Origin of the sequence: Litoribacter ruber, assembly GCF_018500185.1 — a bacterium.
GTDB lineage: Bacteria > Bacteroidota > Bacteroidia > Cytophagales > Cyclobacteriaceae > Litoribacter > Litoribacter ruber.
The window spans coordinates 57048-114718 of sequence record NZ_JAHBGI010000007.1 but is presented as its reverse complement, the minus strand read 5'-3'; the positions used below and the strand labels follow the sequence as shown (position 1 = coordinate 114718).

Sequence of the window (57671 nt, the reverse complement as noted above, 5' to 3'; positions counted from 1 at the left end):
AGTGGCCGCCTACTTCTGGAAGGTGTTTCCCCTAATGGGCAGCGCTTCATGCAGTCCTACAACGTTCGGTGATCTAGTCCTTGAAAACCTCCGGTTGAACCTCCCTCAAGCGGAGGTTTTTTTACACCTAATCAAGTCCTACACCAATGTTAAACCAGTGCTAAACCAGTGTTAAAACAGTCCGTTATTGGTTTAACTTTGGCTACAGATATATTTAATAATCGTTTATATCTGGTGTATTGTAATGCCAAACACCATGGAACCAGAACCAACACCTTACTTTATATAGCTTGTACTGAAGGGCTACTTGTCCATGTGGTGAGGTGTGCCTATTTTAAAAAAGGCACTTTCTTGGTGACTTGTTTATAAATCCCTATTTTTATTGAAACCCTAAATGACTATGAAAACTCCTGTGGTAAACTGGCATAAAAGACTCCAAGACTATTCAGAAGCCCTTGCAGAACTGAAGGATTATCTGGATGAATTGAAGCGCAAGGGTTTTTCGGAAAAGCTGGAGCATAAGATCATCCGATCTTTTGAACTGACTCATGAAATGGCCCTCAATACCATGATGGAATATTTCAGGGAACTCGGCCACACCGGAATTACTGGGCCCAGGGATCTCACTGTTGAGGCGTTTCATTCAGATTTGATCGATGATGGGGAAACTTGGCTGGAGATGATCATCGACAGGATCAAGGCCTCTCCTCTCTACAATGAAGATGTCAACAAATCCTTAATGGAAAAGACCTCAAAGAAATTTATCAACAACTTGGAAAACTTTGAGAGGAAGATGAAAAAAATCGAGGAGGAATCAAATTAACTTTCGAGCTCCATTTCAGCAAACCAAACCCACCTCTTCTCTACTTTTCCGCTTTCAAGTTTTACTGAATAAGACTTTGGAACAACTGATGTAACTTTCGTAGCAAGTGGATTATTAAAAATGGGACCTTCATAGCAAAAGGAATGATACTCTCCATTTTCCCCACAGGGATCCACAAAAGATGGCAGGGATGTTAAAAAACTTTTATCCAGTGTCCGGCCAACCCATTCGAGTTCCACTTTTTCACCATCAGCAGCACAGATGATAGTTTTAAAACCTTGATATAAAAAGTCCTGAATAATCCGGTCGGTGCTTCTTCTCCACAAGGGAAATATCCCTTTGATAGATTCCTTTGATAACTGCTCTTCCCGGTAGTCCCGTAGGTCCTGCAGCATGATATCTCCGTAGGCAACATGGTGAACCCCTTCCGATTTGATTTTATCATAAAAAGCCCGCATCGCATTTTCATACGCATCATTGCTTGCACTGCTGGAAAAGAATATTTTTTCCAGGGGAATACCAATTGATTTGGCTTGCTCTTCTATGAGGTCCTCAGAAGTTCCATGCAGCCCCACCCTTTTCGTTTCATCATTAAATGTGGTATGCAGGCTTACAACCTCATACCGTTTGTCCCGGAGAAGCTTCCACAGTGCAAATGCACTGTCCTTTCCGCCGGACCAGCTTAAAGATACTTTAATGGGTTTATCGTTTTGGGTGTAGGGCATTAAATTCTATTCACTTGAAAGTCTAAACCTAGGTAAGTTTTACCGTGGAAACAAATGTTTATTCTTAATTGAAAATAATGGAAATACCCAGGCATTCCTAGATATTTCCTCAAATGAACCTCAATAATTGAAGAGCAATTGACTCGGAATAATTCCTGCCTGGATGGAGTCTTGCAATACTCCTTCGGGACTAAATCGAATTACCCAACCCGATGAGGCGAAATCTCTAGGATCTGTCCCGTAAAGCATCCCATCGTTAGGGTTATAGGCAAAGCCATAAAAACTTCTATTAAGGAGAACTTCACCCTGGCTTAGTTCCCCTTCCATTGGCAGTTTTCGGACATGTCCATCATACGTGAAATACAATTCATCCCCCGCGGAATTTATTCTTAACCTACTCGGTTGGGAAAACTCGCTTTCAAAATCCAAAACCTCTTCAATCGAATAATTGGATCCGTTGATTTTAAGCAACTGACCAGGCGTCTCCAGCCCGCTCCAATCTGACTTGTACCTGCCCCCACAGAGCACCCAAATATTGCCGCTTCTATCAGACACTAAGCTGTTTGGATTGTCGCCCACTGTGATGGTCTGGGTCACCTCATCGTTTTGGGTATTAATAATACTGATGCTATTTGCGCTGGAGAAGCCACCGGAATTCAATACGATCAAATCATTGCCATTTAAAAGCATTTCTTTAGGGCCGGTGCCTACCGTAATTCTTTTTGAGACCGTATAATCCTGAAGGTTGATCACCGCTACTTCGGTACCGGTTCCAGACTCACCCCAAAGCGACACATACCCTTTTTGCTCATTCAGTCCCAGAAAACCTTGGGGTTTCCCAATCTCCTCCACTATTCCTTCCAGTTCAAAATTATCCAGGTTTACCACATATAGACGGTTCATGTTGTCAACAGAAATGTATCCTTTATTCAAATGCCCATGAATAGACTGCACATAGATACCCAAATCCATGTCATTCACTTTGGAAAAAATATTTTGGGATTTATCTCCAGTAGAGGGATTGAAAAAAGTGATTTCGCCTGTATTGGTTTGGGTGTTGCCTTCATTCACCACAAAAATGCCTTCTCCAAATGGGACATTGCCATTTTCGATGATTTCGGCATCGTTGTTACAAGAACCAAGTGCAATTAGGGCACTGCACAAAAAGACAAATGAGATTTTAAAATTGGTTTTCATGAATTAAAATTTAAAATGGATATTAATATTATAATTTCTACCTGGCATGGGCCGCTGCCTTAGCACCTGGTATTCTGTATTAAGGACGTTGTGTACTTGACCCTGAAATCTAAGCGCCTGTCCTAATAGCCGTCCCTCCCAAGAAGCGCCGAGGTCATACAGAGTGTATGAAGGAATATCTAAACTGTTGTCGGTAGTGACAAAATTTTCGTCTACATAAGTTTGAGCCGCAAAGAATCGTAAACCTTTCCATTTATAGCTCAATTGTATATTTCTCTTGTGAAGAGGGGTGTAGGGTAACTGTCGGCCGATGGTAGACTCATTGTCATCGGAGGAAATCTGGGCACGGGTATAGGCATAATTCAGGTCAAGCCCGACGGTTCCCTGTCCGACTTTTTGATTTGCCTCAAAAAAAGCCTCCACCCCCCGATTATTTACATTTCTTATATTTGATGGCGTCCAAAAATTACCCGTAGGCAACCATATGATCCAATTTTCAACCTTCATCCGGTAATAATTCACCCGGGTTTCCACCTGAGTGCTAGTACCTTCCCAATTGTGCATCAACCCAACTTCACTACTCCAACTATCCTCTGGCAACAAATCCGGATTTCCGCCGGGCTGCCAAAAACGGTCGTTGAGCGTGGGTACTTTGAAATTCCTGGAAATAGCGGTGTTGGCTGCAAGGTGGTGGGTTTCACTTTGGACAAAACTATAGGTCCCGCTTACTGAGGGCGTGAAGGGTGCCCAGTTGCCTTCATAGATAAGTTGGCGCATATTCACCGAAGAACTCAACCTCTCGGTGATCCGAAAACTGGAGCTATGATATGCCTCCAACCTATTGTCCATAGCATGGTAACTGCTCAGGTTTCCATCAATTAAGGTATACCTTAACCCACTTTTGGATTCCCAGCTATCGGAAACCTTTTTTTCATAATCCGTGGAGACAAGATACTGGGTCACCAAATTTCTGGAAGTCCGGTCAAATATCATTTCATCATGGATAACACCTACTTTCACATTGAAAAGAGATTTTTCGCCATAAAGCAAATAATCCAGTGCCCATCGCAGATTCTGGTCTTTCTGAACCTCTCGTGCATTGGACCCCATCAAGGGTTGAAGTTCCCTGTCCGTTAAGTTCCACCAAAGACTGGTTTTGATTTGAGAATTGGCACCCAGGTTCCATCCCAGATCCTGATTGACCCCATATTGTTCCACTGCTGCATTGACCTGCCGCTCCATGGGCTGGCCTATCCTGGACCTGTTTCTGAAAGGGAAATCATTTTTGGCGGAGTTTCGATAAATAGAGGTCCGAAGAGCCAGTTTTTCTGTGGAATACCCATACTTTACTTGGCTGTTAAATCTCCCAAAACTCCCCGCCCCCTGTTGGATCTCCACTTGGTGGCCTTGATTGAATTGGAGCTCACTGTCCAGGTGTATGGATCCCCCGATGGCATCTGTCCCATAAAGGGCCGCTGATCCCCCAAAATGAATGGTTGCTTGGTCGATTCCATTGACCGGCACGATTGAAAAATCGGTTTGTCCCAAAGAAGGGCTATTGATGGGAAGTCCATTCCAAAAAACGGCCGTATGGCCAGCTGAGGCACCCCGCATTGTGACGGAAGCCAGCATTCCGGGCCCGTATTGCCTTACAAATATCCCCGTCCGCTTTTGTAGCATAGCGCCCAAATCCTGCCCATGAAATTCCTGCAGGTGGTTTTTAGCCAATTTTTTGACGGTGTGACCCAGAGAATATTTAAGATAATCCGGGGCAAACACATCTACCCCCTCCAACGCAACAGTATCGGCGGAGAAATCCACCAACGCATCCTGCGCCCTGACCTGAGAGACATTTGCCAGCAATAAAAAGCAGGCTGCCAATACAACCTTGGTAAGTGTTTGGAAATACAATGCCTTTTGAATTAAATATGGAACAAAACCAAATATTTAATCCAAAGCCATATCAAGTTGTAAAATTGAGATTTAACTGAAAATCAAAATAACCCTTAAGATTTCGCTTTGTGAAACTCAGCATCCTTTGCGGTTAATTTTGAAATGGTATCCACCTCAGCCTTTCACCCGAAAGCTTTGAATTGTCTGAAAAAGGCAGGTCTCCTGGCTTTCCCGACTTTTGCCGACCTTCTCATACACCAAGGCGTACAATGGTATAGTAGAACAAAAGCTTGATCTGAGTACTCAGATCGGGATTACAGTTGCGGGGACAGCTCCGGAATTTAACCGGATTCCCTATTAATCTCGATTGCCTAGAAACGACAACCGTGAACCAATTTCATTTGTAAAAGTAAGGCAAAAATTGCTTTGGAAAAATATTCTTTGAAGATTTGTTTTTGAATTCAAGCTCATCCAAGCTTTCTTCCGCACTCAAAACTTTTACTCATGATTATACTGAACAGGATAAATTTATTGACCATGGCCGCCCTGATTATGTTATGGGGATTGCAATCCTGTCAACCTTCAGAAGAAAGATTTTCATTAGACGAGCTGGAAGAAATCACCTTGGATTATGCCAAGGGGTTCAAAATCTATCAGGGTGAGGGGTATAAAGTTATTGAGGTTTTACAGGCATTTCCTGATAAGCACCAGCCCTACTTATACCTGATCCAAGAAGATGAAAATGCGGATATACCCTCGGGAAACTTTAACAGCATCGTGAGGCTGCCTGCTGAAAAGGTAGTGATGACCTCCACCACCCAAATCCCGCATTTGGATTATCTTGGCCACACTCAAAAACTCATCGGCTTTCCCAACCTCGACCTGATTTCCTCCAGCCATGTACGAAAGCAGATAAAAGCTGGGGAAGTCAACGACTTGGGTAGAGGGGCACAGAGCAATGTGGAAATGATCATTGATCTGGAGCCAGACTGGGTGATGATCTCCACGCTGGGTGATGAAATCAAAAACCTCAACCTTTTGCAATCTGCTAACATCCCGGCTGTTTTGAACGGCGAGTATGTGGAACAAAACCCCTTGGGTAGGGCGGAGTGGATTAAGTTCACGGGAGTCCTTTTGGGTGAATTAGATAAAGCGAATGAGGTTTTTCAGTCCATTGAAAAGGATTATTTGAAGGCTGAAAAACTCATCGAAAACCTACCCAGTTCGGAATTCCCAAAGGTGATGAGCGGGGTAATGTACAAGGACATCTGGTATGCACCAGGAAATGATTCTTGGGGCACGAAACTTTTGAAAGCAGCGGGCAGCCAATATATTTTTGAAGATCAGTCGGGAACCGGCAGCGCCCAGCTGAGTTATGAGTACGTCTTGGAAAAAGCAGAAGAAGCGGAATTTTGGATTGGTGCCGCCGACTTCAAATCATTGCATGACATCATCAATGCGGATAAAAGATATGCAAACCTGAGGCCTGTGCAGGAGAAAAAAGTCTTCACCTACACGCTCAAAAAAGGGGAAACCGGAGGGGTGGAGTATTTCGAACTTGGCTATATGCGTCCGGATTTGATTTTAAAAGACCTGATCAAAATATTCCATCCGGAACTTTTGCCAGATTATCAGTTGTATTTTTATACCAAAATAAATGGATAAAAGCCTCTCCTCCACTCTCTTGATTTTATCAGGATTGCTTCTGATAGCAGTTCTCTTCCTACTGAATATCAGTATCGGGTCAGTCTTTATTCCGATGGATGAGATTTTCAAAGGGATATGGAGCGGAGAATTCAGCAGATCCAGCTGGGAAACCATCATCAAAACCTACAGGATTCCCAAGGCCTATACAGCCATACTGGCGGGAATTGGATTGTCTATCAGCGGGCTGCAGATGCAGACTTTCTTTAGGAACCCACTGGCAGGACCTTTTGTACTGGGCATCAGCTCAGGGGCCGGGCTCGGTGTGGCAATCATGGTAATGGCCGGTTCCGCTTTCGGCTTGACATTATTCGGAAGCGGCGTGGGAGTTTGGGCCACCATCATTTCAGCTACTGTCGGAGCAATTTCTGTTTTGTTGCTGATGAGCTTGACTGCCTGGAAAGTAAAGGACAGCATGACTTTGCTGATCGTGGGTTTGATGTTTGGAAGCGCCACATCAGCAATTATAAGTGTACTGGCCTATTTCAGTGATGCCGAGCAGCTCAAAACTTTTACGATATGGTCTATGGGCAGCCTTGGAAGTATGGATTATTCCCAATTAAAGGTATTCCTGCTCACTTTAATAGTTGGGGCGATCCCCATCCTCATTTTTCTCAAATCCTACAATGCCATGCTGTTGGGGGAAACTTATGCAGAGAGCATGGGCGTAAATATTCACAGGTTACGATGGGCCATGGTCATTAGCACGGGAATCCTTGCTGGAGCGACTACCGCTTTCTGCGGGCCAATTGCTTTTATCGGCATTGCGGTACCGCATATGGCAAGGCTGGTTTTCAAAACTAGCGATCACAGGATCCTTTTTCCCGCCTCAGCCATTATTGGTGCTGCTGTTTTGCTGTTGTGTGACGCCATCAGCCAGATGCCCTCTTCGGCCCAAACCCTGCCCATCAACTCGGTGACATCCTTGATTGGGGCACCCATGGTAATTTGGTTAATTTTAAGAAGGAATTTTAGCAAGGAGTTTTGAGTGATTTAAAAACCATATTGAAAGCCAACAACCTAAAATTGGGATACAGAAAAGGCCCAAAAGAAACAGTGGTGGCTGAAAATATCTCCTTTGAATTAAAAGCCGGGGAGCTGACCTGTCTGTTGGGGCCCAATGGAGTGGGAAAATCTACGCTATTAAAAGCCATTCATGGACAAAACCCTCCATTGGAAGGTGATGTTCTTTTGGAGGGAAAAGCCCTTTCAAGTTTTGACCAAAGAAGTCTGGCAAGGAAGATTTCCGTAGTATTGACGGAAAAGATAAGCAGCGCCAATTTAACCGTGGGGCAACTGGTGGGACTGGGGCGAACCCCACATACCGGATGGCTGGGTAGGCTGAGCCCCGCTGATAAAATGATCGTAGAAAATGCCATATCTGTCACCAATACCCAGTATTTACACGACAGGAGGCTTTCCGAGCTTAGTGATGGGCAGCTCCAAAAAGTCATGATTGCCCGAGCGCTGGCCCAGGATGGTGAGCTCATGATCCTAGATGAGCCCACCGCTCACCTGGACCTGGTAAACCGCTATGAAGTCATGCATCTATTAAGGGAAATTGCCCAGCGCCAAAACAAAGCAATCCTGGTAGTCACCCATGATCTGGACATAGCAATCGACACAGCTGATCAATTTTGGATTATGCAGTGTGGCGCTCCATTGTCTACAGGAAGTCCTGAGGACTTAATTTTAAAAAACAAGATCAACCTTCTGCTACCAAGTGCCATTTTACAATTCAGCAAAGAACTGGGCAAAGTTGAACCAATCGTTGACAGGATAACTGTTGTAATAGACGGGGTGATGGAATTGAGAAAGTGGGTGATCTTGGCTTTGAGAAAAGCAAATTTAGAAAGGCTAGACTCCTCCACAAAAATCATCATTAACTCCGAAGAGGACTTTACTCTTGATCATCAGGGACACATTTACCAACTCAATAGTATTTCCGAAGTGATCCAAAAATTAAAAAAATCAGGCCTCTAACCTATTCCAAATCCATTACGATTTTCAGGTTTTCTTTAACTTTTAATGCCAAATTATCAGGCAGTACACCAAGTTTTTCTATCAACCTTACATTATCAATAGCCCGTACCTGATCAATCAATATTGCGGATTCCTTCTGCAGGCGGCCAATGGGCTCCTTTATATTAACACGTAGAATACCTTCGTAATTTTTTAAAACATTACTGGTAATAGGGCAGATAATAGTGGAAGGGAATTCAATCCTGTTGAGCAAGTTGGTTTGCACCACGAGGACAGGCCGAACCTTACCCGGCTCGGTGCCCTTTTGTGGATTCAGATTGGCTATCCAGATTTCAAATTGCCTAATCCTCATCGATCAGGCTATCAAAATCCCTCAAAACATTCATAGACTCCTCTTTGACCAAATCTGCCTCATAGGCAATTCTTTTGGCCAAAATTTGACGTTTTTGGTATGCATTATAGAACTCCAAAGCTTCATTGATATAGCGGTTGCGTGCTATTTTCTTACGCTTGGTGATGTACTCTACATCCTCAAATACGTCATCATCAAGTTTGAGAGAAAGTGTTTTCATAACATACAAATATACTAATAGTATATACGATTTCAAACAGGATTGTTTACAATTAAGATCATGATTTCCAATAATTTTCAAATTTCGATCGGAGAATAAATCAAAATCCAATTATCTTTGTCACACTAACTATTAGCATGACATACGAGCAATTTAGCAAATATTCCTTTCTACTTGACCGGACTGCCCGTCGGGTGAAGCAGTATGCCCAGCAGAAGTTTAAAAACGGCAATTTTGACGTGACCGTAGATCAGTGGTTGGTCATTAAAAACCTTTCTGAAAATGGCGTGCTTAGCCAAACCGAACTGGCCCAGCTGGTGTTCAAAGACCACCCTACCCTGACCAGAATTATTGATATTCTCTGTAAAAAAGGGTACGTAGAAAGACTTCCGCACCCCAATGACCGCCGAAGCTTTCAGCTTTTGCTAACTGAGGATGGCAAAACAAAGGTGTCGGAACTCAGACCCCAGATCGTTTCGATCAGAGAAAAAGCTTGGGAGAATTTGGACGAAAAGGATTTTCAGGAATTCAAACGGATTCTCAACACTATTTATGAAAACCTTGAATAGATAATTTACCCTATCCGAGGAAATAGTTGTTATACTAACTATATTTGTACGAACATAATTTGCCCGCTAGGGTTTATTCAAAAAAAATCAACATCATGATTACTACTGACATTTGCATAATTGGAGCTGGCCCGGTGGGTCTTTTTGCAGTATTTGAGGCAGGATTGCTGAAGATGCGTTGTCATTTGATTGACGCCCTCCCGCAGGTAGGTGGGCAGCTGTCTGAAATATATCCCCAAAAGCCGATCTATGATATACCGGGTTATCCGGAAGTGAAGGCCCAGGAGCTAGTAGATAATCTGATGGAGCAGATCAAGCCGTTCAACCCTACCTTTTCCCTAGGCGAACGCGTGGATCACATTACCAAGCAGGAAGATGGCTCCTATGTGTTGACTACCAATGACAAGACCAAGGTACATGCACAAGTAATTGTGATCGCAGGCGGTCTTGGTTGCTTTGAGCCTAGAAAGCCAGTATTGGAAAACCTGGAAAAATTTGAGGGCAAAGGAATCACTTACATGGTGAAGAATCCCGAGATGTTCAGGGACAAAAAAGTAGTGCTTGCAGGTGGAGGAGACTCTGCCTTGGATTGGACTATTTTCCTTGCCGACGTTGCCGAAAGAGTGACCTTGGTACACAGAAACGAGACCTTCAGAGGAGCTCCGGATTCAGCTTCCAAAGTGTTTGACCTTGCCAACAACGGCAAAATTGACCTTATCCTAAGCGCAAACCTGAAGTCGCTCGGCGGTAATGGCAAATTAGACAGCATCATCCTTGAAAATAAATCCAAAGAGGAAATAGTACTCAACACGGATTACCTAATCCCATTGTTTGGATTGAGCCCCAAGCTGGGCCCGATAGCAGACTGGGGATTGACTATCGACAAAAATGCTATCGAGGTGGATACGCGCGATTATTCCACTGGTGTGGAAAGAATTTATGCCATCGGCGATATCAACACTTATGAGGGTAAGCTGAAGCTGATTCTTTGCGGGTTCCACGAAGCAGCCATCATGATGCACAGCGCTTTTAAGTATGTTTACCCAGATCAAAAATTAAGCTTTAAATACACCACCGTAAACGGTGTGAACTCATTCTAATATAGCTATGGTAACTTTTCATGTAGAACACGAAGACGGCACCCGTCACCCCATCGAAGCTCCAGACGACATGGGCTTGAGTTTGATGGAGGTTTTAAAAGCCTCTGATTACCCTGTGTTGGCTACCTGTGGCGGAATGGCACTCTGCGCCACCTGCCATGTGGAAGTTTTGGACGGCAAGGATGGTTTGGGTGATGCCTCTGACCTAGAGCTTGACCAAATTGATAACCTGCCAAATCCTACCCCAACCAGCCGCCTTGCCTGTCAGGTAAGGATTAGCCAGGAATTGGAAGGTGCGGTATTCAAACTTAGAGGTGAATCTAACTAAAACAAAAAATGAGGCCTTCCAGCCTCATTTTTTGTTTAATCTTGTTCTGGTCACCGTTTTGATCAAGAGTGGTATCTCAACCGGCTCATCAAAATATTCATTCGGGGGCAAGATCATTACACCAATAATTTCGGATTGTTGATTCGACTCCGTCATTAGACCTGTAGAAAGGTCGACACTGGCGGTTATTTCTTGCGTCCCTTCCATTTTGACTTCATCATTTACATTCTTTTCTAGTCCAGTGAGCTGTGAAGTCCCTGTCAGTTCAGCCAGCCCTCTTCTTACCCTATTCAGTGTCCAAGAAGTTTCCGTCACCACCGGAACGGTGGCAAACTCTTCCCTAGAGCATGTCCACTCCTCTCCTACCTTCACAGGATTTTCCGGATAAATAATCAGGCCTGACAATAAGGATGTCTTAAAATTTTCCTTTCCAAATTGATTGTCCAAACTTGCTTTCAGGCTTTGCTTCTGCGATTCATCCAGCTCTTCAAGCCCAATCATAACGCTATCCATCATCTCATCTACCCCAGCCACATCTAAAACCTCACCGCGGGGACTAATGACCACCTGCACCGGCTGGTTGATCATTTTACGCATCAATTGATTGATAGGATCCTGCATGTTACCCTCACTGCTGAGCACCATTTCCTCTCCCATAGGTCCCTGCACCTCTAAATGAAGATTTCTATACTTAATAGAAAGTCCAATGGTATCTTTGATCACCCTGTCCACCGAAATATCCAAATCGCTCTGAAACAGGTTATGAATAGTCTGGGCCATACCGTCCAGATCCTGCTCAATCACCTGCTGAGAGACAACATTGAGGGAGTATTGCTGCTTGGACTTTAGCTTATAACGGAGCTCGTATTCATCCTCTTGTGCAAAGGCAAAGTCTCCCACTCCCAAAAGAAGTATTAAAAGTATCAGGTTTATTTTATATGACAATTTCATCATTATCAAGTTCAAAATTCTGCCGAAAGATACATTATATTTCAGACTCTCATACTTTCGGTTAAAGAATTATGCCCACAGCAACCTCAAGCTCTATTTCTGCATCCAAGTATCTCTCAATGTCCTCCTTTAGCTGAGCAAGTTCTGTCTCATCCAAAGGAGTATCGGAAACCACCCTTAAACTAATCTTCAAGGGATCAATTGACCGTACATTGACCTCCCTCAGCACTTTACCATCAATCTCATGCCCGCTAAGTTTCTGGATGATCCGGTTTTCTTTTACCATTTGGTTAAAGCCAAAGGCCAGTGGCGCACTAATGGTCATCACGATTATTAGGGAAATCAATAATCCCTTTCGAGCAAGCTTAACCGGGCTGTAGCCCAAAAGCAGAAAGGTAAGAGCAGCGGCCAAAACCATCCCTGCCAAGTTAGTCACTAACAATAAAAATGCCCCGATAAACACGGTAAGATCCATCCAGCCGAGACCTATCCCCGACACGGCCAATGGAGGCACCAAGGCCACGGCAATCGCTACGCCAGCAAGCGTTTTGGCTACTTCCCGTTTGGCATGGGCATAGGCCCCGGCCACACCCGAACCCACAGCTATGCCCAAGTCCAAAAGGTTTGGCCTGATGCGGGAGGTTATTTCATTGTTGTAGACATTAAGCGGAGTCATCCAGGTAATAATCAGCGCACATAGATATCCCAATAGCATCCCGATGATGATGGCTTTCAAGCTCTCCTTGATCAGGGGCTCATTCTGCCTCAACACTCCCATGGAAAGGGATATAATAGGTGACATGAGAGGGGCCAAGATCATCGCCCCGATAATAACAGGACTTGAGTTTCCAAAAAGACCAAAAGTTGCAATTAGTGTGGAAAGCACCATCAGCACCTTGTAACTGGAACTCGCTTTGGCATTTTCCCTCAAAATGGTAAAAAGCCATTTAAATTCCTCCGTACTGGCGTGGTCGATTAATGGCAAGGGGTGCGCCAACAAACCTTCCTTGATTTCCCCTTTGGGCAACTTATGAACCTTGAAAACTTCATTGTTCTTGACTTCGTCAGTTACCAACAAGTGCTTACCAGGGACAATATTTAATATTTTGGGAAGCACTTCCAGCTCAATCCCTTTGGCACTCATCAGCTTATCATCTGCTGAATAGTTGATGGGCTCTGGGCTTTCCAAGATGATCTTGGTTGTTTTGATATGGGACACATGGGGAGGCAATACTTTTGACTTAGCGGTCCTCAAAAAACTTTTGATCCCAAAGTCAATAAGGCCGAAAAGGCTCCTCGGTGCCAAAATCAGCACATGCATCATGCCGTCATTAATAAATGATTCTTCCAAAACCTTTCGGGTAAGCAAGGCACTTTTTCTATGCAAAACCGTAATTACTCCTAAGGCGGCTGTATCAATTTCCTCCCTACCCTCTTTATCATCCTCTACTCTTATGATATAATTTTGGGCCCTCAGGTTTTTGAAAAGTCGAAAAAAGCTTTTTACTTTCTCCCATCGCACTCTCCATTGGGACTCTTCCATGGCCCCTGAAATAAGGCTAATGGATTCGCCGGCTACCAAGGTGTTGAAAACTGGCAGCCCGTTGGCCATCAACACATCAATCTTCATAGTGGTCTCACTTTCTAAGATGTGGTCAAGGGCTTCTGACAGCTTCGAGTCTACACCCATTCCCTGAAGAGCGTTAGGCATGTCTGGATGTGGTAGAAAACCCAAGCACCATCCTTTTTCGATAGCAATGGGAAGAAACTCCTTCAGCTGTGTATCTGAAAGATAAGTTACCACCAGTTCATCTCTTTCAATTTCAATCGTCAGATCGGTCTTGAAAGGGATTTTAAGTTTTAAATGATGCCCAAATGCGGGCAGAATTTTATCTTCAACAGTTTCACTTTCTAATTCATCATATAAGAGCGTGATTTTCTTCATATTAAAAAACTTCTTTAAAACATAAAAATAGCAATTTAAAAAGTATTTAAATTGCTATTTACACCAAATACTGAGCAACCCTACTCAATAAAATCTTTATAATTTACTCCTCCATCAAAGTATTCAGAATCTCAATCGCCGCTTTTGGCAGCACCGTTCCCGGTCCGAAAACAGCTTTTACGCCTGAATCAAAGAGAAAACCATAATCTTTTGGAGGAATGACCCCCCCTGCTACCACCATGATATCTTCACGCCCCAGATCCTTCAAGGCATTGATCAACTGAGGCACCAAAGTCTTGTGCCCTGCGGCCAATGAAGATGCTCCAACAATATGAACATCATTCTCTGCCGCTTGTTGGGCGACTTCCTCGGGCGTCTGAAATAAGGGCCCGATATCCACATCAAATCCAAGGTCTGCAAAACCAGTGGCAATAACTTTTGCTCCTCGATCATGACCATCTTGGCCCATTTTGGCTACCATGATTCTTGGCCGCCTGCCTTCAAGTGTAGCAAACTGGTCAGCCAGCTTCTGGGCTTCCTTGAAATAACTATCATCCTTGGCCTCTCCAGAGTACACCCCTGATATACTTTTGACGGTGGCCTTATGCCTTCCAAATTCTTTTTCCATTGCCATTGATATTTCGCCCAAACTAGCTCTTTTTCTAGCCGCATCTACAGCAAGTGCCAAAAGGTTACCCTCGCCAGACCTAGCCGCCTCGGTAATGGCTTCCAAAGCAACATCTACCTCAGCTTGGTTTCTTTCAGATTTCAATTTCTTCAAACGCTCAATCTGGGACAAGCGCACAGACTCATTATCTACCTCCAACGTATCAAATTCCGCATCATCTTCTGCCTGATATCGGTTTACGCCTACGATCACATCCTTACCGCTGTCGATCCTCGCCTGCTTTTTGGCAGCCGCTTCTTCGATTCTCATTTTGGGTACTCCCGCTTCGATCGCTTTGGCCATGCCGCCCAAACTTTCCACCTCCTCAATCAGCGCCAAAGCCTTTTTGACCAACTGATCGGTCAAATACTCCACATAATAAGACCCGCCCCATGGATCAACCACCTTGGTGATACCTGTTTCATCCTGGAGATACAACTGCGTGTTTCTGGCTATCCTTGCGGAAAAGTCTGTCGGAAGCGCAATCGCCTCATCAAATGAATTGGTGTGCAGAGATTGCGTATGTCCAAGCACAGCTCCCATAGCTTCAACCGTAGTCCTAGCCACATTGTTAAAAGCATCCTGCTCGGTAAGGGACCAGCCGGAAGTTTGGCAGTGGGTACGAAGAGCTAGGGATTTTGGATTTTTGGGATTAAAACGCTTTACCAGCTTGGCCCAGAGCAGCCTTCCTGCCCGCATTTTGGCAATCTCCATGAAGTGGTTCATCCCGATTGCCCAAAAGAATGACAGGCGGGGAGCAAAATTATCTATATCCAAGCCGGCCTCTATCCCGGTTTTCAAATATTCCAGCCCATCCGCCAACGTATAGGCCAACTCAATATCTGCCGAGGCACCGGCTTCCTGCATGTGATAGCCAGAAATTGAAATGGAGTTGAATTTGGGCATATTCTGGCTGGTGTACTCAAAAATATCCCCGATGATCCGCATAGACGGCTGAGGAGGATAGATATAAGTGTTTCGCACCATAAACTCCTTCAAAATATCATTTTGGATGGTCCCAGACAACTGCTCGGGCTTCACACCCTGCTCTTCCGCGGCCACAATGTAGAATGCCAATATCGGCACCACCGCACCGTTCATGGTCATGGACACAGACATCTTGTCCAGCGGAATCTGGTCAAAAAGCACCTTCATGTCCAAAATGGAATCAATGGCTACACCGGCTTTGCCCACATCCCCCTGCACACGTGGATGATCGGAGTCATATCCACGGTGGGTGGCCAGATCAAAGGCCACAGAAAGGCCTTTTTGGCCGGCAGCAAGGTTTCTACGGTAAAAAGCGTTGGATTCTTCAGCGGTAGAAAAACCCGCATACTGCCGAATAGTCCAGGGGCGCATCACATACATCGTGCTATACGGCCCCCTCAAATATGGCGGAAGTCCGGCAGCAAAACTCAAATGCTCTATGGACTGTATGTCACTTGCTTCAAAAATTGGCTTAACTTGAATATTTTCAGCAGTGGTCCACTCCCCTTCCGTCTTAGGTTGGGACTGCGGGATATTATTTGGAGTTAAAAGTTGATTTATATCAGGTCTCATAATTGGGCTTCTTCTAATAATTGGTCAATTGTGGCGATCAAGTCAGTTTTGAGGTGTATGAAATGCTTGACACCCGCAGAAACCAAGTTTTCAATCTGGTTAGCCGGGTATCCTGCCAAGATCAAGATCTTGCCCTCCTCAGCCATGCCTTCACCTATTTTCACTGCCATGGCTTCATAATCCTCATCGGCTCCCACAAGGACCACAAATTTGGAGTTGGCGCTTTTTCCTTTTTCAATTGCACTGGCTGCATCAATACTTACTTCAGCCACCTGGGTATCGAAACCTGCAGTTTGGAAAAAGCCCTGCGAAAAGCCTATTCTTTGCTTGGGGTTGTTTCCCAATGGCAGGATCACCACCTCGATCTGAGCATTTTGGTTTTCAATGACTCTTTGGACTCTTTTCCTCAACTTTACCATTGGATAACTGAATGAGTGAGGTTTCAATTCCTTTTGGCCCTCCTCAATCTCCTGGAATTCAATCTGGATTTTTTCAGCCTGATTCACATATTGGTTCACGCCCACCATTATCTCCTTGCGGGTTGCCATGGAGGCAAATCGGGTTTTACGGGTTTCCTTGATGGCTGTTTGAACGATTCCCTTTTCAAGGCTACTCCACCAGCCACCGTTTTCTTCAGTTTGCTTGACCAGCTTCATCGATTCCGTCAGCAGGGTCGAGGTGAGATTCTCCAAATAATAGGAACCAGCAACTGGGTCCATCACCCTATCAAAATAGCTTTCCTCCTTTAGGATATTGCTGATGTTCCTAGCCATCCGTTTGGAAAAGCCGTCTGCCTCCTGGTAGGTTTGGCTGTGGGGAAAAACCTGCAAAGCATTGCATCCACCAAGTATGGCAGACATGGCCGCAGTTGTATTCCTCAAAAGGTTGTTATAAGGATCTATCGGGCTTTGCGCCCACATACTCGTTTCGGCAAAAACCACAATTGAGGCTGGGTCCAATTCCACTTGGTACAATCCTGCCAAGCGATGCCAAGCAATTCTAAAGGCCCTGAATTTTGCTATTTCCGTAAAATAATTGACGCCCGCAGAAACCCTCAGGAACATATTTTGGAAAACAGTCTCAGCCTCAATACCGGCCTCAGTCAGTTCATCGATCAGGTCTATGGCTTGACTTATACCAAAACCAATTTCCTGAACCGCATGTCCGCCACTGTTATGATATAAGCTAGCATCGATCCCCGCGCCTTTAAAATTGGGATATGCAGCTGTGATTTCAAATATATTTTTAAGTGATGAGCTGTATTCAATTTTGTCATGTTGGAGGGAGACGGCCTTTTGGAAATCATTAAAAATCACCCCTCCATTAAGTTCCGACACCCGAAGGCCTTTGCTTTCAAACCATTCCAGGAAGGCCGAGACTATGCTCGGGCTAACAGAAGAGGAAAGTTTCAACCAGATCTGAATGTATTGCGGCAGGACATCTCTCAACAACGCCTTGAAATCCGTATCGGCGCCAATTTCAAGTACCAATGCATCTACTCCATTATCCAGCACGGATTGGATTTCCTTATTGCCTTCCTGAAGATTAGAGGTCTTGATGGCCGCCACATTGCCCCAGATCCTGGGCGACTCACCTGGTATGGCGGAAGGAGCACTCAATTTATTCTGGTACCCTTTAAGCCAATCCACGCCAGAGAGATCCTCCTGGGTATAAAAAGGAAAAACTGAAAAGCCCTCTATCGCGCGGCTAATCAGCTTCTTTTCAAAATCATCGCCCTTTAGGTCTTTAGTGGCTTGCTCTATCCATTCCTGTTTGCTTACAGGAGAAAATTCTTCAAATAATTTAGTCATCTTGGTTTATTGCTAGACAAAAATCGCTGTTCTCAAAAATAACCCTTTCCCGCATCAAAACCCATTTAGTAGGAAGCAAACTTTTCCAGCAACAATCCTTAACCAAACTTGGTAGCCGAACAAATTACTTTATTAAATCTGATGGATAAAAAAATATTTTAAAATAACTGATATTTTACACCAAAAATTGGTCAATATTATTCCAATCCATTTTTTCACCCCTTAAATCCTAAAACCCAGGTTAGGATATCCGTTTGGTTAAAAAAAATTTCACTTTATTACCGTGATCAAAACTGTAAAATCCCAAGGAAATAACGATTCAAATATCGCTTCGCCAAAGAAACCCTCTTTAGGAATGAGATTCGGCAATTAAATGAAAAGTCAAGATGAATTGGATTTTTTATTTAAATATATTTTTCCCAAATTTGATGCCCTTCGAATAGGGAATTGCAGTACACAAAAGTTTTCTAGTAATTAATAATCAATGAGTTCAGAGGCTAAAGCAGTTTGGAATGAGTGCTTGCGGGTAATTGAAGAGCATGTCAATGAGCAGAGCTTTTCTACGTGGTTTAAGCCCATCAACCCTGTTAGGTTGGATGGCTCAATCCTGACTATACAAGTTCCCAGCCAATTCTTCTACGAATGGTTGGAGGACAATTATGTCCAAGTGCTTAAGCTTGCCATCAAGACCATCCTCGGACCCAATGGTAGACTAGAATACGCAGTGGTGGTTGACCGCGGCAACTCGCAAAATCAGCCTTATGTGGTTAGCTATCCGCAAGGAAATGTGGCGGCTGCGACCAAGAAAAAGGCTGCCATGGCCACGGCGGAAAAAGAGGAAAGCAAAAGTCCATTTCAAATGGATTCCCTTGCCAGTGACCAACTACTCCAATCCCACCTGAATCCAAATTACACGTTCAACACTTATATAGAAGGTGACTGTAATAGGCTTGCTAGATCTGCAGGATACGCTGTAGCCACCAAGCCAGGGGTGACTTCGTTCAACCCACTTATGGTATATGGCGGTGTAGGTTTGGGAAAAACTCACTTGGTGCAAGCCATCGGCAACGAAATAAAGAACGGCCCTGAGGAGAAGTTTGTGCTTTATGTTTCTTCCGAAAAGTTTGTGAACCAGTTCATGGACTCAATCAAGGATGGAAACGTCAAGAGCTTTACCAATTTCTATATGCAGGTAGACGTACTCATCATCGATGATATTCAGTTTTTGGCTGGAAAGGACAGGACCCAGGAGATGTTTTTCCACATCTTCAACCACCTTCACCAGAGCAAGAAGCAGATTATCATGACCTCGGATTGTCCTCCAAAAGACCTGAAAGGCTTAGAGGAAAGACTTCTTTCCAGATTTAAATGGGGCTTGACGGCTGACCTGCACATGCCTGATTTTGAAACCAGGGTGGCCATTATCAAAAGAAAAATGCAGTCTGAGGGGATTTTCATTCCTGACGATGTGATAGAATATTTGGCGTACACCGTAGATACCAACGTACGTGAACTTGAAGGCGTGCTGATTTCCTTGATCGCGCATGCCAGCCTTAGCCGGGTGGACATTGATCTAGGCCTTGCCAAAAACATCATGAAAAATATCGTAAAAGATATTGAGACTGAGGTAGGGATTGATTTTATCCAAAAGACCGTATCAGATTATTACGGTATCAAATTGGAAGACCTGAAGGCCAAAACCCGAAAAAAAGAAATTGTGACAGCCAGACAGGTGGCCATGTATTTCTCCAAAGAATTCACCAACCATTCCCTGAAGTCAATTGGCTATCATTTTGGTGGAAGGGATCATAGCACGGTAATTCACGCCGTGCAAACGGTCAACGACCTGATGGAAACCGATACAGCATTTAGAAATGCGGTGAATGACCAAAGGAAGAAATTTAAAATGAGATCTTATTAATTCTGTGTCAGAATTATTCCATCAAGCTCTTCTAAAGGAAAAGTGATTTCAGTTGCTCCCATTTCAATAGGACAGATTTCATAATAGTTGTAAAAAAGCACGAAATCTGCTCCTCTATATCCCATGGAAAAAGGTAGAAAAAACCTTGTTCCCTCTAGGAAAAACCTGCCATCTTCAGCCAGTGAAACTTCCTCAGCCACCGCATGGTGTCTCCTAAATTTTCGCTCGGCTTTTTCCAGCAAGACAGCCTCATCCAGCACTATTTCATCCCTTAACAACAAAGTGCCGTCTTCTAAATCAAAATTTAGAAACATCAAGTGATTGCTGGGCTGATCATGACCAATCAGGGAGGTATTGACAAACTCCATACTGAGCAGCCTATCATTTTGGAAAGAAACCTGCCCTTCCACATCCACAGACCATAAGGTGGTATCCCCAGACTGTTCAAAGAGGGAAAAATAATGCTCTACAGCCTCGTCTAGAGTAGCGTAATCATCGAAAACGCCAAACTGCAAATACATCTTCAATTGTTCTTCAATGTGGGCGTTGAGATTGCGGGAGAGGGGGTGAGACTCGTCAAAGTATGGGTATAAAAAGGATACTTTGGCGCATTTATCCCCATCACAGTTCTCTTTATCATAACGCGTCAGTTCATAGAGTAATTCGGTCTGCTCTTCGGTTTTGGCCGCTTCGCAGGCTATAAACAGACAAATGACAGAAATAAGTGAAATATTTCTGAAGCATTTAATCATTCGGAATATCTTTTAGAAAATAATCCACCAAGTATCTTGCCACAGATATGGAGCTCATTTCTCCGTTTTTGATCTTGGGCAGCATATCTATTAGCCCTGCTTTTACTTCTTTCTGCTGGAAAAATCGGCTTTCCAACAGGTAGCGTACATGCTCATCAAACCAATTGACACGCTGATTGGATCTGTTTTCTTCAAAAAATCCATTGGCCTGCATGGCTGTTTTGTATTCTTGGACCATGGCCCAAATGTCAGCCAGCCCATCTTTAGATACAGCCGAACATATCTTGACCTGAGGCCTCCACCCATTGTCGTTGAGAGGAAAAAGGTGGAGGGCGTTGTTATATTCTCTTTTTGCTTTTTTGGAAGCTTCTATATTGTCACCATCGGCCTTGGTAATGGCAATGGCATCTGCTATCTCAATAATGCCTTTTTTGATACCCTGCAATTCATCGCCTGCCCCTGAAAGCATCAAAAGAAGGAAAAAGTCCACCATGCCTTTTACCATGATTTCAGACTGCCCCACTCCCACCGTCTCGATGAAGATCACATTGAAACCTGCTGCTTCGCAAAGAAGCATGGACTCCCTTGTTTTGGCGCTTACACCACCCAAGGCGGCCCCCGCAGGAGTCGGGCGGATAAATGCATTTGAATTGTGTGAAAGCTCCTCCATACGGGTCTTATCACCCAATATGCTCCCCTTCGTCTTCTGGCTGCTGGGGTCTATGGCCAAAACCGCCAATTTGTTTCCCTGATCCACCACCAACTTCCCAAAGCTTTCAATAAAAGTACTTTTCCCCACCCCCGGCACTCCCGTGATTCCTATCCGCAGGGAATTGCCCGTATGGGGCATGATTCGGTTGACGACCTCCTCGGCGAGATGCTGGTCAGATGCTAGGGAGCTTTCCACAAGCGTGATCGCTCGGCTTAAAACCACCCTGTTGCCAGCCAGGATCCCCTCCACATATTCTTCAACTGATAATCTGTTCTTTCTTTTTACCAATGTCCAAAAATTTATCTTTGACGAAACGGGTATCTTTTCAGGCTTACTTCTCCCATGGCACTTTTCTCATACATGCCAATGCAGGCTTGCTGGTATTCTTCGGGAAAATAAGGTGCCGCAGGAGCCAACTCACTGGGGTAATTTTCAGTAGCGTTGAAGAAAAAAACTTTGGTATTGCCATACTTGGTATGGGGCATGAAATTGCCATAATCCTCCATTTCATTCCATAGGGTGTCGGAAGTTGCTACAGCATATACCCTCACAATTGGGCCAGTGTTGTTTTCATTTCTGTACATCGCCACTTCCTTGTAATCCCCTCTGAGGTCTTGAACGCCAGGCTGAGTAAAGGTATCCTTGGCAATCCATAAAACCACCACCCCGACTACCAAGATCAAAATGTAAAATATAGATTTAGTCTTCATCAGTTTTAAATTAAGCGTGTCCCCTCATCAATTTTGACCACATAAGTCTTCAAAGTAATCCCAAAAGCGTTTTCATATACTACTTTGAGTTCTTCCTCAAACTTAGCCACCTTATCCTTTTCCACCAAATTTAGCGTACAGCCTCCAAAGCCTCCTCCCATCATCCGGCTTCCCAGCACATAACCCAGCTTTTTTGTCTCTTCTACCAGTAGATCCAACTCTTGGCAGCTGACTTCATAGAGTTGGGAAAGCCCTTCATGGGAGGCATACATCAATTGGCCAAGATGGTTGAAATCATCCCGTTCCAAAACCTCGCAGGCCTTCAAAACGCGTGCGTTCTCCATCACCACATATTTACACCTCTTATAAACTTTTTGATCAAATTCAGCTTCATGGGTTTCAAGCATATCCAAATCTACATCCCGAAGACTGTTTATGGCTGGAAAATACTTTTTCAACAGCTCAACACCCTCTTCACATTCTTTTCTTCGCTGATTGTATGCAGAATCTGCCAGGGAATGCTTTACTTGGGTATCACAAAGGATCAAAGCATGCTCATCCAGCTTGAGGGGGAAAAGGCTGTAATCCAAAGACCGGCAATCCAAGCGAATGACATGACCCTCTTTTCCCAACACTGAGGCAAATTGATCCATAATCCCGCATTGTACACCGGCAAACGTATGCTCGGCAAGCTGACCGATTTTGACCAGGTCGACCTTTTCCAAGCCCAACTCAAAGAGCTCATTCAACCCCAAAGCTATACCACATTCCAAGGCTGCCGAGCTGGAAAGACCAGCCCCAATCGGAATATTGCCTCCAAAAACACAATCGAAACCCTTAACCTCCAAGCCGTTTTTCTGAAGCTGGTCCACAACACCCATCAAATAATTCGCCCAGCCGGAAGACTGAGGAGCGAAATCATTTAGGTTAAATTTAAATTCCTCTTCAAAATCCAGCGAGTATAACCTACATTCCTGCAAACCGTTTTCAGCAATGGCCAAAACCATGGCTTTGTCTATTGCTGCCGGAAGGACGAAGCCCTCATTGTAGTCGGTATGCTCTCCTATCAGGTTGATCCTTCCAGGAGCATTTACCACTATGGGAGTAGTGATATATTTTTCCTTAAAAGTACGTGCGACTTTTTCCTCAAATATTGTTTTCTTCATTCTAACCCTAAATTTAGAAAAAATGGGCTTCCTTTCAGAAAGCCCATTCAAATCCTTTTACATCTTAATCAAATTACCAGAACAAGCCATACAGCATGGTCAGCAGCAACAATATTATTATGGATGAAATATTGAATGCAGGGCTGGTGGCAAAAAGGCTCTTGGTAAGAGGAATGCCTTTTTCGTGGTTTTGACCCTTATTTTCGATCAAACTGATAATCACCATCACAATCATGGTAAGCACCCAAGTCCACATCATTTGGTTCATAAATGGCAACACCACAAACAAAGGGCTGTCGGACCACTCATTTGGTCCAACTTTAAAGTAAGCGGCAATCGGCATGGAAATTAGCACCCCCCAGATTGCGGCGTTGTTGGTGGTTTTCTTCCAGAATAATCCCATCATGAATACCGCCAAGATACCCGGGCTGACAATGCCAGTATATTCCTGGATGTACTGGAATACCTGGCCAAGATTCTGAAGCTGAGGTGCCAAAATAACGGCAATCACAAGCGCCAAACTCGCCGAAAGTCTACCCACTGTCACCAATTTTTTCTCCGAACCGCCTTTTTTTGCAAAAAACGGCTTGTAGATATCCATGGTAAAAATGGTCGCCGTGGAGTTCAACATAGAGGCAAGTGAAGATACAATCGCTGCTGCTAGAGCTGCCAACACTAAACCTTTTAATCCTACTGGCACAAAGGAGGTGATCAGCCATGGGGCTGCGTTGTCATTGATCACACGGCCTGTGGCACTGAAAAAGGATGGGTCAGCGGAAGCAGCGGTGATGTTTCCAGCAGAATCTGAATTCATCACAAAGGCGATGATTCCAGGCAATACAACAATGATAGGAATGATAAGCTTTAAGAAGGCCGCTAAAACAATCCCTTTTTGAGCTTCTCCAAGGCTTTTTGCAGCCAAAGTTCTCTGTATGATATATTGGTTGAAACCCCAATAATAAAGGTTTGCAACCCACATTCCACCTAGCAAGACGGCCAGCCCCGGAAGATCCCACCAGGCATCTCTGCCGTCAGGGGTGATGATTTCACCTTTGGAAAGAATCATCGAAAACTTCTGCGGTACTTGCTCATAGACCATTTTCATCCCGGCAAAAATCCCTTCTCCCTCGGCCAAATAGTGAAGCGCAAAACCAGTGGTAATCAAACCACCAATCACTAGCAGGACAACTTGGATCACATCTGTCCAAGCCACTGCCGAAAGTCCCCCATAAAGAGAATAGGCTGCAGCAAAAAGCGCTAAGCCTATTATACTATAATAAAATAAACCACCGTCACCGGCACCCATAATGGTGTCCAATGCTGTGGCCCCCAAATACAATACGGAAGTAAGGTTGACAAAAATGAAAAGGGCTATCCAGAAGATCGCCAAGATAGTTTTTAAGTTGGTACTATAGCGCTTTTCAATAAATTCTGGAATAGTATAAAGTCCTTTATTGATGAAAATGGGAAGGAAAAACTTACCCACGATAATCAAAGTTAGGGCGGCCATCCACTCATAGGAGGCAATCGCCAGCCCTATGGCAAATCCGGAACCTGACATTCCGATAAACTGCTCTGCAGAAATGTTGGCGGCAATCAAGGAGGCTCCAATAGCCCACCAAGGCAGGGTTTTACCCGCCAAAAAGTAATCCTCGGAGGTCTGCCCCTTTCCTCGGGAGACATAAAGTCCTATACTTATGATAACCAAACCGTAAATTATAAATACAGCTTGGTCAATCCATGAAAATTCCATAACAAAAGGTTAAACAGGTTTTAATATTAGGGCTGAAATTAAAACAATAACTTCAAAAATCCCTTAATACCTTTTATAAGTTATGAATATGCAGAGACTTTTTTTGATTTTGACCTATTCTAGAGTCGAAAATTTATAAACACATGTTTCCCTATACACCTCCCTTTTCTCCAATACTGTACTTGGAAAGTAGGAATGATTTGGGCTATCTGGAAAATGTTGGGTTTCCAAGCAGAAAGCACTGTGCTTGGGATAGGTTTTCCCACCTTTTCCCTTCACTCTTCCATCCAAAAAATTGGAGGTGTAAAACTGAATTCCGGGCTGTGTGGTGAACACTTCCATTTTGATCCCAGATCTCTCCGACCATATGCCTGCCGCATATTCCAACAGGCCGGGCTCAGGCCTGTTAAGCACCCAATTGTGGTCGTAGCCTTTCCCAAATTTAAGTTGCACATGGTCATCCTTGATCCTCTCTCCTATGACCCTGGGAGAATGAAAATCAAAAGGACTGTCTTTTACCAATGTAATCTCCCCAGTTGGAATTTGGGTTTCGTCCACTGGGGTAAAGGCGTTGGCATTGATTTCCAATTGGTGATCCAAAACATCTCCCTCGCCAGCTCCATTTAGGTTAAAGAATGAATGGTGACTGAGGTTGACAACAGTTTTCTGGTCAGTGGTGGCCTCATAATCAATCCGAAAGGCATCTTCCTCTGTGAGTGTGTACACCATGTTGACCTCAAGGTTACCAGGAAAACCTTCTTCCCCATCCGCTGATAAATACCGAAACGCCACATGCTCGGTATCTGCACTCAGTACTTCCCAATCGGCATGGTGAAACCCCTTCGCACCACCATGGAGGGAGTTTGGCCCATTATTTTGGTCCAACGTAAATTCTTCTCCATCCAGAGTGAACTTCCCCTTCGCAATCCTGTTTGCAAATCGTCCTATCACCGCCCCAAAATAGGCTTCGCTGCTTTTTTTATAATCCTGCAAATCATCAAACCCCAACACGACGTCCAAAAGCTGCCCTTCTTTATCAGGAGCCAGTAATTTGACCACCCGCCCCCCGTAATTGGTGACGTGTATTTCCATTCCGTTGGAGTTTTTCAGTTTGTATAGGTTCATGCGCTTATAGGTTTTGATTTAAAGTAAAAATATGATTTTGGCAACTTCAGCCTGACAAGTTGCCAATTTCATAAAGTTAAAAACCCAACCCGTCAAAAATGTTTTGCCCAGTGGAATTTGAGAAGTAACTTTGTTGACAATTAAAACATTGCAATTTACCCAACCCCAGTATACATGGCTTTTGAGTACCTGAAGGCACTTCATATAATTTTTATCGTCACCTGGTTTGCAGGTTTATTCTATATAGTCCGCCTATTTATCTATCAAGTGGAAGCCCTGGAAAAGCCTGAGGTCGAAAGAAACATCCTCAAGCCCCAATTGGACCTGATGGCCAAAAGGCTTTGGATGGGCATTACTTGGCCTTCTGCTATCCTAACTTTGATCTTCGGTTTCTGGGTACTCTCGTACCGCTGGGGCTATACCCAATTACCGTTTATGCATGCCAAGCTCACCTTTGTGGCTCTTTTATACATGTATCACCTCATTTGCCACCGCATATATAAACAGCTTCAGAATGGCGTGGTCAAATGGACCAGCAACCAGCTCAGGCTATGGAATGAAGCGGCAACTGTTTTGCTATTTGCAATTGTTTTCCTGATTGTGCTGAAAAATCTTACGGATATGGTTTGGGGACTGGTGGGCCTTGTGGCTTTGAGTGGCTTGCTTATGGCCGGAATCTGGATCTACAAAAGGATTCGAGAGAGGAACTAATAGCTTTCGCCCCTTGTATCTTATAAAAATATTGAATCAATGAAATTACGTCATATCTGTTCTCTGGCCATCATTCTGGTCCCTTTTCTTAACTCTTGCGGACCCATGAATGGTCAAAGTGACGAGCTTCCGATTTTGGGACACCGCTATGCTGAGGAAAGAACGGTGGATGGAGAAACAAAAACGGATACGGTTTACCACCAGATCGCTGATTTTTCATTTCAAAACCAGGATGGCGAAACCGTCACTAACGAAACGGTGAAGGGCAAGGTCTACGTAGCCGACTTTTTCTTTACCAGCTGCCCTACCATTTGCCCTGTGATGAAATCAGAAATGCTGAGAGTTTATGAAAGGTTTGGCGACCAGCCTGGTTTTAAGATTTTAAGCCACAGCATCGATCCCACATTTGATACAGTTGCCTTATTAAAGGATTACTCAGCCCGCCTTGGTGTGGAAGACGCCTCCACATGGCATTTTCTTACTGGTGATCAGGAAAAGATTTTTGAAATCGGACAGACCAGCTACATGACCACCGCCATGGAAGATAAAGACGAGCCAGGAGGATTTCTTCACTCAGGCGCTTTTGTACTGGTGGATCAGAATGGCCATATCAGAGGGGTGTATGACGGCACCAAAAGTGATCAGGTAGACAAACTAATGAATGACATCCCAAAATTGCTAAGCAATTCATGAATGTAATAAAAATTATTGCCCTAGCCATCTTGGGAACGGTTTCACTCGCTTGCGAATCGGAAAAAAGCACCTCATCCATTTCCCACATCAAGGACACCAAAACCAAGCAGTATGCCATCGAGGGCAAAACCCTGTATGAGCAAAACTGCTCAAACTGCCATCAATCCGACGGTACTGGTTTGGGTAGGGTTATCCCACCACTGGCCCAAGCTGACTTCATGCTGGAAGATCAGGGCAGAACTGCCCGGCTGATCCGATATGGTATAAAAGGAGAAATCACCGTGAACGGTGTGCAATATAACCAAAACATGCCAGCCAACACTCAGCTCACTCCAATCGAAATTGCCCAGATCATGACCTATATCTACAATGTATGGGGCAATGATGAGGGATTGGTTAGCGCCTCAGATGTGGAAAAATTTTTGGCGGATTAACTCCCAACTTCGGCCTCGGCCCTAGCCAAAGCTTCTTTTATCTGGCGATTTACCTCCTGCACTTTTTCTCTTTGCTCAAGTAGGTAGGTTTCCTCTTCCTCAGACTCTATATCATCTGGACGGAATTGTCTCATCCAAACAAACATTCCATCATAAGCCTGGTTGAGTTCATCGACGATACTGGCTTTGTGAGCGATCTCCTCTGAATGGCCCGCAGAATCTAAAGCTACAAGGCTATCTTTTTGGGAGGTTACGCGTTTTTCCAAGTTTTTCAATCGGCCCATTTGAGGCATTACCTCATCATGGATGGCGATAACTTCCTCTTTCAGGTCCGAATGATCCTCGGATTCACTTACGGAAGTCTTTCCATCACATGAAAAACATCCAATGATTAGAAGTAAAAGCAGGATTCGGGTTGAAAATTTGCAAAGCATGGCTAATAGGCTAGTGAATTGGCAAAATTCCTAAAAAAATACCTCAATAAAAACACATTAGGTCATTACTTAAATTGATATTTCCAATTTAGGTAATGAATCGATACCAGAATAGCCGAACAGACCAGGGAAACATACTGCATCCATTGGATAAAGTCATGCAAAAACAAACTGGTACCGAAAAGACAAACAGTTGCCCAAAGTGCTACCTTAATTAAAACAGATTGCGTACTTTTATTTGTCAGCCAAACAGCCACCAAGGCCAACAGGAAAAAGACAAAATCAAACGTATGATTGTGGGTATAAAAATTGAAAAAATAACCCATGGATATAATAACTGGAGCAGAAATGCAGTGGATCATGCACACGAAGGAAGCAGACATCCCTAAGATGTCGGATTTGAGTAATGCTATTTCTTTCACTTTCTGCAACATGATTGCAAATATAAGACATCAATTTTCAACCACAAAATTTTCTGTAGTTAAAGTCTAGATAATCTTTAAATTACATGGATCACCCTTCCTTGAACATGCCTATGAGACCCTATTGTTTTGCAAAAAATGAGATCATTCCTAGCCAGTCGGCCACCCTCCATCCTGCCGATATAGGCTTGATCAGAGGATATGCCATCTTTGATTTCTTCAGAACTGTCAACCATGAGCCGATTTTGCTTTCCGACTATCTGGAAAGGTTTACCAAATCAGCGAAGATCACAGCAATTCCTCTGGACTATTCCAAAAAAGAACTTGAAGAGATCATTTCAGAGCTTATTGAAAAAAACGACCTCAAGGAGGGCGGAGTCCGAATGGTTTTGTCAGGGGGAATTTCGCCCAACCATTTTAGCCCGGCAGAAGGATCTTTGTTTATCTTTTGTGAAGACCTTCAGATGCCTGCCGCATCCAAATATGAAAATGGTGTAAAACTCATCACCTCAGAATATGTGAGACCCATTCCCGAAGTGAAGACCACCAATTATAGCCAAGCGGTGCATTCCAGCCTTACCTGGAAGGAAAACAACGTGGAAGACCTGATTTATCATTTTAAAGGGATTATTTCGGAAAGTAGCAGGAGTAACATTTTCATTGTAAAAGACGGCATCCTTGTCACCCCAAAAGAAAACATTTTGCATGGTGTTACCCGGAAATTCATCCTCAGTCAGGTTCCCGAGGCACAGGTTAGGGATATCAGCCTTGAGGAAATGTTTGAGGCTGATGAAGTATTCATGAGCAGCACCACGAAGCGAATCCTTCCCGTGACCCAGGTAGATGACCAAAAAATCGGCAAGGCCATACCAGGCAAAATGACCCAACAGCTCCTGGAAAAGTTTAGTGTCCTAGAAAAAGCCAGCTCGGAATAAACTGCCTTAAATCATTTATCCCTTTTGGCAATGCCTGCCATGTCATAAGGGGCTTTTTCTCTGAAGCTCGCTATATACTCTAGATCTAAAGGCATCACAAAGGCAGGATAAGAGCAGGATTTCCAAGGGATATCCAAGGGATACTCAAGGGATACTTAAGGGATGTAGGCAGGATGTCGGCCACATACTTAACACATTCCCGCCTGTTCTGCTAATTTCCATGAAAACATAGGACTTTTCCATCACGTCAATTCTGCGGTCGACATAAAAAAAGCTCCGATTTCTCGGAGCTCAATTTTATTTGGATACCAGCTGGGCATCTTTGAGGATGTACATCAGCTTTTCAGGATCTTTCTCGTTCAAAACAAGGGTACCTTTCACCTGGACACGCTTTGACGTGTATTTTATGGGATCTTTAAGCATCACCTCCATCACCGTTTCAGGACCACCGGCCCCACAGAAAAAACATTCTGCCAAAGGAAGTGAGGAAAGTATGATATGCTCCGGTTTAAACATGCCTTCAAAAGGGATGATATAGCCATCAGCGGTCACTTCAGTCCCTTCCAAGCTTTTGATTTTCTCGCTAAAATCAGGCACATACAATTCGCCGAAATCATCTTCACCAATCTTATAACTCACATTGGCAAGATCCCTCCACACGCTTACATCTTGGGCATAGGCTACCTGCGCAGCCATAACGGCTAGGAATGTCAACAAAAATCTTTTTACTAATATCATACTATTATTTTGGTATTATTTATTTCGTCAATTGGGTCGCAATGTCTGTCCTATAGGCATTCCAAGCTGGAATCAGGGAGGCTACAATTCCCACCCCGATTGCATAAGCCCAAATATACAACTCTTCTTCTATAAAGGTCCAAGCCGAAATCCCGGCAATTGCCCCCTGTTCGTTGAGGCTAACCAAGATCTGGACAAAAAAGTGCCCAAGCAATACACCCACACATGCACTAATAAACGTTAAAATAACCCCTTCAAGTACAATATGAAAGAACAGCTGCCCGCGAGAGGCTCCCAGGGTCCGCATGACGGCGAGGTCATATTTCCGCTCCTTCATGGAATTATACAAGGCAATGAAAATACTCAGGCCAGCTATGATAATAATGGCAATGGCCAAGCCCTGAACGAGCGTAACCCCTACTCCAAGCAATTCAAACAAACGGTTTAGCTCAAAAGCCGGCGAGGCTGCCTGCATGCTGGTCCGGCTATTTATAAACCTTGGCAACTGTACAGCGGCCATCGGGTTTCTGTACTGGATCAGTAGGGTGGTGATTTCAACCCCTTCTTCATCCGTTTCCGGCAACCCACTGGTCACCACAGGGGCTCCCATAGCTACATGGTCATGCTCTTCCGCATGCGAGAACCAAACAGATTCCAAGCTGGTCAAAACCAGGTTATCCAATACATTCCCACTTTCTTTCAGAATACCAACCACCACGTAATCATGTTCATCGTGGTCATGGCTGGCAGTAGCGATCCCATGTGAACCGGCAAATTCACTCCCCAAGCTTAAATTCAGCTTTTTGGCCACTTCTGCACCCAGTACCACCTCAAAGGGTTTAGTCCAATATTCTCCCTCCGAAAGACCTGCATTATAAAGCTCCAAATAATCGTGATTAGTGCCCACGATTCGGAATCCCTGATAATTATCCCCCATACCCATGGGAATGGCTGATTTGACGAGCCTGTTACGGGTAAGCCCACGGGCATCTTTCAAGGGAATGTTACCTGTAGGAAAATCTATATGATATACGCTGGAGAGCACCAGTTGAAGTGGGCTCCCCTTTGCTCCCACTACCAGGTCCACCCCCTCGGCTCCGCGCGTCATTTTGGACTCAAACTGATTCTGCATTAGAAAAAGCACCGTAATAACAGAGAGGCCAAGGGCCAACAAAAGGATGTTTAAGGTTGTATTGAGAGGTTTGAAAATGAGGTATTTCCAGCTTAACTTGAAGATGTTCATTGTTTCCCTACTGTCATCTGGTTAGTGAAATGGTTTTTCACCCTTTGATCATGGGTGACCACGATAAGGATTGAATTGAGTTTTTCGGCCTGCTTTTTCAAGAGCTGTATTACCCGCTCGGCGTTGGCATCGTCTAGTGATGCGGTAGGCTCATCGGCGAGGATCAGCTTGGGATGGTTTACCAAGGCCCTGGCAATGGAAACCCTCTGTGCCTCCCCTTCGCTCAATTGGCTGATTTTGGAGTTTTTCTTATCCAAAATATTAAGGTCTGAAAGGATTTCATCCATATCGTAGGGTTTAGCCCCGGACAAGTAATTGGCCAATTGAAGATTTTCCTTCACCGTTAAAGGCGCCAAAATGTGAGGCTTCTGGAATATCATCCCGATATTTTTGCCCCTAAACTTATCCAACTCGGCCCCTTTGAGCTTATATAGTTCAGTGTTGCCAAGCCTTAAATCGCCCCCATGGGGTTCAAGTAATCCTCCTAAAATATTCAAAAAGGTGGTTTTACCGCTTCCCGAATGTCCAAGCACCAGCAGGTTTTCACCCCTGGCCAGATTCACATCCGGGATAATGAAGGCATTCTTGGTATCGTAATGGAAGCGGATATTTTTGGTATGCAGCATTTTATTTTTCTAAAGGAATTTTCACAAAGAAGGTAGTGCCTTTTTTAACCTCGCTCTTAAAAGTAACTTCTCCCTTGAGCACATCCACACTCTTTTTGACAATTGACAAGCCTAGACCAGACCCCTCAATGATCCCCACGTTACCGGCTCTAAAGAACCTATCAAACAGTTGGGCCTGCTCCTTGTCTGGAATTCCGATACCAGCATCCTGAATGCAGGCGTGTAGGGTCTTATCCTCCATCCAAACTTTAAAAAGCACCTCTCCATTCTCTTTGGAATATTTGGCAGCATTGCTTAAGAGATTTTCAAAGATTTGATAGAGCAGGTCCTGATCACAATAGATAGTCTTGGGCAACTTCTCGATTTTAGTGACAATGTTGACCTTGTTTTCCACCCCAGCCTGTACCACATCGATCACCTCATTGAAAAACGCTGAAGTATAAAGCTTGCCCGGTTTGTAAGCTATTTTGTTTTCATCGGCTTTGCCAAAGAAGAGTACGTTGGTCAAAAGACTGTTGAGCGTTCTTACAGAGGCTTCGATCTTATCCGCATGCTTGGCCATTTTGGCTTTGAAAGGGTGATCCTTTTGGGCATATTTTTGCAGCAACTGGGCCGAACTCAGGATGGAAGTAAGTGGGGTCTTAAAACCATGGGACACGTTGAGAACGATCCTGGATTTCAGCTCATTGATTTCCCTTTCCTTCTCAAGAGCTCTTTGAAGCTCTTTGTTTGCTTCATTGAGTTCAGCGGTCCTTATTTTCACCTTTTCCTCCAAAAGCTCATTCAGTTTTTGGAGCTCTTTTTCTTTTCTGTCCTTAAATATAGCAAGTTCAATCACCATATTTAATTCACGGATATTAAAGGGCTTGATCACATAGGCACTTGGGTTGGTGCCTACTACTTTCTGGAGCGTCTCCTCATCAGAGCTGGCTGTGAGGTAAACTACCGGAATGGCATATTTTTCATTGATGATCTCAGTGGTTCTGATCCCATCGAGCTCCCCGGCTAGGTTGATATCCATCATCACCATGTCTGCGGTATTCTGCTCCAGGAATTCCAAAGCCTCCTCACCGGAATCCGCAATGGCTAGTATCTTATGGTTGTTTTTCTCGAGCGCTTTTTTGAGCAGTAATGCGGAGACGGTATCGTCCTCAGTTATTAAAATATTCAAAGGATTCATCATTAAATTTTAGGAAAAATTATCGGTTGGGTCTTGAACGACGACTTCTGCCTCCAAAGGAAGCACCACCGTCACCATAGTACCTATACCCTGGGTACTTTTCAGTAAGATATGCCCTTTTAACAAATCTACCAAGCTTTTCGTAATGGAAAGCCCCAGTCCAGTCCCCTCAAATTTACGGGCATATCCCCCACTTTCCTGCTGGAATGGCTGGAAAACTTTCAGCAAAAATTCCTCACTCATACCAATCCCCTGATCCTGAACCCTAATAAATAGCGAGTTATCTATATTTTTTACCTTTATCTGAATCAAGCCCGTCTCCGAATACTTAATTGCATTCCCCACCAAGTGGTTGATAATCAATTCTATTGATTCCCTATCAATCGGGGCAATGAAGGATTTGGTCTCAAACTTGGCTGTAAGCAATAAGCCCTTTTTCATGGCCAAGGCCTTATGCGGCATGAGGGCTTTGGAGATAAAGTCATTGATGTTGGTTTCCTTAAAATGAATTTCCCGCTTGTTTGCCTCAATTTTAGACATGTCCAAAATGCTGTTGATGGTCTTCAGCAACCGTTCCCCGCTTTCCAAGATTATCTCCAGCTGGGAAAGCAGCTCTGGGTTATTTCTGTGGGTATAAATCATGTTTTCGGTACTGCCCAAAATCCCGTTTAGCGGCGTGCGGATCTCATGGCTCATGTTGGACAAAAACCTCGACTTTAGCCTGTTGGCTTCTTCCGCCCTGTCCTTCGCATGCTGTAGGGCCAATTCATTGTTTTTCTTCTCGGTGATGTCCCTAAACACATTTAGGATCATCGGCTTCTGCTTGTGCTTGATATCCAAGAGGGTTGAGAAAAGCTCGATAGTTTTGGTACCGCTGACAAAAGGTATGGTCAATTCTTTCAAATACCCTTTTTGTCCATTAGCTTGCAACTTCTGGTAGATTTCAGCACCCTGCTTATCAAAATAATTGAGGTCTGTAAACATGACAGACATATTTTTACTTTTCAGGTCTTTCTCCCTAACCCCGCAGAGTTTGGCCATGGCCGGGTTTACGGTTACTATCTGCCCCCCAGCCAAAGTAAGGCAAAGGCCATCCCTGGAACTGGTCCAAACATTTCGGAACTGCTCCTCTGCCACCTGAATTTCAGAAATCTTTTGGGAAATGGTTTTTCTCAAAAGCATCTCGTTTCGAAATTGGTTGAGCAAAGTATTAAGAATGAACCCTAAGGCCAAAAAGAGCACCAGAACCAAAAAGATGAATATCGGTTTGAGGTAATAGGGTTCATCTACCCTAAAAGGCTCTGAAACTACGGTTTCGGATTCAAACTGGCCATTAAGGCTAGCTTTCAATTCCAAGTAGTAGGTGCCTCCCGGCAGATTGTTAAATGAAATATAAGAAGTTTTGGGATCCTTTATTACCGTCCACTCATCGGTTAGCCCCCTTAGCCTGTAATGCACTTCCATATTCATTTGGGGCATAAATGATATGGCTTCATAGAAAATCTGGACGTTATTTAAATTGTAAGGTATACTCTCCAAATCGATGTCCTGAGCATTGGATGCCAATACGACTGTCTCCCCCAAAGTAACCTTTGGGCTCTCTACTCCTTTGATTTCATTGGGAAAAATAATGGATAGGCCATTTTCTGTCCCTACCAAAATCCTACCGTCATAGCCTTTCACAAAAGCCCCCCTATTGATTTCATCACCGGCCAAACCACTCGTATGGTCAAAATTCAGGACCTTATGCGAATCGATAAGAAATACCCCACGGTCACTTCCGACCCAAAGGCCTCCTCTAGAATCCTTCAAAATGGAGTAAGCAGGCCTGTCAAAGGTCTGATCGCCTTGATAACGATACATCTCCAATCGGCCATCTTTATAAACCTTTATCCCTTCATCCGTACCAATCAATAAGCCTTCGGGGGTCTCCAGGTAATCATACCCTCCTACTCTTATATAATGCTGTCGATCTACCAACCCCTCCTGTATTCCTTCATCCCTACTCTGAAGATAAACCACCCGGCCATCCGCCAGTTCCCCAATTTTACGTACATAAAACCTAGTATCAATAATATCCTGAAAAACGGAAGCAAAAATATCGGTGTAATTCAATTGATTCCCACTGGCATCGGCTCTGAAAAGGCTGGCACCGGCAAGCACATACAGCTCTCCGTCTACCACTTTGATGTATTGAACAGGCTCGCCTGTTGGAGGCTTAAAATAAGTCACTTCCCATGTTTTAGGATTTACTCTTCCCACGCCCTGACCACCTGCCGAGAAATAGTAATACCCATCCAACTGCGTGAAATTGTTGACACGGTTTACCGTCCCCCCTCTTAGCTTCGGGAAAGTGCTCAGGGTTTTTAGCTGCCCTTCGGTATAATACTGCACACCGCTTGGAAAACCTATAAGGTAATTCCCACTGCCCAGCCTTTGAATAGCCGTGACCTCATCATCCAGCAAGCCGTGGCTGGTATTGAAATTCTGAAATGCCAATGAAGGGATCTGCGTCACCCCCCTTCTGCTCCCCAGCCAAAGGGCTCCTTCCCGGTCCTGCATAAAACCGTGGATAAAATAGGTACGCATCCCTTCCTCCACTGAGATCCTGAGCGGCAAGCTTTCCAGCGACCTGTTGGCGTTTAGCCCTATTCTAAAAAGTTGTGAGTTGAAGAAGTAAAAGGCGTACCCATTTTGGACTTTGAGGTCAAAATAATCGATACTTCCAAAAGGCCTGTCGCTAAAGCCTGAATGAAGGCGGTTTTCTACTTCGTCTAACGCTTCCCCTTTGGCCAGTACATTTTGACCTAAAAAGAAGTATTCACCCGTTTCAGCATTTTTGGTCACCTTATATATAGGCCCTTCCAGTACATCATTGTGATTGGGCTGAACATCCAATAGACCGTCTTGGTAGTCTACGACCACGTTTTTAAAAAATATCCTGCAAGATTCCCCCTCGCAAAACACTGAAAGAAAATCTCCGTATTCGTCATAATCCACGTTATCCACTTCCCAGTTAAGTGTATTGATCTCTAGCACGGCTATAAGCCCGGGTTCCATAAAAAAAACTTTCTCCCCTGAAGATGTACTCGCCGGCTGAGCTTTACTATGGCCCCGGTATCTGTTTCCCTCTGTAATTTCTTTGGGCAACTCTATGATAGACCAGCTGTTTCCAGACAGCCTCCAAATTTCATTCGGAGAGGATGCCTTATGGATGAAGATGTCATTTTGGGGAGTCTGAAAAAGATTTACCCGGCGATTTAATTTTTGGTGAATGGAATCAGGAAGGTAATGAGTGACCAGCCCATTGGTATAAAATGCCCCCCTATCAGTAGCCAGCCATACTTTCCCCTGCCCATCCTGCAGAATATTAAACACCCTATTTGTGGGTAATTCCAAGCCTTTTATTTTCCTATTCTGCTGAAAAGACTGGGAAACACCTACAAATGCAAGCAAACATAAAACAAAAGAAAGAAAAAGCTTTCGCATAAAATTGTAGTATTCTACTAATTTATAAAAAACAATGATTAGAATAAATTAAATTGAGAATGTTTGATAATTCTTTTGTGAAAGGTCTTAATGTCTTATTTTTGTATCAAACTTTAAAAATCGCGACATGAGTGTTTTAGTAAATAAGAATTCAAAAGTAATTGTGCAAGGGTTTACCGGCTCTGAGGGGTCATTCCATGCCCAGCAGATGATTGATTACGGCACCAATGTAGTGGGCGGCGTCACTCCAGGTAAAGGAGGAAGCACCCATTTGGAAAGACCAGTTTTCAACTCTGTTGAAGAAGCGGTGCAAAAAACAGGAGCGGATACCTCCATTATTTTTGTTCCCCCTGCATTTGCAGCTGATGCCATCATGGAAGCAGCTGATGCCGGTATCAAGGTTATCATTGCCATTACTGAAGGAATTCCTGTTAAGGACATGATGAGAGCAAAACCTTACATCCAGCAGAGAGGAGCTACACTTATCGGACCAAACTGTCCAGGTGTGATCACTCCAGGTGAGGCAAAAGTGGGCATCATGCCTGGTTTCGTCTTCAAGCAAGGCCGTATCGGTATTGTTTCCAAATCAGGAACCTTGACTTACGAAGCTGCTGACCAGGTTGCTAAGGCAGGTTTGGGCGTATCTACTGCCATCGGTATCGGTGGGGACCCGATCATCGGTACTTCTACCAAAGAAGCTGTTCAACTTTTGATGAACGACCCAGAAACTGACGCCATCGTAATGATCGGTGAAATCGGTGGTAACTATGAAGCTGAAGCTGCTAAGTGGATCAAAGAAAACGGCAACCAGAAGCCAGTTGTAGGTTTCATCGCCGGCCAGACAGCGCCTCCAGGCCGAAGAATGGGCCACGCTGGTGCCATCATCGGTGGAGCTGATGATACTGCTGAAGCTAAAATGAGAATCATGAGAGAAAACGGCATCCACGTAGCCGACTCTCCTGCAGAAATAGGTGCAGTAATGGCAAAAGCTTTGGGCGTAGAAGCTCAATAAGCATATAATGCACAGATTTAGAAAAGGGGAACCAAACAGTTCCCCTTTTTTTATGTTCCTAAAGCAAGTTCACATTAACCACCAAAACTTCAGGAACATGATTGATCAAAACCTACTTCTAAGAAACCAAACGGCCATAGTCACTGGAGGAAGCTCAGGCATTGGGCAGGGCATCGCCATTGCCCTGGGAGCCGCGGGAGCCAATGTTGTCATCAATTTTCATGGCGATGAAGAAGGAGCCAAGAAAACCCAACAAGCTGTAGTGGACAAAGGCAGCAAAGCCATCATCGTGAAAGGGGATGTAGGCAAGGAAGAGGATGTGAAAATGATCTTTGAAGAAACCAAAAAAACCTTCGGAGAGCTCCACATTTTGGTTAACAATGCAGGCATACAGGAAGACAAACCATTTTTGGAAATGTCTCTAGAGGATTGGCAAAAAGTCATCCAGACGAACTTGACAGGTGCTTTTCTTTGCGCCCAGCGTGCTGCCAAGGTTTTTCAGGAACAGGGCATCAAGGAAGAAGTATCCAAAGCCTGTGGCAAAATCATCTTCATCAGCTCCGTTCACGAAACGATCCCTTGGTCTGGTAGGGTCAACTACGCTACAGCCAAGGGTGGCCTCAAAATGATGATGAAATCCATCGCCCAAGAATTGGCACCAAAGAAAATCCGCGTCAACAGCATTTCACCCGGTGCCATCAAAACCCCCATCAACGAACATGAGTGGAAAGATGAGGAAGGTAAGAAGAACATGCTCAAAAAAATCCCCTACGGACGTATCGGCGACACTGAAGATATTGCCCAAGCAGCAGTATGGCTGAGTTCCGACCAAGCAGACTATATTACTGGCACCAGCCTCTACATAGATGGCGGCATGACCCTTTATCCTTCTTTTCAAGAGAAATAAAAGAAACTTCCAAGTCTAAATTAACCCTGCCTTTGTGTAACTTAATTTAGACTTGGTGAGACTTTGTGGCCTTTTGCTAAGTTCGCCTTTGCTGTTTATTTCCAAAGGCTTACTATCTTTGCGCCTTCAAATTCAAAGATATGATTTCAGTAGATTCCTTAACCGTGCAGCATGGCGGCTCGGCCCTTTTCAGCAACATTTCCTTCAGCATCAACGAGAATGACAAAATCGCCCTAATGGGTAAAAACGGAGCGGGTAAATCCACGCTGCTGAAAATCATTGCCGGGGTGGGCAAACCATCTTCAGGCGGAGTGTCTGCACCAAAGGATTTCGTGATTTCTTACCTTCCCCAGCACCTTCTCACAAAAGATGACGCCACGGTGTTTGAGGAAACTTCCAAGGCTTTTGCCAGCTACTTGGATATGAAGACTGAAATTGAAGCCCTAAATGAGGAGCTCACCGTAAGGACTGACTACGATTCTGAGGAATATTACAAAATCATTGAAAAGGTATCAGAGCTAAGCGAAAAGTTTTACTCCATCGAGGAAGTCAACTATGAAGCTGAGGTGGAAAAAGTGTTACTGGGACTGGGTTTTGAAAGAGCTGATTTCCAAAGACCGACTTCGGAGTTCAGCGGGGGCTGGAGAATGCGTATTGAATTGGCCAAAATCCTGCTTCAAAAGCCTGATCTTATTCTTCTGGATGAGCCTACCAACCACTTGGACATCGAGTCCATTCAGTGGCTGGAGGAGTTCCTGACCGAAAAGGCCAAAGCTGTGATCGTAATCTCTCACGACCGGGCATTTGTAGATAACATCACCACCAGAACCATAGAGGTTACAATGGGCCGAATCTACGATTACAAAGCCAAATACAGCCATTACCTTGAATTAAGAAAGGAACGCCGCGAGCACCAGCAAAAGGCCTACGAGGAGCAGCAAAAAATGATCGCTGACAATATGCAGTTCATAGAACGCTTCAAAGGCACCTACTCCAAGACCCTACAGGTACAGTCCCGGGTGAAAATGCTCGAGAAATTGGAAATCGTGGAAGTGGACGAGGTGGACAACTCTGCACTAAAACTACGCTTTCCTCCATCCCCAAGATCCGGAAAATATCCAGTGATCGTAGAGGAGCTTTCAAAGTCTTATGATGACCATGTGGTTTTCAAAAACGCCTCCATGACCATCGAAAGAGGGCAAAAAATTGCCTTTGTAGGTAAAAACGGAGAAGGTAAGTCCACGATGATCAAGGCCATAATGGGAGAAATTGACTTTGAAGGCAGACTTGAGCTGGGCCACAACACCCAAATCGGCTATTTTGCCCAAAACCAAGCCTCGCTTTTGGATGAAAACCTGACCGTATTTGACACCATCGACCGTATTGCGGTGGGAGAGATCCGATCGAAAATCAAAGACCTTTTGGGGGCCTTTATGTTTGGCGGAGACAATTCCATGAAGAAGGTGAAGGTCCTTTCCGGAGGGGAAAAAACCCGATTGGCCATGATCAAGCTTCTCCTTGAGCCGGTTAACCTACTTATCCTCGATGAGCCTACCAACCACTTGGACATGAAAACCAAGGATATCATCAAGGACGCATTGAAGGCATTTGACGGTACACTCATCCTGGTTTCTCACGATAGGGACTTCCTAGACGGCCTAGTGACCAAGGTTTACGAATTTGGCAACAAGAGAGTGCGTGAACACTTTGAAGACATCAATGGCTTCTTGGCTTACAAAAAGATGGAAAACCTCAGAGAGGTGGAGAAATAACAGAAAAATCAAGCTTTCGCCAAGGCAAACTCTTTGACGATGCCCCCAGCGAAAAGCACTATGGGATCCTGGTGAAGCAAATTCACCAGGCTTTCATATAAATCCGGATTGTAGATCTTGAATTCGGATGCTTTTTCAAAAAAGGCCTCCACAGATACAGCGAAAAATTCGTGGATATTTTCACTGGCCTGCAACCTGAAAAAGGAATTTCCACCCTCCTTTACTTTTTGAATTTCCTCTGCTGCAAGTTCAATATACCGCTTCCACCAGACTTTGTCCAAAAAGCTATGTTCCCCATTATATTTGATCTGGTTTTCAATCTTGAGGGCATGGGCAAATTCATGAATACCCAGATTCACCCCATCATTGGGAAGGGCGAACCCCTTCATAAAGCTCTTCCAGGAAATTACGATTACACCATAGCGGGGATTTACTTCTCCGTTATGGTATTTATTGGTTTGGGTAGAAAGGTAGCGGTCGGGATAGATGAGTATCTTATCAAAATGGCGAAGTAATATATGCTTGGGAAATCCAAAAAGCAGTTTTACGGCGGTGGCACTAATGAGAACCTTCATCTCTAAAGTTACGCCCCTGAGGTCGCCCCTCGCATAAAAACATTTGTTGCAGATAAATAAAGCTAAGCGTTGGCGGAATTCCTTTTGAAAACCCTCCGAGAGCTGCTGGTAATAGGGAAAATATTCCTCCAGAATTTTGGTTTCTTCCCTGCTCAACCCCTTCAGTCCTGACATTACTGCAAACTGGTACCAGAGCAAACTCAATGAATTCCTTTTGCTTAGAAGTAATGCCATACAGCTGATGCTAAAAGTGTAAAACAAAAAAACCTCCTATTGAAAACTTACAACAGGAGGCTTTTGTTTTTGAGCTGTTATTACTTGGCGTAATTTACGGCCCTCATTTCACGGATAACCGTGATTTTTATTTGACCAGGATATTGCATCTCTTTTTCTATCTTTTGTGAGATATCAAAGGACAACTTGCCTGCAGTGTTATCGTCCACGTTTTCGGCATCCACCAAAACTCTCAACTCTCTACCTGCCTGCATGGCAAAGCACTTGTTCACTCCATCAAAGCTCAACGCAAGGTCTTCCAGATCCTTTAGCCTCTTGATGTAGCTGTCCATGATTTCACGTCTGGCACCAGGTCTAGAACCCGAGATTGCATCGGAGGCCTGAACAATAGGCGATATCATGGAAGTCATCTCAATCTCATCGTGGTGAGCCCCGATGGCGTTTACGACTTCCGGATGCTCTTTATATTTCTTGGCAAGCTCCATACCCAAGATTGCATGTGGAAGCTCGGCCTCCTCTGGATACACCTTTCCGATATCGTGAAGCAATCCAGCTCTCTTAGCCAGTTTGGCATTCAAGCCCATTTCCGCAGCCATGGTAGCACAAAGCTTGGCTACTTCCTTAGAGTGTTGCAGAAGGTTCTGTCCATATGAAGAACGGAATCTCATTCTACCCACCATTCTGATCAACTCAGGGTGTAGGCCGTGAACTCCTAGCTCAATACAGGTTCTTTCCCCTATTTCTACAATCTCCTCTTCAATGTTTTTCTCGGTTTTAGCTACTACCTCTTCAATTCTAGCCGGGTGGATTCTGCCATCCTGTACCAATCGGTGAAGGGACAATCTGGCTACCTCTCTCCTTACCGGATCAAAACCAGATATGATAATTGCCTCAGGCGTATCATCCACCACTATCTCCACTCCTGTGGCAGATTCCAAGGCTCGGATATTTCTACCCTCACGACCGATGATCTTACCCTTGATATCGTCGCTTTCGATGTTGAAAACAGACACGCAGTTTTCGATTGCATGCTCAGTAGCAGTTCGCTGGATAGTATCCAATACGATTTTCTTCGCCTGCTTAGTAGCCGTCAATTTCGCCTGATCTAGGATATCTTTGATTTGGGAAGATGCCTTGGTTTGGGCTTCGTCTTTCAGCATCTCGATGATCTGCTCCCTAGCCTCATCTCTGGTCAGCAGAGCAATTTTCTCCAAATCTGAAATTCTTTGATTGGTAACCCTATCCAGTTCTTCTTTTTTCACCTGTACGGCATGTAGCTGGGCATTCAGGTTCTCCTTTTTGCTGTCCAATTCGGCTTCCTTCCGCTTGAGTTGCTCCATTTCCTTGGAAAGGATCTGCTCACGCTGCTTTAGCTTGCCCTCATTGGTGATGAGAATGTTCTTCTTCTTACTTACTTCCTCTTCAAATTCGGATTTAAGACGTAGGTATTTTTCCTTGGCTTCAAGGATTTTGTCTTTCTTAATAGACTCTCCGGTAAGCTCAGCCTCACGGATGGTGCTTTTGGCTTTTTCCCGGGCCTCTTCTTCGATCTTTTTATTGTTGCTCTTAATAAAAAAACCTGCCAGCAATCCGCCTACTATGAGGCCGACCACTCCCGCTATAATAATGTATGTTACTCCCATAGGTATATTTTAGATTTATAGACCTACCGGCTTTTCAAAAAGTCCCGAACGGAGCGAATTTTCAACAATTATATCAAGGATGTCAAATGTTCATTGATTTGGGACAAAGTAGACTCGATCTTTTCGCTGCCTTCGGCATTCATTTCACCAAGCTCCATGGACTCCACCATGCAGTCAAAGGCCACCATGGCTAGCAGATCCTGCCTATCATCCAGACCAAATTCTTCTCTGTATCTTTTCAATTTATCGTTGATAAGCTTTCCTGCGCGTCTGATCCTGGCCTCATCTTCCACCTTGACTTTCATAGGATATTCCCTATCTCCTATTTTTATTTTAATGGAAAGTGTGTTCATATTATTCAGACAAATAGGTAATTATCTTATCAATTTCTTTTATATAATTATTGATGCGTTCTCTCAATTCGGCGGACTCCATATTTTCCACCGGTATGTTATTTACAATTTTACTAATTTTAATTTGATTTTTAAAATGATCCAAAGCATCATCTTTCTCCTTCAACTTGGACTCGGCCATGGAAAGCCTTTCCTCAAGTAGGGATTTCTCCTCCTCAAGTTGGTTGATTTTCTTGCTCACCTGGTAGGCAAGCCGCTCTAGCCGGTCAAGTTCTTCGTGGATCATTTTTATTTTCTAATCAAAGCATTAATCTCATTCTCAAAAGACTGCATCAATCTACCCATAGTCTTATCAATCACCTTATCGGTCAAAGTCTTCTCGTTATCCTGAAGATAAAAACTCAACGCATAAGCCTTCTTGTCGGAATCAATCTTGTCCCCTTGGTACACATCAAACACCCCGATGCGCTTGAGAAGTTTTCCGCCAGCCTTCACGGCCAGCTGCTTGATATGATCGAAAGTGACTTCCTTGGAAATCACCAGCGAAAGGTCCCTTCTCACCTCTGGAAACTTGGATATTTCTTCATACTTCTTCAATCCCGCAGCTTTCTTCAGCAGATAGTCCCAATTGAGCTCCGCATAGAAAACTTCCTGCTTCACCTCGGCCAATTTACAAACCTTTGCGGAAATCAACCCGATCTTACCCACAGGATTTTTGCCCAAAGTCAAAGCCAATGCATAGTCAAAAGGAGCATCATGGATTATTTCCATATGCAATTCAGGAAGGTTTAGCTTTTCGATAAGCCTTTCCACCACGCTGTAAAGATCAGGGAACGCTACCTTCTTAGATGGCTCCATCCAGCTCTCTGAGCCCTTGTCTCCCGTCAGGAACAGCGCCAATACCTGATCTTCCTGATACCCTTCGGCAGTTTTTTTGTAAGTGGTTCCAAACTCAAAAAACTTCAGGTCCTTTTGCCTCCTGTTGATGTTGTGAGCCAAAACTTCCAAACCTGTAAAAAGCATGGTCTGCCTCATCACCCCTAGATCTTCACTCAGCTTGTTTAGGATCTCCACATTATCCTCCATCTTCAGGTAGCCCGCCTTCTCCACATATTGCGGCTTGGTAAGCGAGTTGGTAATGATCTCCTGATAGCCAAAGCCTCCCAAAAGCTCAGAAAGTCTGTACTGAAGTTTATTGCCATCCTTGGCGGGATGTTCGGCCAAGAAATCAGAGCTATAATGCTCCGTCAACTCAACTTTTTCGAAACCGTAAATCCTCAGGATTTCCTCAATGATGTCTGCCTCTCTGGTCACATCCACCCGGTATGGCTTTACAATAGCCCTAAAGCCCTCTTCCGTCTCATCCACAACCTTAATGTCGAGATGGGTCAAAATAGCCTTAATTTCCTCTTTTTCGATGTGCTTACCGATTAAGCGGGTAATGTTTCTATACTTTACTGCTACCTCAAAATCAGCAATCGGATTGGGATAAAGGTCCACGATTTCCGAACTGATTTCCCCTCCGGCAATTTCCTTAATCAAAAGGGCTGCCCGCTTAAGCGCATAAATCGGCATGTTGGGATCGGTTCCCCTTTCAAACCGGAAAGATGCATCGGTTTTCAATCCGTGATGCTGGCTGCCTTTACGGATTACATCAGGAGAAAAATAGGCACTTTCCAAGAAAATGGAGGTGGTTTGATCAGACACACCTGACCCCAGTCCTCCAAAGATTCCCGCCATGCAGAGCCCTTTCTCCGCATCACAGATCATCAGTTCATCGCCGGTAAGCTTTCTCTCTTTTTCATCCAAAGTAATAAATTCCGTCCCAGCAGCTAGTTTTTTTACCACGATCTTCTCTCCGGCCAATTTGTCCGCATCAAAAGCGTGCAAAGGCTGTCCAAGGTCGTGCAAAATATAGTTGGTGATATCCACCACATTGTTGATCGGATCCAGATCCAGGGCTTTCAGATAGTTCTGAAGCCACTCCGGAGAAGGACCGACTTTGATATTGCTGATGGTCAAGCCGGCATAGCGAGGGCAGTCTTCGGCATTTTCCACTTCCACTGCAATGCTACGGGAAGTATTGTCCACGCTGAACTCTTTTACTGATGGCAGACAAACTTCAGACCGAAGGATAGCCTTCAAGTCTCTGGCAACCCCAAGATGCGAGGCGGCATCGGCCCGATTAGGAGTAAGGCCAATCTCAAGCACGTCATCATGCTTGATGTTGAAAAACTCCGCTGCAGGCGTCCCGTTTGGCAGGTCCGTGTCCAGTACCATGATACCGGCATGGCTTTCACCCAGTCCAAGTTCATCTTCGGCACAAATCATCCCCTGGGAAGCCTCACCTCTGATTTTGGCCTTCTTTATCACAAATGAATCACCTCCTTTTGGGTAAAGAGTAGCTCCAACAGTCGCTACTGCGACTTTTTGCCCTTGGGCCACATTAGGTGCACCACACACGATCGGCACGACTCCACTGCCGGTGTCCACAGTAGTAAGAGTGAGCTTGTCGGCGTTGGGGTGCGGCTCGCAGGTCAATACCTCACCGATCACAATGCCCTCCAGGCCGCCCGGCACAGATTCAAACCTCTCGATTCCTTCAACCTCCAAACCCGACTGGGTAAGCATATCGGCAATCTCTTCAGAAGACTGATTCAGCAGTATGAAATCTTTTAACCTATTGATTGAAATTTTCATTGAAGAATAAAATATTTTGAGCCTCTCAAGATAATTGAGGCCATTAGCTACTTGATTTTGGTCATGAAAATGGGGTTACCCATTCCAATAACTGACAAATTTAAGATAATTGCCGGTGGCAGAAAGCTTATTTGATGTAATTTTTCTCCCCCGCCCTCACCGGCACTTCCAGTAAGTTTTCCTTTGGAGGGATCGGACAGGCGTATTCTGGGTTATAGGCACAATATGGATTATAGGCCAGATTGAAGTCCATAAGGACGGTGTGCTGCCCCTCTTGCTTGACATCCAGATACCTGCCTCCACCGTAAGTTTCTTCAGCACTGGTATCATCGGCAAAAGCCAGAAAGAACTTCCTTAGATCCGGTTCACGCGGAGACTGAAGCAGCAGCAGGCGTTGGGGCTTGCCGTCAAGCTCAAACTCCACATAGGAATGCTTGATGTACTTTTCTACATTCCCATCTGTGAGGGGGATTTCGAGCATCTTGCGGTTTTCCACCGGCACCATCCTCCCCTTCACCCTATACTTTTGGTCAATGGGATAATAATCAAGTTCAATCAGTTCATTTTTTTGCTCCGTGGTCAGAGGTGAATCGGCATTATACTTTAGATACTTGAACTGCCGCTCTCTCTCCTTTTCAATTTTTGACTGGTACTGTTCGGGTGTTTCGCCCCCGGAGAGGGCATAAAAAACCGCTGCCAGCAGCACCACGGCCACGACAGCTAGTATGATATTCCTTGTATTCATAGACTATTCAGAGCATTGCTTCATCTGCAAAGCTAAAATAACCAACATCAGTGAAAATAACGTGATCCATAATGTTTAATTCTAAATTTTTGCCCACCGCGACTAGTTTCTTGGTCAGGTTGACATCGGTTTGGGAAGGCTTGAGGCTTCCGGAAGGGTGGTTATGGATGAGGATGATGGAATTGGCCATGTGCTCCAATGCCAACTTAAAAATCACCTTGGGATCGGCGATAGTGGCGCTAGTCCCTCCGTGGCTAATCTTATGCTTACCTATAACCGCATTTGCCCGGTTGAGCAGCAATATGTAAAAATGCTCAATGGGCTCATCCTGCAGGTCGGGCTTCAGCAACTCATATACATCTGCAGAAGAATGAATCTTGGGTCTCTTGCCCTGCTCCAGCTGTTTTCTCCTCCGCCCCAGCTCCATGGCGCTCACAATGCTGATCGCCTTGGCCTCTCCTATTCCTTTAAACTTCTGAAGATCCTTGATGCTCATCCTAGCCAATCGTGCTAAGTCATTGTCGACATTGGACAGAATGACCCTGGAAAGATCTACTGCGCTCATAAAACGGGTTCCAGACCCAATTAGGATGGCAATCAGTTCAGCGTCAGAAAGTGCAGCTCTGCCCTTTAGCAATAATTTTTCACGGGGCCGTTCGTCTTCCGCTAGCGCGGAAATCTTGATAGAGGAGTATTGTTCCATGGATATTTCGAAAAATGTTCTTGTTTGCAAATCGAAAAGTCCATGAAAATAAAAATTATTGGGCACAAAAAAAAGCCCCATTTTCATGGAGCTTTCTTCAAAAGCGAATTGCTTTCAATATCTTAGGCAATGCTGTTTACAAACTTAGCCAATTTAGACTTCTTGTTGGAAGCATTATTTCTGTGAATAATGTTCTTCTTAGCCAATTTGTCAATCATACCAGAAACTTTCTGGAAAAGTTCTTGCGCCTCAGCCTTATCAGTAGTGCTTTTTAGCCTTTTGATAAACGTTCTTGTCGTCTTGGCCTGGTATCTGTTTCTCAATCGCTTAGCTTCGTTGGCACGAATTCTTTTAAGAGCGGATTTGTGATTTGCCATATCTTATATTATTACTTATTTCTTGTTTACAGTCCCTATGTGTAATCGGAGTGCAAATTTAACTGATTAATTTTTAAATACAAAAGGATTTCAAAAACTAATACCTCGTATTAATTTGAAATCATGGAGTTATAAATATTTACCCGTCGTAACGGATGCAAATGTACGGAATAAAACCTTTTAAATCTGCTTTATTCTAGGTATTTTTAATAGCCTTAACTTTTTAGCCTCAACTTTTTGATGAAAAAAACCTTCTTCCTTTTGATTTTTCTCCTGATCAGCCTGCAGCAATCGGGCGCATGGGGATTTTTTGCCCATAAAAGAATCAACCGCCTGGCAGTCTTTTCCCTGCCTCCGGAAATGATCGGCTTTTTCAAGGCCAATATCCAGTTTATCACCGAAAATGCCGTTAACCCCGACAGGCGACGCTATGCGGTGATCGGAGAGGCCGAAAAGCACTTTATCGATGCGGACGCCTTTGGGGACAGCGCGGTTTACAAACTCCCCCGTCACTGGCAGCAGGCCGTGGAAACATTTACTGAGGATTCCTTGAGAAAATACGGTATTGGGCCTTGGAATGCTTACCGGGTCAAACTCCAACTGACCGAAGCCTTCCGAGCCAAAAACAAGGCAGCCATCCTCCGCATTGCCGCTGACTTAGGCCATTATATTGCCGACATCAACGTGCCCCTCCATACCACCAAAAACTATAACGGCCAACTTACCGACCAGGTGGGCATTCATGCTTTTTGGGAAAGCCGGATTCCGGAACTCCTTTCGGATGATTATGATCTGTTTATTGGCAAAGCCGAATACCTTCCCCAACCCCAACTGACCGCCTGGCAGGCCGTAATCTATGCCCATGAGGCGTTGGACAGTGTTTTGAGGTTTGAAAAAGAACTTACCCGTAAATTCCCCTCACACAAGAAGTACAGTTATGAGGAAAGAGGCGGTATATCCACAAGGGTGTATTCTAAAGAATTCACCAAAGCCTACCATGACATGCTGGACGGACAGGTGGAAAGACATATGAAAAGGTCTATTAAGATGATAGCGGACTTCTGGTACACGGCCTGGATTGATGCCGGTCAGCCAGATCTGGATGGAATGACGCAGTCCATACCTGAACTTCCAGAAGAAAATCCGTCCCAAAAGGCCATAAAAACACGTGAACATGAAAGTTGATAGTGCTTAAAGGTAATCCACCTTCAGGCTCACTTCATAATCGACCAAGGACCTAGGAATGACAACTAAAAAGGGGACTACGGTTATTGCCTGGCAGTCTTCTGACTGAACCAGAACTTTGTGGACCAGCCTGCCACAGTCCAGCACGGTGTTTTGCTCAGCCAAGTAGCCACAGTCATAGGACCTGATTTTCCCGGCAATCAGAAAACTCTCCTCAAAATTGATGTTGATCCGGAGGCTTTCGCATTGGATGTGGCGGTTGAGATCGGCCTGGTTGCGGATCACCACCACGACCTCATCGGCATCCTTATCCACTCCGCCCAGATCACAACTGCGCCTCAGGTAGTCCAGCGGGACGGTGGTCACAAAAACCTCATCGCATTTAGGTTCCCCTAAGGAGCAGGAACCAAGAATTAGGGTAAGCAGGGCAATTGGAAGAAAATAAGTTTTCATAAAAAATAACTTTAGGATAAAAAGCATTGTGGAGCAAAAAGTCCGAAATCCCTTTTTTCTCAACCCTAAAATTTACAAATTTTCCTCTGGAAATAAAAAAGAAAAAACTACGGATATTACTATTCATTCATTTCTTTTCGAACCATCATGGCTTTAATTATGAAAAGAATAACGCCAATGATAATACCCAATGGCAAGAGAAAATCCGGCAGGCTTACCACCCCAAAAATTTTGTTCAGCAACACCAGCCAAATCAGCACGGAAAAGAAATACATTAATAAGGAAACAAGCTTTTTGGATGCCATTATTCTATTTTTTAATGGAAAACTTTTTCTTCATTTCTCTTCGACCGATTATCATCCTGCTTACAAAAGATATAACCGCCAAGCCCACCAATATAGGTAACACATAAGGAGGCACTTCAACCTCCCACCAGTATTTATTAATCAAATATAACCAGATCAACATGCTGACCCCACGCATAAAATTCTTGCTCAATCTATCACTCATAATTTTTGCTCATAAAACAAACCACCCCCAACTTCAGGAGTTGAGGGCGGTATAACATTTAAATTTAAACTCTGAGGATCTCTGTGATCTTTTCTTTCCGCGAAGGGGTATTTTCTATCCTCGGCCTCCTTTCTTCTCTACTTCAGATTTTTATACCTGATTCTTTTCGGCGTCACATCACCTAGGCGCTTCTTTTTGTTCTCCTCATAATCCGAGAAGTTACCCTCAAACCAATACACTTGGGAATCACCTTCAAAAGCAAGGATGTGTGTACAGATCCTATCCAGGAACCACCTGTCGTGAGAGATGACCACCGCACAGCCACCGAAATTTTCCAGCGCCTCTTCCAGTGCCCTCAGGGTGTTCACGTCAAGATCATTGGTAGGTTCATCCAAAAGAAGCAGGTTGCCACCTTCTTTCAAGGTCATCGCCAAATGCACGCGGTTCCTTTCCCCTCCGGAAAGTACGCCTACTTTCTTTTCTTGATCTCCTCCACCAAAGTTGAACTTACTTACATAAGCCCTTGCATTCATCTCCTTGTTACCCAACTTCACAAACTCATTACCATCAGAAATAAGCTGGTAAACAGTTTTATTTGGATCCAAGGTGTCGTGCTCCTGATCCACATAGGCTAATTGCACCGTTTCTCCAACCTCAAAGTGTCCAGCATCAGGTTTTTCCTGACCCGTGATCAGTTTAAACAAAGTGGATTTACCCGCACCGTTTGGTCCGATAACCCCCACAATACCACCTTGAGGCAGGTTGAAAGACAAATCATCAAACAGCAACTTGTCCCCATAGGCTTTAGAAACGTTGTTCACCTCGATTACCTTGGATCCCAAACGCGGCCCTGGCGGGATGTAAAGCTCTAGCTTCGCTTCTCTTTCCTTTGCTTCCTCTCCTACAAGTTTGTCATAGGCATTCAAACGAGCCTTACCTTTGGACTGCTTGGCTTTAGGCGACATCCTGATCCACTCCAATTCCCTTTCTAGCGTCTTTTGGCGCTTGGATTCGGTTTTTTCCTCTTGCTTCAAGCGCTGTTGCTTTTGGTCAAGCCAGCTTGAGTAGTTGCCTTTCCAAGGAATACCCTCACCCCTATCCAGCTCCAAAATCCAACCGGCAACGTTGTCAAGGAAATATCTATCGTGGGTTACTGCAATCACAGTTCCCTTATAATTTTTCAAATGTTGCTCCAACCAGTGCACTGATTCAGCATCCAAGTGGTTGGTAGGCTCATCCAGCAATAGGACATCGGGTTCCTGAAGCAAAAGACGGCAAAGGGCCACTCTTCTTTTTTCACCCCCGGAAAGGTTCTTTACGATCGCATCACTTGGAGGAAGTCTCAAGGCATCCATGGCCTTATCCAACATCACATCCAGTTCCCAAGCATTGGCGGCATCCAGCTTTTGCTGCACTTCTCCCTGCTGCTCAATCAGCTTTTCCATCGCATCTGCGTCCTCAAGAACGGCCGGATCCATGAATTTTTCGTTGATGGCCTCAAATTCCTTCAGAAGATTAACTGTTTCAGAAACAGCCTCTTCCACTATTTCTTTGACAGTTTTGCCAGGATCAAGCTGGGGTTCCTGCTCAAGCATGCCCACGGAATAGCCCTGAGACCACACCACCTCACCCTGAAACTCCTTATCCGTACCCGCAATGATACGCAACAGGGAGCTTTTACCCGATCCATTCAGACCCAGCACACCAATTTTGGCACCGTAGAAGAAGGACAGGTATATATCTTTTAAAACTCTTTTTTGAGGGGGATAGATCTTGGATACCCCGGCCATTGAAAAGATGATTTTTTCTGAACTCATAGAATTTATTTTTATCTTATGTTTCAATTAATTCTAACAAAGATGGCAAAAATAGCGCTTTCTTAGGATAAATGCTTTTGAATTAATTAATTTGCAGGAAATCCACCTTTGGAGTTAAAACTAACCACCAACCTATTAGATCACAATGGAGCATCCATACGGATACATAAAAGACGGCAAAGTCTACCTTAAGGGCTTTTTAAATCAGGAAGATAGGATCATCGGCGAGGTGAAAGAAGACGAGGCCTCCACTATCAAATATTTTGAGGACCGCTTTGAACTTGTCAAAGAAAAGGTCGCCAATCTTAAAAAGGATATTGAAGAGAACCAAAACAAAGGTTCCTTCCTGATGAAACTCATCCACCTGAGAGATGCGCTCATGCAATATGACGCATTGGGCAATTTTGTTCCCCTAATCGAAGAACTCAACCAATTGGAAGTTTACCTGGAGGAAATCATCCAGTCAAACCGTGCCAGAAACCTTGAAATCAAAAAAGGATTGATTCTTGAGGCTGAAGCCATGAGAAACAATACCGATTGGAAGGAAACCACTGAGGCTTTTAAAAACCTGAAACTGCGCTGGATCAAAACCGGCCCCGTTGCCAAAGAGCACGAAGAGGAGATTGAAAGTGAGTTTAATGAAGCTGTTGAGCATTTCTTTGCCAACAGAAAGGACTACTTTGACGGGTTGGCGCTTCAGGCGGAGGAAAACATCAAGGATTACGAAGCCCTGCTCAACCAGGCCCGGGAAGCTTTTGAGCTTCGGGATGTGAAGCAGGCATTTGAAATAAGCAAACGCATCCAAAAAGAGTGGAAGGCTGCCGGAAAAGTACCTGCAGAAAAACGCCAACCCCTATGGGATGAGTTTTCAAAATTGAACAACCGTATTTTCAGCAAATACAAAAGGGTAGCGCAAGCCGAGTCCTATATGCCGCCTAGGGAGGTCATCCAAAAGGTAGACACCATGGCTAGTGCAATGAAAAAACTTGCCAAGGCCCCAACCAGCAAAGAAAACCTGGAAGCGGCAAAGCAGCTTCAGGCCGACTGGAAAAAACTACCCATAAAAAAACCTAGGGATGCGCAACAATCCGCCAAAAGCTTCGTCTTTTTTGCAGACGTGGTATTTGAAAAGGCATTTCTGGAAAGGCTTATCCGCTCCAAGCACGATAATTTTGAAGGCAAGGACCTAGCTGAACAAAACAGACTCAAAAGTCACCTCTTGAAAGACTTGATCAGCAGGGACCAGCGTGAGCTTGACACCATCAAGGGAAATTCGGAGAATTTCCGCACTTCTGAGGATAAGTTTGATGTGATGTTGCAGCGCAAAATCGCCTCTTACAAGCGCAAGGTGGACGTGAAAAACTATATCCTTAGAGACCTTTAAAACTATTTATCCGTTAAAGTTTAAAATCTTAAAAGAATTTATATTTTTGCAATCCGTTAAGGCGGACAACATTAAATTATTAAGACTATGTATTGGACATTAGAATTAGCGTCTTATTTGGAAGATGCTCCATGGCCGGCTACCAAAGATGAATTGATTGACTTCGCGATCCGCTCTGGCGCTCCTCTTGAAGTAGTGGAAAATCTTCAAGAGCTTGAAGACGACGGTGAGCCTTATGAAAATATTGAGGAAATCTGGCCTGATTATCCTACCAAAGATGACTTCTTCTTCAACGAAGACGAATATTAAGCAAACTGTCCTGGACTCCCGGGACAGTTTTTTTCATCCCCCCAACACCGATCTCAATCTCGTGTACCCACTTTTGCTGACCGGGATCTTGGCGCCACTTTTTAATATCACCAAATACCCCTCTTTCTCATACTGCTCCAGCTTGGTGACTTCTTGCACGTTGATCAGAAAGGAACGGTGGGTTCTGACAAACTGCTTTTCATCCAGCCGTTTTTCCAGGGACTTCAACGTTTGGGTTTTCATAAACTGGCCTTCAGCCGTATGGATGCAGATATAATCATCAGAAGCCTCCACATACTGCACCTCCCCAATTGGAATGACTTTGATATGGCTGCCGGTTTTGACCACTATTCGGAACATTTTCTCCTCAAAAGAATGGTCCACTAGCCCTTTTAGCTCCTGCCCCGTAGTCCCATTCCCCATTTTTGCCTTTGCCTTTTCAATGGCCACGGCAAGCCTGTCCTGCGAAAATGGCTTCAAAAGATAATCCACCGCATTCACCTCAAATGCCTTCACGGCATATTCATCGAAAGCGGTCGTAAAGACTATAGCCGGAGGGTTGTCCAAAAGCTCCAACATTTCCAGTCCAGTGATTTTGGGCATCTGAATATCCAAAAAAACCAGATCTGGTTTACTTTCCTGAATGGCTTTCAAAGCTTCAAAACCATTTTGGCAGGTCTGGATAACTTCAATTTCCGGAAATGCCTCCAGATATTCCTTCATCAGTGAAATGGCCAAGGGCTCATCATCGACAATTATTACCTTCATGGTTGGGGTATTTTCAATGTAACAATAAAGTTATCTCCAGCGATTTGCGTTTGCAATAGGTCGTGCCTCCCAAAAATCAAAAACATCCTTCTTTTCAAGCCTTCGAGACCGAATCCTGTACCTTTCCCATTCTTTTGAGAGGAATCAAAAGGATTGGAGACAGAAATAGCCAAATAATGACCTTCCCTGTTGGCGGTCACCTCAATAGCTACTTCCTCCACCATCCCATACAGCCCATGTTTGACGGCGTTTTCGATCAGGGGTTGCACCAGCAATTGTGGCAACTGGGTATCCTTGGCTGCCGGGTCCACTTTTACTTGTACGCTCAGGCGGTGGCCAAACCTCACTTTCTCAATTTCCAAATACTGCTGCAAGTAGGCCATTTCCTCCTCTATCGTTCCCCATAGCTTGTGGTCTTTTTTGACAGTCTGTCTTAAAAAATCAGATAACTGCAGAATCATTGCCCTGGCCTTTTCCGGTTGGGATTTCAGCATGGCATTGATGGAGTTGAGGCTGTTGAAAAGAAAATGGGGCTGGAGTTGCTGGCGCAAATGATACAGTTCAGCTTCCTTGGCGGTTTTCTCCAGCCAAGTTTCATGTTCTTGTAGGGCCTGCTGCTCCATTATTCGCCCGCCCATGATCAACATCCTGCTGAGAAAAATCAAAACTACAAGCATTACCAAGCCCCTCACTGGAAGAATAAACTCCCAAAACTGCCGGGCGTCTTCATTTTGAAAAACCCACTTCAAAACCCAAGTCCCAAAAAACAGCCCCACAACTCCTAAAACCAATGGGATGACAATGACCAGCCATTTATTGCCTTGCTGGGGGCGGTAAAACCTGAAAATATTTTCTAACACGATAGTAGAAACAGCCAAAAGGGCCAAGTGCAAAAGCACATCATAGATGGCAAACTTCCAGTCCAACCCATAAAATTGGAGTAGATAGGCCAACCCGGCCCATGTTAAAATCAAAAAACCGGAGAAGGTCAACCACCCACCCCAGTCTTTTGGCATCAGTCGCATCATCATCAGAAGGACCTAAGTTCTAACCCTCCGAAAATCATGGTTCCGTTGATCCGAAGCACCTTGGTCGGGTCAGGCTTGGTGTGTGGAAATGAGCGCTTGTCTTCAATCCCAGCCGCGATATTACTTACATTGATATCCACATCCCAATGAGGGGGAATAATCAACTTTACCCCTCCAAAGGCTATCTCCACATTCATCACGGCCTCCCCTTCCAGATCAGCGTTGGAAAAATCGATGTCCACCCCACCGAAAATGGCCGAAATCTTACCGCCTTGGAAGTTTTTGGTGAAGCATCTTTTCTCCACTCCTGAAAACAGCGCCTGGGCATTGATGTAATCGTCCATGGTTCTACCGCTTATATTATCAGGCTGTGGTTTGGCATAAGTAGCTTCTTCAAAACCCGCATTTTTTGTTTTTCCAAAGTTTTCAAAATCATACAATGGTAATGAACCCCTTCTGCTTTGGTTGAGGATAAAAAAGAAGCCCAAAAGAATAAATACCGCCGGTAAAATGTAGGGCTCTACCTCGACGGGTATCCCCACTTCTCTTTTGATAAGGAAAAAGCCTCCGAGAAGCACCATGGCAAAACCAAACCAGCTTTGCAGTTCATGTCTTACAAGGTTGATCACCCCGATCACAATTAGGATCATCGGCCAGGTAAGTAGCCAGGATGGAAAGAGGAATCCCATCGTTTTCAAAAGCAAAACCAGCCCGATAATTAAAAATATCATGCCCAGGGTCAGGTTGCTGTTACTTCTATTTGTCCTTTTCATAGTTTTTGGCTTAAGATTATGGATCAAAATTACAGAAGAAGCCTATCACACCCTACAGCCCAGCCGCCAATGCGTAGCCAAAATCGGTAAACGGTGGTAATTATTCGGTAAATGGTTTTGACCTGCTCAAAAGAAACTCTGCAAAATCCATATCTTCGGGAGTGGTAATTTTTATGTTGGATGGATCCCCTTCCACCAAAGCCACCTGCCAACCCTGATATTCGTACACAGTGGCATCATCGGTGAAATCAGAAAACTCCTCCACTTCGAACGCCACTTTAATTTTGGCCAGTTGAAAAGTTTGGGGAGTTTGAACCAGGCGGAACTGGTCCCGCTTTTCGAATTTTGAGGCGCCATTGGCATCCACTTTCCTTATGGAATCCTTTAATGGCACCACCACTATACCACTCCCCCGTGAAGCGGCCATTTCAAAACTAGCTTCAATAATCTCTTTGCTTACAAATGGCCTCACCCCATCATGGATGGCCACCAATCCTTCCTTCTCACCAATAGCATCAAGGCCGTTTTTCACAGATAGGAACCTGCTACTTCCGCCCGCCACCAAGGAATGGGGAATTGAAAAGCTATGTTCCTCACAGATCTTTTTCCAAAAACCATGATCACTTTGAGGCAAAACCAAAACAAGCTTGATATTCGGGTCGGCCACTTGAAACTTCCGCAAAGTATGCATCAGAATAGGCATTCCTCCTATAGACAGATATTGTTTGGCTACTGGTGCGCCCATACGGGTACCACTCCCTCCCGCCACAATTACGGCAAATCTTTTCATGGTCTAAAAATAGAAATAATATAAGGGAAGTCTACCCTTTTATCTCGCCTTCACCCTAAAAAAAGAAAGAGCCCCTAAGAGCTCTTTCCATATTCATTAACATCCGACATCGGACATCGGACATCGAACATCCTTACAAAATCAACATCGCATCACCATAAGAGAAGAACTTATACTTCTCCTTGATAGCTTCCTGATAGGCTTTCATGATCAAATCATAACCACCAAATGCCGCAGTTGTCATCAAAAGCGTAGACTCAGGTAGATGGAAATTGGTCACCAATGCATTTGCAATTTTGAATTCATAAGGAGGAATGATGAACTTATCCGTCCATCCCGAGCTTTTCTTCAACCTTCCGTTGGCAGTCACAGATGACTCAACAGTTTTCAAGGATGTGGTTCCAATTGAAACAACTCTTTTTTTGCTGTCCAAAGCCTTGTTAACCAACTCAACAGTTTGCTCGGGAATATCATAGTTTTCCGAGTCCATTTTATGTTTGGTAAGATCCTCCACATCCACAGACCTGAAAGTCCCCAAACCGATATGGAGCGTGATCGGGCTTACCTCAACGCCTTTGATTTCAAGTTTCTTCAACAAGTGATGGGTAAAATGCATTCCTGCAGTAGGGGCTGCTACCGCACCCACATGCTGGGCATAGATCGTCTGATAACGCTCTCTATCCTCTGGCTCCACCGCACGCTCAATATGATCCTTCAAAATCGGTGTCTCACCAAGTTCATCAATTGCCTTGTAGAACTCC

The 57671-nt window shown here is 44.4% G+C and carries 57 protein-coding genes and 1 riboswitch (2 of these 58 cut by a window edge); of the genes, 19 read left to right on the top strand and 38 right to left on the bottom strand.

Features of this window, described 5'->3' with window-relative positions; all coding sequences use genetic code 11:
• Positions 1-72, top strand: the final stretch of a protein-coding gene (locus KIH41_RS11595) for a S1C family serine protease (protein WP_213945780.1). Its footprint begins 1359 nt before the window's first position; only the last 72 of its 1431 coding nucleotides appear in the window; its start codon lies beyond the left edge, outside the window; it ends in the stop codon at positions 70-72.
• Between the two features lie 328 nt (positions 73-400).
• Positions 401-823 (top strand): HI0074 family nucleotidyltransferase substrate-binding subunit, encoded by a 423-nt coding sequence (locus KIH41_RS11590; RefSeq protein WP_214162480.1) that lies wholly within the window; start codon positions 401-403, stop codon positions 821-823.
• Here KIH41_RS11590 and KIH41_RS11585 read toward each other — a convergent pair.
• The 3 genes from KIH41_RS11585 to KIH41_RS11575 form a co-directional block, all read right to left on the bottom strand.
• Complete coding sequence (locus KIH41_RS11585) at positions 820-1548, bottom strand: Dph6-related ATP pyrophosphatase (RefSeq protein WP_213945782.1); 729 nt, start codon at positions 1546-1548, stop codon at positions 820-822. The genes KIH41_RS11590 and KIH41_RS11585 overlap by 4 nt on opposite strands.
• Before the next feature lie 120 nt (positions 1549-1668).
• Positions 1669-2745: a DUF5074 domain-containing protein gene (locus KIH41_RS11580; RefSeq protein WP_214162479.1), complete on the bottom strand. Its 1077-nt coding sequence runs from the start codon at positions 2743-2745 to the stop codon at positions 1669-1671.
• Positions 2746-2748: 3 nt separating this feature from the next.
• The gene (locus KIH41_RS11575) at positions 2749-4656 is read right to left on the bottom strand and encodes a TonB-dependent receptor (protein WP_246539098.1); all 1908 of its coding nucleotides are present in this window, start codon (positions 4654-4656) and stop codon (positions 2749-2751) included.
• A 177-nt stretch (positions 4657-4833) separates the two neighbouring features.
• Positions 4834-5049, bottom strand: a riboswitch (cobalamin riboswitch).
• A 93-nt stretch (positions 5050-5142) separates the two neighbouring features.
• Here KIH41_RS11575 and KIH41_RS11570 point away from each other — a divergent pair.
• Genes KIH41_RS11570 through KIH41_RS11560 form a run of 3 tightly spaced genes read left to right on the top strand, consistent with a single transcriptional unit; the run spans position 5143 to position 8325 of the window.
• The gene (locus KIH41_RS11570) at positions 5143-6303 is read left to right on the top strand and encodes an ABC transporter substrate-binding protein (RefSeq protein ID WP_246539097.1); all 1161 of its coding nucleotides are present in this window, start codon (positions 5143-5145) and stop codon (positions 6301-6303) included.
• Positions 6296-7330: an iron ABC transporter permease gene (locus KIH41_RS11565; RefSeq protein WP_214162478.1), complete on the top strand. Its 1035-nt coding sequence runs from the start codon at positions 6296-6298 to the stop codon at positions 7328-7330. The genes KIH41_RS11570 and KIH41_RS11565 overlap by 8 nt, the downstream gene beginning before the upstream one ends.
• Positions 7327-8325, top strand: a complete 999-nt coding sequence (locus tag KIH41_RS11560) for an ABC transporter ATP-binding protein (RefSeq protein ID WP_214162477.1) — start codon at positions 7327-7329, stop codon at positions 8323-8325. Before KIH41_RS11565 ends, KIH41_RS11560 begins: the two co-directional genes overlap by 4 nt.
• A 1-nt stretch (position 8326) precedes the next feature.
• Here KIH41_RS11560 and KIH41_RS11555 read toward each other — a convergent pair whose 3' ends face one another.
• Positions 8327-8677: a type II toxin-antitoxin system PemK/MazF family toxin gene (locus KIH41_RS11555; protein WP_214162476.1), complete on the bottom strand. Its 351-nt coding sequence runs from the start codon at positions 8675-8677 to the stop codon at positions 8327-8329.
• Entirely contained in the window at positions 8667-8897 is a 231-nt protein-coding gene (locus tag KIH41_RS11550) for a hypothetical protein (protein WP_213945787.1), read from the bottom strand. The genes KIH41_RS11555 and KIH41_RS11550 overlap by 11 nt, the downstream gene beginning before the upstream one ends.
• A gap of 137 nt (positions 8898-9034) precedes the next feature.
• Between KIH41_RS11550 and KIH41_RS11545 the strand changes: the two genes are divergently transcribed.
• From KIH41_RS11545 to KIH41_RS11535, 3 genes are all read left to right on the top strand, one after another.
• A complete protein-coding gene (locus KIH41_RS11545; RefSeq protein ID WP_214162475.1) occupies positions 9035-9466 on the top strand; it encodes a MarR family winged helix-turn-helix transcriptional regulator in 432 nt (143 codons plus the stop codon).
• Between the two features lie 95 nt (positions 9467-9561).
• Positions 9562-10566, top strand: coding sequence for an NAD(P)/FAD-dependent oxidoreductase (locus KIH41_RS11540; RefSeq protein ID WP_213945789.1), 1005 nt, complete (start codon positions 9562-9564; stop codon positions 10564-10566).
• Positions 10567-10573: 7 nt separating this feature from the next.
• Positions 10574-10894: a 2Fe-2S iron-sulfur cluster-binding protein gene (locus KIH41_RS11535; RefSeq protein WP_213945790.1), complete on the top strand. Its 321-nt coding sequence runs from the start codon at positions 10574-10576 to the stop codon at positions 10892-10894.
• A gap of 24 nt (positions 10895-10918) precedes the next feature.
• Here the strand turns inward: KIH41_RS11535 and KIH41_RS11530 are convergent, their stop codons facing one another.
• From KIH41_RS11530 to KIH41_RS11515, 4 genes are all read right to left on the bottom strand, one after another.
• Entirely contained in the window at positions 10919-11848 is a 930-nt protein-coding gene (locus tag KIH41_RS11530) for a DUF6263 family protein (RefSeq protein WP_214162474.1), read from the bottom strand.
• 58 nt (positions 11849-11906) lie between these two features.
• A complete protein-coding gene (locus tag KIH41_RS11525; RefSeq protein ID WP_214162473.1) occupies positions 11907-13790 on the bottom strand; it encodes a DUF389 domain-containing protein in 1884 nt (627 codons plus the stop codon).
• Positions 13791-13893: 103 nt separating this feature from the next.
• Entirely contained in the window at positions 13894-16017 is a 2124-nt protein-coding gene (scpA, locus tag KIH41_RS11520; protein ID WP_214162472.1) for a methylmalonyl-CoA mutase, read from the bottom strand.
• Positions 16014-17828: a methylmalonyl-CoA mutase family protein gene (locus KIH41_RS11515; protein ID WP_214162471.1), complete on the bottom strand. Its 1815-nt coding sequence runs from the start codon at positions 17826-17828 to the stop codon at positions 16014-16016. Before KIH41_RS11515 ends, scpA begins: the two co-directional genes overlap by 4 nt.
• A 484-nt stretch (positions 17829-18312) precedes the next feature.
• Here KIH41_RS11515 and dnaA point away from each other — a divergent pair, with 484 nt between their 5' ends.
• Positions 18313-19749 carry a chromosomal replication initiator protein DnaA gene (dnaA, locus tag KIH41_RS11510; RefSeq protein ID WP_213945795.1) on the top strand — a complete coding sequence of 479 codons (1437 nt, stop codon included), beginning with the start codon at positions 18313-18315 and terminating at the stop codon, positions 19747-19749.
• Here the strand turns inward: dnaA and KIH41_RS11505 are convergent.
• The 6 genes from KIH41_RS11505 to KIH41_RS11480 all read right to left on the bottom strand — a co-directional run bounded on the left by KIH41_RS11505 (position 19746) and on the right by KIH41_RS11480 (position 25967).
• The gene (locus KIH41_RS11505) at positions 19746-20501 is read right to left on the bottom strand and encodes a hypothetical protein (RefSeq protein WP_214162470.1); all 756 of its coding nucleotides are present in this window, start codon (positions 20499-20501) and stop codon (positions 19746-19748) included. The genes dnaA and KIH41_RS11505 overlap by 4 nt on opposite strands.
• A complete protein-coding gene (gene meaB / locus KIH41_RS11500) occupies positions 20494-21501 on the bottom strand; it encodes a methylmalonyl Co-A mutase-associated GTPase MeaB (RefSeq protein WP_214162469.1) in 1008 nt (335 codons plus the stop codon). Before meaB ends, KIH41_RS11505 begins: the two co-directional genes overlap by 8 nt.
• 11 nt (positions 21502-21512) lie before the next feature.
• Positions 21513-21923, bottom strand: coding sequence for a hypothetical protein (locus tag KIH41_RS11495; RefSeq protein WP_214162468.1), 411 nt, complete (start codon positions 21921-21923; stop codon positions 21513-21515).
• Between the two features lie 5 nt (positions 21924-21928).
• Complete coding sequence (locus KIH41_RS11490; protein WP_214162467.1) at positions 21929-23089, bottom strand: galactokinase; 1161 nt, start codon at positions 23087-23089, stop codon at positions 21929-21931.
• A gap of 73 nt (positions 23090-23162) precedes the next feature.
• Positions 23163-24842 (bottom strand): sodium/sugar symporter, encoded by a 1680-nt coding sequence (locus tag KIH41_RS11485; RefSeq protein WP_214162466.1) that lies wholly within the window; start codon positions 24840-24842, stop codon positions 23163-23165.
• A gap of 114 nt (positions 24843-24956) precedes the next feature.
• Complete coding sequence (locus tag KIH41_RS11480) at positions 24957-25967, bottom strand: aldose epimerase family protein (protein WP_214162465.1); 1011 nt, start codon at positions 25965-25967, stop codon at positions 24957-24959.
• A 174-nt stretch (positions 25968-26141) separates the two neighbouring features.
• Between KIH41_RS11480 and KIH41_RS11475 the strand changes: the two genes are divergently transcribed.
• Genes KIH41_RS11475 through KIH41_RS11465 form a run of 3 tightly spaced genes read left to right on the top strand, consistent with a single transcriptional unit; the run spans position 26142 to position 27805 of the window.
• Positions 26142-26678 carry a CopD family protein gene (locus KIH41_RS11475; RefSeq protein ID WP_213945802.1) on the top strand — a complete coding sequence of 179 codons (537 nt, stop codon included), beginning with the start codon at positions 26142-26144 and terminating at the stop codon, positions 26676-26678.
• 39 nt (positions 26679-26717) lie between these two features.
• Positions 26718-27371 carry an SCO family protein gene (locus KIH41_RS11470; RefSeq protein WP_214162464.1) on the top strand — a complete coding sequence of 218 codons (654 nt, stop codon included), beginning with the start codon at positions 26718-26720 and terminating at the stop codon, positions 27369-27371.
• Entirely contained in the window at positions 27368-27805 is a 438-nt protein-coding gene (locus KIH41_RS11465) for a c-type cytochrome (protein ID WP_214162463.1), read from the top strand. Before KIH41_RS11470 ends, KIH41_RS11465 begins: the two co-directional genes overlap by 4 nt.
• Here KIH41_RS11465 and KIH41_RS11460 read toward each other — a convergent pair.
• On the bottom strand, positions 27802-28239 hold the full coding sequence (locus KIH41_RS11460; protein WP_214162462.1) for a hypothetical protein: 438 nt from the start codon (positions 28237-28239) through the stop codon (positions 27802-27804). The two genes, KIH41_RS11465 and KIH41_RS11460, sit on opposite strands and share 4 nt — an antisense overlap.
• Before the next feature lie 65 nt (positions 28240-28304).
• The gene (locus tag KIH41_RS11455) at positions 28305-28673 is read right to left on the bottom strand and encodes a MerC domain-containing protein (protein ID WP_213945806.1); all 369 of its coding nucleotides are present in this window, start codon (positions 28671-28673) and stop codon (positions 28305-28307) included.
• Between the two features lie 74 nt (positions 28674-28747).
• Here KIH41_RS11455 and KIH41_RS11450 point away from each other — a divergent pair, with 74 nt between their 5' ends.
• Positions 28748-29596, top strand: a complete 849-nt coding sequence (locus KIH41_RS11450) for an aminotransferase class IV (RefSeq protein ID WP_246539095.1) — start codon at positions 28748-28750, stop codon at positions 29594-29596.
• Positions 29597-29893: 297 nt separating this feature from the next.
• On the opposite strand, the gene KIH41_RS11445 is transcribed toward KIH41_RS11450, so the two are convergent.
• Genes KIH41_RS11445 through KIH41_RS11425 form a run of 5 tightly spaced genes read right to left on the bottom strand, consistent with a single transcriptional unit; the run spans position 29894 to position 36872 of the window.
• On the bottom strand, positions 29894-30334 hold the full coding sequence (locus KIH41_RS11445; RefSeq protein ID WP_214162461.1) for a hypothetical protein: 441 nt from the start codon (positions 30332-30334) through the stop codon (positions 29894-29896).
• Positions 30335-30353: 19 nt separating this feature from the next.
• Positions 30354-31577 carry an ABC transporter permease gene (locus KIH41_RS11440; RefSeq protein ID WP_214162460.1) on the bottom strand — a complete coding sequence of 408 codons (1224 nt, stop codon included), beginning with the start codon at positions 31575-31577 and terminating at the stop codon, positions 30354-30356.
• Complete coding sequence (locus tag KIH41_RS11435; protein ID WP_213945809.1) at positions 31574-32203, bottom strand: ABC transporter ATP-binding protein; 630 nt, start codon at positions 32201-32203, stop codon at positions 31574-31576. The genes KIH41_RS11440 and KIH41_RS11435 overlap by 4 nt, the downstream gene beginning before the upstream one ends.
• A gap of 1 nt (position 32204) precedes the next feature.
• Positions 32205-33383 (bottom strand): hybrid sensor histidine kinase/response regulator, encoded by a 1179-nt coding sequence (locus tag KIH41_RS11430; protein ID WP_213945890.1) that lies wholly within the window; start codon positions 33381-33383, stop codon positions 32205-32207.
• A gap of 9 nt (positions 33384-33392) precedes the next feature.
• Positions 33393-36872, bottom strand: a complete 3480-nt coding sequence (locus KIH41_RS11425; RefSeq protein WP_214162459.1) for a sensor histidine kinase — start codon at positions 36870-36872, stop codon at positions 33393-33395.
• Positions 36873-36999: 127 nt separating this feature from the next.
• Between KIH41_RS11425 and sucD the strand changes: the two genes are divergently transcribed.
• From sucD to KIH41_RS11410, 3 genes are all read left to right on the top strand, one after another.
• Positions 37000-37884, top strand: coding sequence for a succinate--CoA ligase subunit alpha (gene sucD / locus KIH41_RS11420; protein ID WP_213945811.1), 885 nt, complete (start codon positions 37000-37002; stop codon positions 37882-37884).
• A gap of 97 nt (positions 37885-37981) precedes the next feature.
• Entirely contained in the window at positions 37982-38791 is an 810-nt protein-coding gene (locus KIH41_RS11415) for a glucose 1-dehydrogenase (RefSeq protein ID WP_214162458.1), read from the top strand.
• Between the two features lie 140 nt (positions 38792-38931).
• Entirely contained in the window at positions 38932-40563 is a 1632-nt protein-coding gene (locus KIH41_RS11410; RefSeq protein ID WP_214162457.1) for an ABC-F family ATP-binding cassette domain-containing protein, read from the top strand.
• A gap of 8 nt (positions 40564-40571) precedes the next feature.
• Here KIH41_RS11410 and KIH41_RS11405 read toward each other — a convergent pair whose 3' ends face one another.
• The 8 genes from KIH41_RS11405 to rpsT all read right to left on the bottom strand — a co-directional run bounded on the left by KIH41_RS11405 (position 40572) and on the right by rpsT (position 47893).
• A complete protein-coding gene (locus KIH41_RS11405) occupies positions 40572-41372 on the bottom strand; it encodes a zinc-dependent peptidase (protein WP_246539093.1) in 801 nt (266 codons plus the stop codon).
• A gap of 80 nt (positions 41373-41452) precedes the next feature.
• Positions 41453-43015 carry a ribonuclease Y gene (rny, locus tag KIH41_RS11400; protein WP_213945814.1) on the bottom strand — a complete coding sequence of 521 codons (1563 nt, stop codon included), beginning with the start codon at positions 43013-43015 and terminating at the stop codon, positions 41453-41455.
• Positions 43016-43083: 68 nt separating this feature from the next.
• Positions 43084-43368, bottom strand: coding sequence for a cell division protein ZapA (locus KIH41_RS11395; RefSeq protein WP_213945815.1), 285 nt, complete (start codon positions 43366-43368; stop codon positions 43084-43086).
• Between the two features lies 1 nt (position 43369).
• Positions 43370-43654, bottom strand: coding sequence for a hypothetical protein (locus KIH41_RS11390; RefSeq protein WP_213945816.1), 285 nt, complete (start codon positions 43652-43654; stop codon positions 43370-43372).
• 2 nt (positions 43655-43656) lie between these two features.
• A complete protein-coding gene (pheT, locus tag KIH41_RS11385) occupies positions 43657-46068 on the bottom strand; it encodes a phenylalanine--tRNA ligase subunit beta (RefSeq protein ID WP_214162456.1) in 2412 nt (803 codons plus the stop codon).
• 127 nt (positions 46069-46195) lie between these two features.
• Positions 46196-46813, bottom strand: coding sequence for a DUF1684 domain-containing protein (locus KIH41_RS11380; protein ID WP_213945818.1), 618 nt, complete (start codon positions 46811-46813; stop codon positions 46196-46198).
• 7 nt (positions 46814-46820) lie between these two features.
• Positions 46821-47516 (bottom strand): RadC family protein, encoded by a 696-nt coding sequence (gene radC, locus KIH41_RS11375; protein WP_213945819.1) that lies wholly within the window; start codon positions 47514-47516, stop codon positions 46821-46823.
• A gap of 122 nt (positions 47517-47638) precedes the next feature.
• Positions 47639-47893 carry a 30S ribosomal protein S20 gene (gene rpsT / locus KIH41_RS11370; protein ID WP_213945820.1) on the bottom strand — a complete coding sequence of 85 codons (255 nt, stop codon included), beginning with the start codon at positions 47891-47893 and terminating at the stop codon, positions 47639-47641.
• Positions 47894-48133: 240 nt separating this feature from the next.
• Here rpsT and KIH41_RS11365 point away from each other — a divergent pair, with 240 nt between their 5' ends.
• On the top strand, positions 48134-49078 hold the full coding sequence (locus KIH41_RS11365; protein ID WP_214162455.1) for a zinc dependent phospholipase C family protein: 945 nt from the start codon (positions 48134-48136) through the stop codon (positions 49076-49078).
• A 6-nt stretch (positions 49079-49084) separates the two neighbouring features.
• On the opposite strand, the gene KIH41_RS11360 is transcribed toward KIH41_RS11365, so the two are convergent.
• From KIH41_RS11360 to ettA, 3 genes are all read right to left on the bottom strand, one after another.
• The gene (locus KIH41_RS11360) at positions 49085-49531 is read right to left on the bottom strand and encodes a hypothetical protein (protein ID WP_214162454.1); all 447 of its coding nucleotides are present in this window, start codon (positions 49529-49531) and stop codon (positions 49085-49087) included.
• A gap of 119 nt (positions 49532-49650) precedes the next feature.
• Positions 49651-49836, bottom strand: coding sequence for a hypothetical protein (locus tag KIH41_RS11355; protein ID WP_214162453.1), 186 nt, complete (start codon positions 49834-49836; stop codon positions 49651-49653).
• A gap of 342 nt (positions 49837-50178) precedes the next feature.
• Positions 50179-51858, bottom strand: coding sequence for an energy-dependent translational throttle protein EttA (gene ettA, locus KIH41_RS11350; RefSeq protein ID WP_214162452.1), 1680 nt, complete (start codon positions 51856-51858; stop codon positions 50179-50181).
• A 145-nt stretch (positions 51859-52003) separates the two neighbouring features.
• Between ettA and KIH41_RS11345 the strand changes: the two genes are divergently transcribed.
• On the top strand, positions 52004-53242 hold the full coding sequence (locus KIH41_RS11345) for a DUF349 domain-containing protein (RefSeq protein ID WP_214162451.1): 1239 nt from the start codon (positions 52004-52006) through the stop codon (positions 53240-53242).
• An 87-nt stretch (positions 53243-53329) separates the two neighbouring features.
• Positions 53330-53551 (top strand): DUF2795 domain-containing protein, encoded by a 222-nt coding sequence (locus KIH41_RS11340; protein ID WP_010855875.1) that lies wholly within the window; start codon positions 53330-53332, stop codon positions 53549-53551.
• Between the two features lie 33 nt (positions 53552-53584).
• Here the strand turns inward: KIH41_RS11340 and KIH41_RS11335 are convergent, their stop codons facing one another.
• The 5 genes from KIH41_RS11335 to queA form a co-directional block, all read right to left on the bottom strand.
• Positions 53585-54319 (bottom strand): LytR/AlgR family response regulator transcription factor, encoded by a 735-nt coding sequence (locus tag KIH41_RS11335; RefSeq protein ID WP_214162450.1) that lies wholly within the window; start codon positions 54317-54319, stop codon positions 53585-53587.
• Complete coding sequence (locus tag KIH41_RS11330) at positions 54316-55350, bottom strand: sensor histidine kinase (RefSeq protein WP_214162449.1); 1035 nt, start codon at positions 55348-55350, stop codon at positions 54316-54318. The genes KIH41_RS11335 and KIH41_RS11330 overlap by 4 nt, the downstream gene beginning before the upstream one ends.
• Positions 55350-56120: a LiaF transmembrane domain-containing protein gene (locus tag KIH41_RS11325; protein ID WP_214162448.1), complete on the bottom strand. Its 771-nt coding sequence runs from the start codon at positions 56118-56120 to the stop codon at positions 55350-55352. The genes KIH41_RS11330 and KIH41_RS11325 overlap by 1 nt, the downstream gene beginning before the upstream one ends.
• Before the next feature lie 100 nt (positions 56121-56220).
• Complete coding sequence (locus tag KIH41_RS11320) at positions 56221-56910, bottom strand: 2-C-methyl-D-erythritol 4-phosphate cytidylyltransferase (protein ID WP_214162447.1); 690 nt, start codon at positions 56908-56910, stop codon at positions 56221-56223.
• Between the two features lie 133 nt (positions 56911-57043).
• Positions 57044-57671: the 3' portion of a tRNA preQ1(34) S-adenosylmethionine ribosyltransferase-isomerase QueA gene (queA, locus tag KIH41_RS11315; protein WP_213945830.1), read on the bottom strand. It continues 422 nt past the right edge of the window; 628 of the gene's 1050 nt are visible here — the last part of the coding sequence; its start codon lies beyond the right edge, outside the window — the gene reads right to left on this strand; its stop codon occupies positions 57044-57046.

Bases quoted from the DNA above. Each gene is read 5' to 3' on its own strand.
- KIH41_RS11380 (WP_213945818.1), bottom strand. From the start codon at position 46,813: ATGAATACAAGGAATATCATACTAGCTGTCGTGGCCGTGGTGCTGCTG.
- KIH41_RS11505 (WP_214162470.1), bottom strand. From the start codon at position 20,501: ATGATTAAATGCTTCAGAAATATTTCACTTATTTCTGTCATTTGTCTG.
- pheT (WP_214162456.1), bottom strand. From the start codon at position 46,068: ATGAAAATTTCAATCAATAGGTTAAAAGATTTCATACTGCTGAATCAG.
- KIH41_RS11550 (WP_213945787.1), bottom strand. From the start codon at position 8,897: ATGAAAACACTTTCTCTCAAACTTGATGATGACGTATTTGAGGATGTA.
- KIH41_RS11585 (WP_213945782.1), bottom strand. From the start codon at position 1,548: ATGCCCTACACCCAAAACGATAAACCCATTAAAGTATCTTTAAGCTGG.
- KIH41_RS11465 (WP_214162463.1), top strand. From the start codon at position 27,368: ATGAATGTAATAAAAATTATTGCCCTAGCCATCTTGGGAACGGTTTCA.
- KIH41_RS11485 (WP_214162466.1), bottom strand. From the start codon at position 24,842: ATGGAATTTTCATGGATTGACCAAGCTGTATTTATAATTTACGGTTTG.
- KIH41_RS11435 (WP_213945809.1), bottom strand. From the start codon at position 32,203: ATGCTGCATACCAAAAATATCCGCTTCCATTACGATACCAAGAATGCC.
- KIH41_RS11410 (WP_214162457.1), top strand. From the start codon at position 38,932: ATGATTTCAGTAGATTCCTTAACCGTGCAGCATGGCGGCTCGGCCCTT.
- KIH41_RS11455 (WP_213945806.1), bottom strand. From the start codon at position 28,673: ATGTTGCAGAAAGTGAAAGAAATAGCATTACTCAAATCCGACATCTTA.
- KIH41_RS11590 (WP_214162480.1), top strand. From the start codon at position 401: ATGAAAACTCCTGTGGTAAACTGGCATAAAAGACTCCAAGACTATTCA.
- KIH41_RS11460 (WP_214162462.1), bottom strand. From the start codon at position 28,239: ATGCTTTGCAAATTTTCAACCCGAATCCTGCTTTTACTTCTAATCATT.
- KIH41_RS11325 (WP_214162448.1), bottom strand. From the start codon at position 56,120: ATGAAAAGGACAAATAGAAGTAACAGCAACCTGACCCTGGGCATGATA.
- KIH41_RS11475 (WP_213945802.1), top strand. From the start codon at position 26,142: ATGGCTTTTGAGTACCTGAAGGCACTTCATATAATTTTTATCGTCACC.
- KIH41_RS11345 (WP_214162451.1), top strand. From the start codon at position 52,004: ATGGAGCATCCATACGGATACATAAAAGACGGCAAAGTCTACCTTAAG.
- sucD (WP_213945811.1), top strand. From the start codon at position 37,000: ATGAGTGTTTTAGTAAATAAGAATTCAAAAGTAATTGTGCAAGGGTTT.
- KIH41_RS11320 (WP_214162447.1), bottom strand. From the start codon at position 56,910: ATGAAAAGATTTGCCGTAATTGTGGCGGGAGGGAGTGGTACCCGTATG.
- KIH41_RS11530 (WP_214162474.1), bottom strand. From the start codon at position 11,848: ATGATGAAATTGTCATATAAAATAAACCTGATACTTTTAATACTTCTT.
- KIH41_RS11540 (WP_213945789.1), top strand. From the start codon at position 9,562: ATGATTACTACTGACATTTGCATAATTGGAGCTGGCCCGGTGGGTCTT.
- rpsT (WP_213945820.1), bottom strand. From the start codon at position 47,893: ATGGCAAATCACAAATCCGCTCTTAAAAGAATTCGTGCCAACGAAGCT.
- KIH41_RS11390 (WP_213945816.1), bottom strand. From the start codon at position 43,654: ATGATCCACGAAGAACTTGACCGGCTAGAGCGGCTTGCCTACCAGGTG.
- KIH41_RS11535 (WP_213945790.1), top strand. From the start codon at position 10,574: ATGGTAACTTTTCATGTAGAACACGAAGACGGCACCCGTCACCCCATC.
- KIH41_RS11335 (WP_214162450.1), bottom strand. From the start codon at position 54,319: ATGAAGGTAATAATTGTCGATGATGAGCCCTTGGCCATTTCACTGATG.
- KIH41_RS11360 (WP_214162454.1), bottom strand. From the start codon at position 49,531: ATGAAAACTTATTTTCTTCCAATTGCCCTGCTTACCCTAATTCTTGGT.
- KIH41_RS11515 (WP_214162471.1), bottom strand. From the start codon at position 17,828: ATGACTAAATTATTTGAAGAATTTTCTCCTGTAAGCAAACAGGAATGG.
- KIH41_RS11445 (WP_214162461.1), bottom strand. From the start codon at position 30,334: ATGATATTAGTAAAAAGATTTTTGTTGACATTCCTAGCCGTTATGGCT.
- KIH41_RS11405 (WP_246539093.1), bottom strand. From the start codon at position 41,372: ATGGCATTACTTCTAAGCAAAAGGAATTCATTGAGTTTGCTCTGGTAC.
- KIH41_RS11415 (WP_214162458.1), top strand. From the start codon at position 37,982: ATGATTGATCAAAACCTACTTCTAAGAAACCAAACGGCCATAGTCACT.
- radC (WP_213945819.1), bottom strand. From the start codon at position 47,516: ATGGAACAATACTCCTCTATCAAGATTTCCGCGCTAGCGGAAGACGAA.
- KIH41_RS11565 (WP_214162478.1), top strand. From the start codon at position 6,296: ATGGATAAAAGCCTCTCCTCCACTCTCTTGATTTTATCAGGATTGCTT.
- KIH41_RS11580 (WP_214162479.1), bottom strand. From the start codon at position 2,745: ATGAAAACCAATTTTAAAATCTCATTTGTCTTTTTGTGCAGTGCCCTA.
- KIH41_RS11365 (WP_214162455.1), top strand. From the start codon at position 48,134: ATGAAAAAAACCTTCTTCCTTTTGATTTTTCTCCTGATCAGCCTGCAG.
- KIH41_RS11440 (WP_214162460.1), bottom strand. From the start codon at position 31,577: ATGAACATCTTCAAGTTAAGCTGGAAATACCTCATTTTCAAACCTCTC.
- KIH41_RS11395 (WP_213945815.1), bottom strand. From the start codon at position 43,368: ATGAACACACTTTCCATTAAAATAAAAATAGGAGATAGGGAATATCCT.
- KIH41_RS11330 (WP_214162449.1), bottom strand. From the start codon at position 55,350: ATGATGATGCGACTGATGCCAAAAGACTGGGGTGGGTGGTTGACCTTC.
- KIH41_RS11340 (WP_010855875.1), top strand. From the start codon at position 53,330: ATGTATTGGACATTAGAATTAGCGTCTTATTTGGAAGATGCTCCATGG.
- ettA (WP_214162452.1), bottom strand. From the start codon at position 51,858: ATGAGTTCAGAAAAAATCATCTTTTCAATGGCCGGGGTATCCAAGATC.
- KIH41_RS11450 (WP_246539095.1), top strand. From the start codon at position 28,748: ATGGATCACCCTTCCTTGAACATGCCTATGAGACCCTATTGTTTTGCA.
- KIH41_RS11525 (WP_214162473.1), bottom strand. From the start codon at position 13,790: ATGAAGAAAATCACGCTCTTATATGATGAATTAGAAAGTGAAACTGTT.
- KIH41_RS11425 (WP_214162459.1), bottom strand. From the start codon at position 36,872: ATGCGAAAGCTTTTTCTTTCTTTTGTTTTATGTTTGCTTGCATTTGTA.
- KIH41_RS11430 (WP_213945890.1), bottom strand. From the start codon at position 33,383: ATGAATCCTTTGAATATTTTAATAACTGAGGACGATACCGTCTCCGCA.
- KIH41_RS11555 (WP_214162476.1), bottom strand. From the start codon at position 8,677: ATGAGGATTAGGCAATTTGAAATCTGGATAGCCAATCTGAATCCACAA.
- KIH41_RS11480 (WP_214162465.1), bottom strand. From the start codon at position 25,967: ATGAACCTATACAAACTGAAAAACTCCAACGGAATGGAAATACACGTC.
- KIH41_RS11470 (WP_214162464.1), top strand. From the start codon at position 26,718: ATGAAATTACGTCATATCTGTTCTCTGGCCATCATTCTGGTCCCTTTT.
- scpA (WP_214162472.1), bottom strand. From the start codon at position 16,017: ATGAGACCTGATATAAATCAACTTTTAACTCCAAATAATATCCCGCAG.
- KIH41_RS11545 (WP_214162475.1), top strand. From the start codon at position 9,035: ATGACATACGAGCAATTTAGCAAATATTCCTTTCTACTTGACCGGACT.
- KIH41_RS11490 (WP_214162467.1), bottom strand. From the start codon at position 23,089: ATGAAGAAAACAATATTTGAGGAAAAAGTCGCACGTACTTTTAAGGAA.
- dnaA (WP_213945795.1), top strand. From the start codon at position 18,313: ATGAGTTCAGAGGCTAAAGCAGTTTGGAATGAGTGCTTGCGGGTAATT.
- KIH41_RS11355 (WP_214162453.1), bottom strand. From the start codon at position 49,836: ATGGCATCCAAAAAGCTTGTTTCCTTATTAATGTATTTCTTTTCCGTG.
- rny (WP_213945814.1), bottom strand. From the start codon at position 43,015: ATGGGAGTAACATACATTATTATAGCGGGAGTGGTCGGCCTCATAGTA.
- KIH41_RS11570 (WP_246539097.1), top strand. From the start codon at position 5,143: ATGATTATACTGAACAGGATAAATTTATTGACCATGGCCGCCCTGATT.
- KIH41_RS11495 (WP_214162468.1), bottom strand. From the start codon at position 21,923: ATGAAGACTAAATCTATATTTTACATTTTGATCTTGGTAGTCGGGGTG.